Raw genomic sequence first — 56,296 nt, 5'->3', positions numbered from 1 at the left:
GAGCTGCCTGCTGTAGACATGGGAGCAATAGGTCGACGGGATGTGCTTTGCGGCGATCAGCGTGATCAGCCGCCATTCCCGCAGCCCGAGCGAGAAGCCGGCGCGGATCCGGTCGGAGAAATCCGTGTAGATCGGCAGGAGGTCCGGCCGGGCGGTGAAGCATTTCGCGGCCTCCATGACGAAACCGAGCTGCGCTTTCTGCCTCTCGTAGATTTCCGCGACCTGGCCGGTGGCTTGCTCTTCCTCGATCGTGCGCAGGTACATCCAACCCTCCGGGCAGACCGCCGATGCAAGCAATCTAGAGCATCGGGCGTGAAAAGGGGACCCGGGCCGGCCCGCCTGCGTCCGCACGATGCGCTCGGCGCCTCTCGGATCGGGATCACCGGGACGAGCCCGGTGATGACAGAGGGAGCATGAGACACCCGGCTCGCACGACCCTCCGCACGTCATGGCCGGCCTTGTGCCGGCCATCCCGATCGGAAGGGCGCGGCGCCCTACAGAAGCGGGATCACCGGGACGAGCCCGGTGATGACGTGGAGACGTGGGACGGGCGAGTGACAACACCCTCCACACGTCATGGCCGGCCGGTCCGGCACTCGTGCTCATCTCGTCCCGGAACGACCCGCGCGAACGTCTTCGCGGATCACGCGAGGACGTCCCCGGAGAATGTCCTGGTATCCAGGATGGACTCGACCAGGGCCAGGGCGACGGGCGCGGGAACGTCGCGCATCTCCCGGATCAGGCCCCGGATTGCGGAGAGCGGGTAGCACAGGGCCGGGTGCAGGGTGAGGAAGATCCTGACCGCGTCCTTCTGCGCCACTCCGAGGGCCTTCAGCGCAAGCGCAAGAAGCCGATGGCGTCCGATTTCGAGCAGGCGCCACTCCGTCGAAGCGGGGAAGCCGAAGAGCGTGGTGAGGAGATGCTCGAGCCGGCGGTCGTCGCCCTTGAGGCTCGCAGCCAGGAGATCGGCCCGATCCTCCCCGGTCAGCGTGAACGCCACCGTGGCGCGCCGGTGGGCCAGAGCATGGGCGACCCGGTCCCGAATGACCTCGCGACGCTCTGCATCGGCCGCGAGATAGAGGGCCGCCAGCGCCGAGGTCGGGAGGTCGGCGCGCGTGAGAAGAAGGGACGCGAGGGCGGGGCGGCGGCCGGCACGCCGCAGCAGATCCGCGAAAGCCGCGGTGTCCGGAGGCAAAGCCGGATTGGCCGCGAGCGCGTCCTCGACCGCGGTCTCGCGCAAGGCGAGCAAAGGCGGAATGGCCGCCGCGTCGAGGCCCGGCCCTGATGCCAGGGCGAGACGCCCCTCGGGCGTCGCCAGCGGCTTCGTGCCGAGGCCCGGCGGCCGCCCTGCCGCGTGCCGGACCACGACCGCGCGCAGGTCGGGCGAATGCCGCGCCAGGTAATCGAGCACGGCGACCGGCGTGTCCGGGCATGGCGCGAGGATGCGGGCCAAGGCGAGAAGGGTCGCCGGATCGGCTTTCGGAAGGAGGCCCAGAACGAGGGTCTCGAAGGTTTCGATGCTCTCGCGGTCGCGGGTCGGCGCGGCGACGAACATGTCGGCGTTCACTTTGAGGAGAGCGGAGCACGCATCGGACCGGCCCGCGGGGGATCCGAAACCGGACAGGTCCGACCACAGATCGGGATTGGCGGAGGGCACCATGCTCGAACTCGCTTCAACGCAACCGAGGGAAGGCTAGCGCATCGTGCGAAAAAGTGGACTCGGTTTTTCGCGTCGAGCGGTGCGCCAGCCAGGAGAGGAGCATCCTTGTGATGGTACCCTCCCCACGTCATGGCCGGCCTTGTGCCGGCCATCCCGATCCGGTGAGGCGCGGCGCCTCAAACAAGCGGGATCACCGGGACAAGCCCGGTGATGACGTGGCGGGTGACCATTGCAGTGGCGCGACCCTCCGCACGTCATGGCCGGCCTTGTGTCGGCCATCCCGATCCGATGCTCTCGGAGCCCTTCCTCAGCGCATGTTCAACGGGAGCCGGCCAGGGGGTTTTTAGGCATCCTCCCCCGGGAACAGAAGCGCGGCCGTGATTGTTGTTTTCATGTCAGGGCGAGGGATTTTCTGCAGTGCCGAGCCCCGCGGAAACGAACTGTTAACCATAGGTCACTTTTTGTGAGTCAGTCATAGAGGCAGCCAGTGGCACGATAGAGGAGGGCACAATGCGAGACGTCTGGACCAGATCACCGGGAATGGTGATCGCCTTTCCGGGTCATGCCGAGCGTCCACAGCGCCCCGTCCTGTCCCCCGACGAGCCTCGAGGCGAGATCCTTCTCTTCACCGGCGTGCGCTACGAGCGGCCTTCTCCCAATCCCGGCCCGTCCCATCCGGTGGCCTCCGACAGCCCTGGACGTCGCCGCTCGTAATCCATCCTGATGTCCATGACGAAAAGGCGCCGTCAGGCGCCACGCGACGGGCTTGCCAGAGGGTGCGTCATGAGCACCGCTTCCGGCCCGTAGCTTGCAAGTTTCGCCGTCAGGCTCCCTGCGGCCAGCACGCGAAAACCAGCTTTCTCCCAGAACGTCCGAGACCCGTTGACGGCGACGAGCGACAGGTTGTCGAGGCCCGCCTCGCGCGCCTGCGCGATCAGCCTGTCCGTCACCTGCGCGGCGTAGCCCCTGCCGCGGGCGGTCGGCAGCAGCGCCACGTCGTGGATGTAATAGGTCGTCGGGCTCGACGGGAGTTCCCCGAGCAGCCTGTTCAGCCGCGGCGGCTCCCCCAGGTGCCAGGGATGGGTGAGCGCGTAGCCGATGACATGCGCATCCTCGGTCAGCACGAAGCACCCGGACGGGTAAAGGCGCTGGCGTTCGGCCAGCACGGCCCGGTCTTCCGGGTGGTCCACGTGGATCGCGTCCGCGAGAACCTGCACCTGGGCGAGATCCCCGGGCGTCATGAGGCGCCAGGGCACGGGATCAGGGGTCCTGCTCGGCCGTGCAGGACACCGCCTTGGCCGCGTCCTCGGCCTGGGGCCGCAGGCTCGGGCTGGGCGCCGCCACGCGGACGATCACGAAACCCTGCTGTTCCGGAGCGACGATCCTCACGTCGCGCGATGGATCGTTCTCGTCTTCGGCCGCGCGGGCCTCGTCGAGCTGGCGGGCCGTCATGGCGACGATCTCCAGCTCGCCCCGCACGGCGGCGCGGTCCGTGACGGCGAAGAACACGCCGCCGGATTCCTTGTGGAACGAGAAGGACAGCGGGAGCGATCCGGTCCGGGCCGCGATGCGCATGGGGCCGTTGCGCAGGTCGAACGCGCAGGTCGCGACGGCGACCGCCGGATCGGGGCGCGGCAGCCAGGTGTTCTCGCCGCCCGGCGCGCTGACGATCTGCGCCTTGTCGGCCGTCAACGTGCCCTGCACCTTGGCGAAGGCATCCTGTTCGGCCAGGTACGGGCTCGCGAGAATGGCCGCGATATGGACGCCCGCGGCGATCACGATGCCGCACAGGGTGGCGATGAGGAAGCGACCGAAGCCTCTCATGATCCGCACCCCAGGCGCTGGATGACGGGAAAATCCACCTCTTCCAGGTTGGCGCCGGCGGCCCCCGGGGGATCGTAGAGCCGCAGGGCGACCGCGAAGGATCCCGATGCGGGAAGCTGGAGCCAGTTGCCGGGCTGGAGCGTGCGGGACAGGACGATGCTGAACCGGTCCTGACTGTCCCGCAGCACCTCGGCCGAGGTGAAGCTCCGGCGTCCGAGCTCGGTCACCGGGAGCCGCCCGTCTCCGTCGTAGAGGGTGAGCGTCCAGAGGCGCGCGACCGGGGCCAGGGACCCGACCGCGTAGGTGCAGGCCGAGTCGAACGGCATGCCGTCGCTGTCGGTGCGGGCGGTGAAGCCCAGGCCCTCGCCGGTGGCCAGGGGAATGTCGCCGCGCCGGGCGAGGATCGCGCGCATGTAGGGATCCGCCTCGGGCGATCCGAGCTTCGGCCAGGCCTGCCAGGGGCCGAGCCGCAGGCTTCCGAACGGCGGGTCGCCGTTGATGGCCCAATAGGCCGAGCCCAGCCCGAGCCCCAGCCCCAGAACGAGCGCGTAGACGACGAGGAAGGCGGTCGGGACCCGTCTGACGGTCACGGACGATCCGGAGGGCGATGGCGCGCGCAGGGACGCGGCCGGAGGGGCGTTCGTCAAGGGAGCCTCGGTCTGCATCGTTACGGCATGGCCACTTGGCGGCGGCCATCGACCGCGGAGCTGCTCGGCGTCTCGGGCGCCTTGCCCATGGTGGCGGAGCGGTCGATCGACTTGAACAGGGTGCCGATGCCGCCCAGGACCTCATAGGACTTGCGGGAGAGCGTGCCGGCCAGGAAGGCCTGCGTCGGAGCCTGCGCCTGATCGGCCGCCGGCCCCTTGGCGGAGGCCACCCGCGAGGCATTGGCCGGGCTCGCGCCCGGGATGGGGCGGATCTCCAGGTTCTGGTGAGCGACGCCCATCACTTCGTGCCATGTCATGGCCGGAAGGGTACCGCCGGTCATCTCGTTCATCGGGCTCGAATCGTCGTTGCCGTACCAGACGCTGGCGACCAGGTTTCCGGTGAAGCCCACGAACCAGGCGTCCTTGTAGCCGTTCGTGGTGCCGGTCTTGCCCGCGACCGGAATGCCTTCGAGCGCCGCGCGCTTGCCGGTGCCTTCCTCGACCACCTTGTTGAGCATGAAGTTCATGTCGTTGACCACGCGGGTGTCGAGAACCTGCTTGGGCGGCGTATCCCGGTCATGACGGTAGATGACCTCGCCCGACGAGTTGCGGACCTCCCAGGCGGCATAGGGATCGGCGCGCTTTCCGCCATTGGCGAAGACCGCGTACGACGCCGCCATGTCGATCGGGGTGACCTCGGCCGCCCCGATGGGCAGCGAGCTCGAATCCGTCAGCGGGTGGGTCAGGCCCATGCGCTTGGCCGTGTCGATGATCACCGCCCGGCCGGCCTTGGCATTGCCCTTGCCGATCTCGAGCGACATCCGGACCGGGATCGAGTTGATCGATCGGGCCAGGGCCGAGACCAGGGGCATGGAGCCCGAGAAGGAGCGGCCGTAGTTCTGCGGGCACCAGTTGCCCAGACAGATCGGCTGGTCGACGACGATCGAGTTGGGGCGCAGTTTCGGATTGGTGGTCAGAGCGGCCGCATAGACGAAAGGCTTGAAGGACGAACCGGGCTGGCGCAGGCCGGCCGTGGCGCGGTTGAACTGGCTCTGGCCGTAATCCCGCCCGCCGACGATCGTGCGCACGGCCCCGTCCACGTCCATGACCACGATCGCGCCCTGGCCGGCCTTGTACTGGCGGCCGTGCTGGCGAAGCATGTTCTCCAGGGTCTCTTCCGTATGCCGCTGAAGGGCCGTGTCGAGGGGCGTCTTCACGATCAGCACGCGCTCGTGGCCGAACTTCTTCTGAGCGGCCAGGGCCTTGACCTGATCATAGGCCCAGTCGAGGTAGAAGTCCGGAGTCGTCTCGCGCTCCCGGTTCACCGGCGTCGCAGGGTTCCGCCGCGCCGTCTGGATCTGGCCTTCGGTCAGGAACCCGGCCTCGACCATGTTGCGCAGGACCTCGTTCGCCCGGGCGCGGGCGGCGGGCAGGTTCACGTGCGGGGCGTATTTGGTCGGGGCCTTGAACAGGCCGGCCAGCATGGCGGATTCCGCCAGGGTCAGCTCCTTGGCGGGTTTGCCGAAGTAATAGTCGGCCGCCGCCACGACGCCATGGGCGCCGCCGCCCATATAGGCCCGGTCGAGATAGAGCTTGAGGATCTCGTCCTTGGTCAGGTGGAACTCCAGCCACACCGCCAGGAAGGCTTCCTTGATCTTGCGTTCCAGGGAGCGCTCGTTGGTGAGGAAGAGGTTCTTGGCCAATTGCTGGGTGATCGAGGAGCCGCCCTGCACCACGCCGCCGCCCTGGGCATTCACCACGACGGCCCGGAAGGTGCCGATCGGATCGATGCCCCAGTGGTCGTAGAAGCGCCGGTCTTCCGTCGCCAGCGCGGCCTTGATCATGTAGTCCGGGAAATCCTCGAGCTTGTAGGAATCGTCCAGGTGCAGGCCGCGCCGCCCGACCTCCTGGCCGTAGCGGTCGAGGAAGGTGACGGCGAGATCCTGGGTCTTGAGCCAGTCATCCTCGGTTTCGCGGAACGCCGGCAGGGCGAGCGCCAGCATGACGACGGCGCCCAGGGAGCCCAGGGTCGTGGCCTCGCTGGTCAGGTCCAGGACGACCCGGAGGGGCCCACGGAACCGCAGGCCCTTCATCTTCTCCGAGTACCAGCCCCAGGCGCCCGCCAGTCCGCGCCCGCTCTGAAACAGCGCGGAATTGAGCCACGCGTCGAACCAGAGCGCCGCGCGCTTGATCCGCGTCGTCAAGGGGATGGGAGGCTGCTGGCTCACGGCGGTCCTTTGGGCAGTCAGGAACTGACATGCCTCGATTATGATCTTCGAATTCCCTAGAGCATCGGCCCCGAAAGTGGAATGCACTTTCGGGCTGCGGCCGAGGCTCGACCCTCTCGGCAGCGCCTCGCGCGGTGCGGCAGGCCCGGTCCCCTTGGTGCTGACGCGGACGTCCCGTTCGGCTCGATACGCTGGCGGCAACGCCGAAGCGTGGCGCTGCCGATATATATAACTCAGAACCTTGTTTGTAGGTTCACGGAGATTTACCTCTTCGGAAGTAAGGGCGGGCTGCCTTGCGGTTTAGCCCCTTCCTTCAAACCGCCTCAAAGGGACGTCAGACCGCCCCCATGCCAAATGCCGCACCCGTCATTCGCCCTCTGCCGGAGGAGCAGCCCTTCTGGCGCGTGAAGCCGCTCGAAGCCATGAGCCTCGACGAATGGGAGAGCCTGTGCGACGGCTGCGGGCGCTGCTGCCTCGTGAAGCTCGAGGACGAGGACACGGCCGAGGTGATGTACACGGACGTGGGCTGCACCCTTCTCGACGACCAGACCTGCCGCTGCCGGGACTATCCGAACCGTCAGGCCAAGGTGGCCGATTGCGTCCGGCTGACGCCTCAGGCGGTGCGCAGCCTCTCCTGGCTGCCGGAGACCTGCGCCTATCGTCGTCTCGCCGAGGGGCACGACCTCTCCTGGTGGCATCCGCTCGTCTCGGGCGACCCGGAGACGGTGCACGCGGCCGGGATCTCGGTCCGCGACCGGGTCGCCGGACCGGAGGAGGAGTTCACGATCTCCGAACTGCTCGAGCGCATCACCGACTGGCCGATGGAAGATCCGAGCGTCAGGAACGGCTGAGCGCCCGGCGACCGCGCGGAGAACCCTGCCGTCCTGCCTTGGGCGGGCGGTTCATCCGGCCGGACAAACCGTCGCAGATCCGGCCTTTGGAAGCCCGTGGCCCGCTGCGGTGCGCAGGAAGCGCTCGGCGTTCCAGACCATCGAGATCACCGGGACGAGCCCGGTGATGACACCCTCCCACGACCCTCCCCACGTCATGGCCCGCCTTGTGCCGGCCATCCCGATAAGGTGAAGCGCCGCGCCTCTCAGAAGCGGGATCACCGGCACAAGGCCGGTGATGACGGGGTGCGTGTGTGCCCCGGTGAGGACGGGGAGGATGGGACAGCCGGGCCCGGGCGCCCGCGTTCGTCGGCACGGGACCCGGTTCTACCCCTTTAGAGTCGCCGCCATCTCTTTCGGGTAATTGCCACGGTCGCGCCCAACGGCAAACCTGATCGACCCCGCAACAGGTCCGATCCCGTTATTCTTCAGAATAATTTCCGAACAGGGTGGTTATATGCCTGCTATTGCTTCTTACGGCATGACTGGAAATGCGTATATCGATGGTGTTCTCGGCGGATTTAAATGGGCTTCCAGCAGTTTAACCTATAGCTTTCCCGCAAATGGCTCCTACTACGGCAATTCTTACGGAACAGCGGAGAATATTACGAATTTCGGCAGCCTCAGTGCAGTTCAGCAGACGACGGCGCGCAATGCCCTGAAGGCCTATGCCGCCGTCGCGAACCTGACCTTCACCGAGAGCGGCGAAACGGCGACGCAGCATGCCGACATCCGCTTTGCCATGTCGGACAAGACCGAATCCGCCTGGGCCTACCTGCCCAATACGGCGGCGGAAGGCGGAGATGTCTGGTTGAACGGCTCGAACGGCTATTTCACCACCCCCGTGAAGGGCAACTACGCCTTCATGGTGTTCCTGCACGAGCTCGGGCACGCGCTCGGGCTCGAGCACACGCATGAAGGCAACGTCATGCCGCAGGACCGGGACTCGCTGGAATATACCGTCATGAGCTACCGCTCCTATGTGGGGGCCTCGACCACGGCAGGCTACACGAACGAGACCTGGAGCTATGCGCAGTCGCCGATGATGTACGACATCGCGGCCATGCAGCAGATGTACGGGGCGAACTACGCCACCAATGGCGGCAACTCGACCTATGCGTGGAGTCCGACGACGGGAGAGATGTCCATCAACGGCGTCGGTCAGGGGAGGCCGGGCGCCAACAAGGTGTTCCTCACGATCTGGGACGGCGGCGGAAACGACACCTACGACCTGTCCGCCTATACGACGAACCTCACGGTCGATCTCCATCCTGGCCAATGGACCAAGACGTCCACGGCTCAACTGGCGAAACTGAATTGGGACGGCACGAAGATCGCCGCTGGAAACATCGCCAATGCCTTGCTCTATCAGGGCGACGGCCGGTCGCTCATCGAGAACGCCATTGGCGGATCGGGCAACGATTCCCTGACCGGGAACGACGGCGCCAATGGGCTCAAGGGCGGTGCCGGATCGGACAAGCTGTACGGGCTCGAAGCCGGCGACTCGCTCGACGGCGGCGCCGGCGCCGACACCCTGTCCGGAGGTGCCGGCGCGGACATCTTCGATTTCAACGCCGTCAAGGATTCCCTTCCGGGCGCGCGGGATACGATCCAGGACTTCCTGCCGGGCTCGGATCGCATCGATCTGCGCACCATCGATGCCAACACGGCGGCCGGCGGGGATCAGGCGTTCGTGTTCATCGGCGCCAAGGCGTTCACGGGCGAGAGCGGACAGCTGGCCTTCTCCGGCGGCGTGCTCTCGGGGGACGTCAACGGCGACAGGATCGCGGATTTCCGCATCAACGTCGCGGGAATCACGGCGCTCGCCGCCACCGACTTCATTCTCTGACGACCGTTCGCGGAGGCCCGCCGATGAGCGAGTGGATCGACTTCGACCGATGGCCCGGCTGCCGGCAGCTGGAGCGGCCCGGCTTCGTGTTCGAGGTCAGGAACGGGGAGGGGCGCAGCCTGCTGACCACCTGCTCCGTTCCTCTCCAACTGCCATTCGACTGGACGTCGCCCCCCGTGCGGTTCCGCCTCGTGGAGGCGCCGAAGCCGCGCCACTCCGATCCGGTTCCGAAACCGCAGATCTGACAGGGCCGGGAGGCCGGCCATGCCGATCCGGTGAGGCGCGGCGTTTCAGACAAGCGGGATCACCGGCACAAGGCCGGTGATGACGTGAGAATGGGATATCGGGATGCACGAGCTTTCCACGTCATGGCCGGCCTTGTGCCGGCCATCCCGATTGGAAGGGCGCGGCGCCCTACAGAAGCGGGATCACCGGGACAAGCCCGGTGATGACGTGAGAGGGTGCCCACCCGGCCGAGCGGTCATGACAGGGTCCCGGACGATGCTCTACTGGGCGGCTTTCCGGCGACGTGACGTCAGGGTCGGGCTCGTTCCCTGGGCGACCTGCAGGCAGGTGAGCATGTCCACATAGCTGGGCGTCCCGCCGATCTGCGCCTCCTGCCCGCAGGTCGCACGCGTGCCCTCCGGGGCGGTGCTCCAGATGTCCCGGAGCTGGCGTTCCGCCGCCGTTTCGTCCCGCATGCAGCTCTCGTAGGGGTTCGTATCCTGAGGGGTGAGGGGCTGAGCCTCCTTGCAGGTCGCCTCCACGTTGAAGCGGGGGAGCTGCTGCGCGGCGGCAGGCAGGCCCGACACGAGTCCGAACAGCACCAATATCCCGACCGAAGACGCCCTCATGCCAGCCTCCTTCCCATGTGGTCCTCCCCCATGCGGTCCCCGCCGGACCCCGATCGCGATCGCTCACCCCTGGACGCGAGGCCAGGGTTCGACCTGCATGGCGGGCCAGGCGCGGAGCGCGCAGGATTTCGTTCCGCCGCGCAGAAGCTCGCCATAGTCTAAGGCATTGGCTCAGGCTCTCAAGGGCTCAGGCTCTGGGGATTCCGGGCCCGTGCGCGGACCGTCACCCGTGCGAGCCGACCTCCCGCCGGGCGTCGCCGCCGGGCTCGCCCGGAACGTCCGTGGGCTCCCCGAGCGTCTCGCGCACATAAAGCTTCTTCACCAGCACATAGGTGACCACGGCCAGGGGGAAGCCGAAGATCAGCCCCAGGGTGCCGAACAGGACGCTTCCGATCAGGATGGCGAACAGCGCCAGGGCCGGAGGGATGCTGATCACCCGTCGCGCCACCAGCGGGAAGATCACGTTGCCCTCGATCTGCTGAATGGCGATCACCGCGACCACGGTCCAGAGCGCCGCCTCGCCGCTGACGCTGAAGGCGATCAGGACGGCCGGCAGCGCTCCCAGGATGGGCCCGAGAAACGGGATGAAGTCGGCCATGCCCGCGATGAGGCCGAGCGCAAGCGCGGAGGGCAGGCCGATCAGCCAGAACGCGATGGTTGACAGCACCGCCACGCAGCTCATGGCGATCAGCTGCGAGGTCAACCACAGCTTCAGGGCTTGGCCGGAGGCCTGCAGGGAGCTTTCGACCCGCCCATGGTGCTTCACGGGAAACAGCTTGACCAGACCTTGACGGTAGACGCGCGGCGCGGCCGCGATGTAGAGGCCCGCAATCACCACCAGGATGAAGTCCGCCAGCCCGTCCAGGATGGCGCCGCCGATCCCGGCGAGCCGCGCGGCCATTCCGCCGGTCGGCGCCTGGCTCACGATCTCCGAAAGATCGTCGCTGACGGGCCCGACGCCGAGCTGCTTGCTGAAATTGTCGATCGCCGAAGGCAGCTGCTCGACCACGTTGGAGAACTGAGCCCGGACCTGGGTGCCGAACAGCGCGATGATGCCCAGGAACAGGATGAAGATGAGCAGACCGGCGACGGTCAGGCTCCAGCGGCCGGGGACCCTGAGAAAGCGCTCGAGAGCGTCCGAGGCCGCATGCAGCAGAATGGCCACCAGAACGGCCCCAAAGGCGAGAAGAAGCACGTCCGACAGCTTCCACAGGAGCAGGGCGAGCGCCCCGATCCCCGCGACGATCAAGGTCTTACGGACGAATTGCGCATCGTCCATGCGGCCCCATCCGGAACGGTCCTGATCCTTCATCGTTTACGCCTCACGCTGTCCGTTGTGACAATCGAGGGGGCGAGGCTCGGTTCCCTCCCGCGATAGGGGCGTAGATCAAAGTTATTTCAGACTACATCCTTGTGGTTCCGCGGAAGCTGTTTGCGCAGTTTCGTAGTACGGCGGAACGTATTTCAATGTTACCAGTTATCGTGCCATGGAGGGATTCATATGACTTCGCAAGTCATCTGTTTTATTCTTGGCACTGTTTTTCCGCTCGCGATGGTGGGGTGGTTATTCATCCACTGACGGGTGTTTTGAAGAGGTTGTTCATCGCCAAGGAATGCTGTGAGGAATGCTTTGGGATTGTTTTAGTCCCGCGTAGCGAGAAGCCCGTCTGGGAAACCAGACGGGCTTCTCGGCATCTCGGACCGACGTCGCCGCTATCGGACGACGTCCGTGCAGGCTTGGTTGCCGGAGGCGTCCACCGTGCATGTCCGCTGCCGGACCGACCCGGTCGTTGCGGCATCGGGGACCACGACGACGGCCGGGGCGTTCTGCATCTTGGCGTTCTGCTCGGCGAGACCGCCCGCGATGCCGCCGACCCCCGCGCCGACGACCGCGCCCACCGGACCGCCGACGATGGCGCCCGTCACGGCGCCGGTTGCGACGCCCGCAGCCGTGCCTTCCTGAGCAAAGGCAAGTTGAGGCATGATCAACAGGGAGGCTGCGGCGATTCCGAAAGCAATCTTACGCATCACTTTGTCCTTCATCAGATCATCGTCTGACTGGGAACGCTCATGTTATGCTCAAGGTTCCAGCATTAGCCTTAGAGCTTGGGCCTAGACTTCGTCGCGGCGCTCGCACGCCTGATCAATTCTTCCCGAAGCGGCTCGGGAAGTTCGATTCCCGTCAGGCGCCAAGTGGCGCCGCTCAGGCGCAGGGTGATCCTGAACTGACGCTCCTTCGGCTCATCGGGCGGGAGCGGGATGGTGACCGATCGGAAGCCTTGGGATTCCGAAAAGAGGAAGGTCCGCCACCCTTTTTCGAGCGAAGAGGCATCGAAGCCGACGGGGAAAAACAGGGCGCCGGTGCCCTGTGGCCCGGCGACCTGCTGCAATTGTCCGTCGTCGAGAAGGTCGATGACCGCCTGCGGGGTGATGAGTTGCTCGAGGACCGGGTTGAGGACGGCGGTGCCGGCCTGCGCGGCCGCCTGCTGGCCGAGCCCGTCGAGGTCCTGGCTCTTCAGATACTCGCCCAGGATCTGCCGGGCCAGGGAGGCGCGCAGCGCATTGAAGTTCACCCGCTCGGTGATCCGGGCGACGTCCCGTGCTTCGACGGCCTTCGAGAGGTCGTAGAGCGCGACGAAGGGGGAGACCATGAAGATCGCCCAGGCGAGGAAAAGAAGGAAACTGATCCGGAACGTCCAGCGCATCGTCTGTAGCCGACCCCTTGATACTCACGCGACGGCCCAACGTCCGGCGAGGCGCGAGCGCTCGAGATCCGTTGCCGCGAGGGTGTTATCTGGGCACGACGCGGGCGAGAAAAAAGGGCGGCCTCTCGGCCGCCCCTCGTCACGGTCATGGCTCCGGACGGATCAGCCGCGGGCGCGGGCGCGGATCATGAAGGTGTCGTAGGCGTATTCGGCCACCTGGAACCAGAGATACTCTTCGTTCCGGAACGCCTTGACCGCATCGACGACCTTCTTGAAGTCCGCGTTCTTGGCCGAGACCTCGTCGAAGACCTCGTTGGTCGCCTTGTAGGCGGCTTCGAGGATTTCCTGCGAGAACGGACGCAGCTGCGTGCCGGCCCCGAGGAGGCGGCGCAGGGCGGCCGGGTTGCGGGCGTCGTACTTGGCCAGCATGTCGTTGTTGGCGTAGGCGGCCGCCGTCGTCAGGATGGCCTGATACGATTTCGGGAGTTCCTTCCACTTGCCCTGATTCACGAACAGGTGGATCGCCGGTCCGCCTTCCCAGAAGCCCGGATAATAGTAGTACGGGGCGACTTTCGAGAAGCCGAGCTTCTCGTCGTCGTAGGGGCCGACCCACTCGGCGGCGTCGATGGTGCCGCGCTCGAGAGCCGGGTAGATGTCGCCGCCCGGGATCTGCTGCGGCACCGCGCCGAGCTTCTGCAACACCAGGCCGGCGATGCCCGCGATGCGCATCTTGAGGCCCTGCAGGTCCTGGACGGTCTTGATCTCCTTGCGGAACCAGCCGCCCATCTGCACGCCGGTGTTGCCCGCCGGCATGCCGTAGAGGTTGAACTTGGCGTAGAACTCGTTGAGCAGATCGTTGCCGCCGCCCTGGTAGAGCCAGGCGTTCATCTGACGGGCGTTCAGGCCGAACGGCGCCGCCGTCCCGAGGGCGAAGGTCGGATCCTTGCCGAAATAGTAGTAGGAGCAGGTGTGCCCCAGCTCGACCGTGCCGTTGCCGACCGCGTCGGCGATCTGCGGCTGCGGGACGATTTCGCCCGCCGCGAAGGGCTGGATCTGGAACTTGCCGTCCGTCGCCTCCGAGACGTATTTCGCGATCACTTCGGCGGCGCCGAAGATGGTGTCGAGGGATTTGGGGAAGCCCGATTGCAGGCGCCACTTGATCTCCGGCATCGACTGGGCGATCGCCGGGGCGGCCACCGCGGTCGCGGCGGCGCCGACCGTTGCGGCCTGCAGGAACTGACGACGTTTCATTGCTTTTTTTCCTCTCTGGCTCGTGACTTCTGTCACTTGCGGCCACTTGACACTAAATCCCGCTCCCTCCGCAAGAAGCCTGGCGGTACTATCGACTAATGATCTATGCGCCGGTCCCTCAGGGCCTTGATCTTGCTCGGGAAAGGTGCGGGGCGCGCCCGTCAGCGCCGGCGCCGGGCGGCGCTCGCCGCGCCGCGCTTCGTCCAGGGCATGACGCGGCGCGGGCCCAGGGCGGTTTCGAGGGTCGCCCAGGCGACGAAGTCGCGAGGGGCGGCCGGGCCGCCGATCGCGTCGGGCGGCTCGGCTTCGTGCCGGCAACGCCCCGCCGCGTCGCTCGCCGTGTCGCTCGCCGTGTCGCTCATGGCGACGCCATGGTCGCCGCGCGGGTCGGGTTCGCAGGAGGCCGGAGGGTGAGGGTCGGGCATGGTCATGCCGGAAGGATTAGCACGACCCGACGCGGATGCAACGATTTATCGTATCGACGACTGAAGAAACGCTGTTGCCCGCATAGTCGGGCCGCCCCTCGCGGCGCGGACGGGCGGCCGGTCAGGCTTCAGGGGTCGGAGATCCCTTGTCGAGGGGCGAGCCCTTCGGGATGCTGAAGACCTCCGCGGCGCAGACCAGGGTGAACAGGGCCACGACGCCGCCGATCTCCGCCAGGCTCACAAGAGCCGAGGACAGGGCCGAAGAGAGGTCGCCGACATAGACGAATGCGCCCACGACGAGCGCAACAACAGCAGCCCAAAAGATCATGGGCTTCCTCCCCGGCAAGGCTTGATGCGCACACATAACGGACTTCGCCTAAAAAAGTTCCTAAGGGACGCCATGAAAAATTCCTGAATAAAAATTCCTGAGTCAGGACCGTCCGGCCGGCGGCGGCGCGCCCTATCTGGCCAAAGACCGAGATCATCGTTGTCAGAGGCCCGCGCATCATGGGGTCCGTCGTCGACAGGGTCGTGCCGCATCTCCCGGCTCCCGAAGAGACCGTCCTGGAGGAGGCCCGCGCCGCATCCCGGCGCGGGCCGGATGCGCATGGGCGCCTGCTGCGGCGGATCCCGGCCTTCGCGGCGATCGAGCAGCGCCCGCCCGACCGCGTCCGGGCTTGTCCGGCGATTCTGCGGATCGCGGCCTTCAACAGCGAGCGCCTCGGAAGCCGACCGGCGACCCGCTTCCTCCTGGAGCGGGCCGGCGCCGATCTCGCGCTCCTGAGCGAGGTCGATTGCGGCATGGCGCGCTCGGGCAACACGCACAATCTGCGCGACCTCACCGCGACCGGCCGCGAGGGCTATCTCTTCGGCGCCGAGTTCGTGGAGCTCGATCTCGGCGACCGGGGCGAGATGCGCGCGCATGCGGGCGAGCGCAACGCCGCAGGCCTCCACGGCAACGCCATCGTGACCGGCCTTGCCCTCGAGGCGCCCCACCTCATCCCCCTGGAGGCGGGAGGCCTGTGGTTCTCCGGCTTCGAGGGCGCGCAGAGGCGGATCGGCCGGCGTATGGCGCTCGCCGCCCGCGTGGGCGATGCGCCGCTCCCCCTCTGGGTCGTGAGCACCCACCTCGAAAGCAAGACCGATCCGGCCGACCGGCAGCGGCAGATCCAGGCCCTGCTGAAGGCGCTCGACGCCATCGCGCCCGATGCGCCCTGCGTGATCGGCGGCGACTTCAACACCAAGGCCCTGCCGCGGTCCGAGGACGAGCGTCATCTGCTCCTCGATGCGCCGGAGCGATACGAGCCCCTCTTCGGCGATCTCGCGCAAGCGGGCTTTGCCTGGACGGGCGCCAATCTCGCGCGCCCGACCCAGACGCCGGGGCCGAAGAACAAGCACGCGCCGCCCTTTGGCAAGCTCGACTGGATCGTAGCCCGCGGACTCCCGGTCGCGAATCCGCGGATCGTCCCGGCCGTCGACCGGGAGGGCAGGGCGGTGTCGGATCACGAGATGATCGCCGTGGATGTGAGGCTCCCCTGACGGAGCGCTCTCCTGTCATCCGACGATGGCCAGGGCCGCCCTTCAGACGATCGGAATGGCCGGGACAAGCCCGGCCATGACGTGTGGAGGGTGTTCGCACCGCCTCACACCACCCTCCACGTCATCACCGGGCTCGTCCCGGTGATCCCGATTGTTTGAAGCGCCGCGGCCTCGGAATGATGGCCGGTCGGCGCCGGGCAGGAATTCCCATGCCGAATGCCGCCATTCCGGCGCCGCATGGAACGGAATCGGGGTTTCCCGTTCATTGGCCACTTGTTCCGATTTCGGTCCCCGAATCCTGTGACATTATCCTTTAATTCCTGGCCTTTCCGGAACATCCGCGAACGCTTCCTGGCTCCGACTCGTCGCCGCGCCCGTCCCACCCTTCCCCGCCATCACCGCTCACACCACCCTCACACGTCATCACCGGGCTTGTCCCGGTGATCCCGATTGTTGGGAGCGCCGCGCTCTTCCGATCGGGATGGCCGGCACAAGGCCGGCCACGACGTGCAGGGTGTCGGTCGGACCATGGGATGGACGGGACAGACCCGACCATGGCGGAACCCCAGTCGGGAGAGCCCGCCATGGCGGGAAGGGCGACGCTCTTGGGACCCGCATGTTCTCCGGACCGGGTTCCGGACAGGAATGTTCCCCTTGACAGCGGCACGCTGCTAGAGTACAAAACGTGAACACTGATGAAGTGTGAATCAGGCCCCCGCATTCACCGCTCGGTGCAACCTCCGCCGCTCAAGCGCCCCCGCTTGGGCGGTTTTTTATGGGCGTCCTCCATCCTCCGCACGTCATCACCGGCCTTGTGCCGGTGATGACGTGCGGAGGGCGCGGTGGCCGGCACGAAGCCTTCGAGAAAAAACGCCCCAGCCGAAGGAGGGTGTTCACGCACGCATCGGCCGGGGCGCCGTGACTCCCGTAGGGGCAAGAGATGGAGCCACAACCGTTAAGGTAAGCGGTGCGCCGCGATGCTCAACGTCTCCTGATGAGGTGAGCCTTTCGGGCGAGCCTGTCTCCAAAGGAGCATGGCGGCTGCAGGGCCGGGGCGGATGGCAGTCCATCCGTGCCGAATCCGCCCCGCCGTCTGCCTCGCGCCGTCCCGGATAGGAGACAGGACGGCCGAGCTCGAGAAATCTGATGGTCGCGCCAGCCGAGGAGGGGGGACCCGCTCGGCTGGCGCGTGAATGTCGCCGGATGCCCCTGCAACGATCACAGCGTACCGCAGGGTCTGTGACCGTCCAATGACATCCGGGCGGAAACTGCCGCCTTCTTCGGCACGCGCTGCGGAAGTTGTCGCCAGCGTGGAGAACCGGCAGGCAGATCGTCCCGGTGATCCCGATCCGGTGGGGCGCGGTGCTTGTCATGATCGGGATGGCCGGGACGAGCCCGGCCATGACGTGGGGTGGGTGTCACCACCCGCTCACACCACCCTCCCACGTCATCACCGGGCTCGTCCCGGTGATCTCGATTGTTCGAGGCGCCGCGCCTTTCTGATCGGGATGGCCGGCACAAGGCCGGCCATGACGTGGGGTGGGTGTCAGGAAGGGCGGAGGGTGCCATGGCGTGTGGAGGGTGTTCGCACCGCCTCACACATACACCACGTCATCACCGGGCTTGTCCCGGTGATCCCGCTTCTGAGAAGCGCCGCGCCTTTCCGGTCGGGATGGCCGGGACGAGCCCGGCCATGACGTGCGGAGGGTGGCAGGAAGGGCGGAGGCCGGCCATGACGTAGGGAGAGTGTCATCACCGGGCCACATACACACCACGTTATCACCGGGCTTGCCCCGGTGATCCCGGTCATTCGAGGCGCCGCGCCTTTCCGCATCGGGGCGGCCGGCACGAGGCCAGCCCCCGACCCCCTCCAACGGAGCCCCATTGCGAGAACAAACCATGAGCACATTCGATCAGATCGCCGAAGCCGTCATCCGGCGCGGGGACCTCGCCCATCTGGCCCTGTTCGTCTGGGCGAGCGGGGCCTCTGCCCTGCTGGCCATGACCCTGCGCGACCTCTTCGCGGCGAACCGCCGGTTCGACGAATTCGTGCGCGAATTGTCCCTCCTGAACCGCCGTCACTCGGGAGATTCCTCGTGATCCGGACCAAGATCCGGACCATCCTGGCCCGCGTGCCGCGCAAGCCGAAGGCCGCCCGCCCGACGCGCGCCTCCGCCGGGCCGCACTGCGATTATTGTCCTGAACCTTGTCCATGGGCGCGCGTTAGTTGAACGCCCCCGCGGATGCGGAAGCGGCGGGCCCTTTCTTCGACGGGAAGGCGTCGGATCTCCGCGTATCTTGGCGCGTCTCTTGGCGCGTCTCTTGGGAGGTTGTCATGAAGAAGCTCGCTTTCGTTGCGCTCGTCGGCCTGGCGGCCGCGGCCTGCACCACCACGGAGGAGCGCGTCGGCGGCGCGGCCGTCGGGGCGGGCGTCGGCGCCGTGGCCGGTCCCGTGGGCGCGGTGGCGGGCGGCGCCATCGGGGCGGCCACCGGACCGACCGTGACCCGCACGGTGCAGAAGAACACCCGTCGCGCCCGACACTGAGCCTCGCCCGGCGTCGGGCCTTTCTCGTCGACGCGCTCCGACACCACCCGGCGCGTGGGCGGCGTGCGGGACGACGCGGCGATCGCGCTCTTCCCCGTCATCACCGGGCTCGTCCCGGTGATCCCGTGACGAAGAGCGCGGCGCTTCAAACAAGCGGGATGGCCGGGACAGGGTGGTGTGAACGGCGGGCGCTCAGTTGCCCGACCAGGCGCTGCTGAGCCCGCCGAGGCCGCGCATGGTCGAGGCGATCCAGCCCATATGCTCGACGATCGGCGTGACGGCCGTGAGGCCCCCGCAGGCGCTCGGCTGGCGGCTGCGCAAGGGGCCGCTCGACCAGCTCGTGATGCCGTAGAGCAGATAGCCCGACCGGGTGGCGGCCAGGATCGGCCCGCCGGAATCGCCCCGGCAGGCGCCGGCGCCCGCCGTCTCGGCGAGCCGGTCACGGTCGACGACGATCAGCACCCGGTTGGCCACCTCGATGGGGCCGAGCGACACCAGGTTGGTCTGGCGCAGGGTCCGGGCGGTGCCTCGCGCGCGTTCGGTGAGCACGCCGAAGCCGGCGATCGTGACCCCGTCGCCCACGTCGATCCGCCCGGCCTGGGTCGGATCGAGGGCGAGGAAGTCCGGCCCGACCGGGCGATCGAGCTTGAGCAGCGCGAGATCGATGCCGGGCTGCGTGCGCGGCGTCGTGCCGGGCACGAAGCTCGGATGGACGGCGAGCGCCGCCACGTTGAATCGCTGCTGCCGGAACGCGCGGCTGAGCCCCGTGACCCGGTAGGCGGCGCGGTCCGTCATGCAATGCGCCGCGGTGAGCACCACATCCGGCGCGACGATCACCCCGGAGCAGAGCTCGCCCGTGGAACTCTCGATGGAGACCACGGACCGCCGCAGCCCGTTGGGATCGCGCGAGGCGGCGCCCTGCAGGATGGCCCATGCGGGAGTGGCGACGAGGGTGAACACCGCAAGGGCGAGACTGGGCAGAGCGCGCATGGGAGGATGATGCCGTGAGGGGAATGAATTTTTCAAGGCAAGATCTGGGCAGTCGCGATGGTTCCGGGTTTTTCCGAATTTCCAGGAAGTCCGCTCTCCCCGTCGTTCTCTCCCTGTCATCACCGGCCCAAGGCCGGCCATCACGGGGCGGATGGGCGCCGTGACCGGGAGGGTGCGGGATCCTACTCGCCGGCCCACAGGGCGGCGCGGCTCCAGCCTTTCAGGATGCGGTCGATCCAGGCGCGCTGCGGGGCCACGAGAATGCCCTGCGTGACGCCCCCGCACGGCCGTCCCCTGGCCGGCGACGACCAGCTCGTGATCGCCGCGACGGTCTCGCCGGACGCCATCGGGCCGCCGGAATCGCCCTGGCAGGCGCCGGCCGGGCCGGAGCCCTCGGCCCAGAGCAGGATCCGGCTCGGACCGAAGGGCTCGACGGCCGTCAGCGGCGCGGTGCGGAAGGTGCCCGTGGTCCTGGCGTCGCCGTCCCGCGACAGCCCGTAGCCGCCGACGGTGACGGGATCGTTCTCCGCGACCGTCGCGGTCGCGAGGGTCGCGCGCTCGAAGCGCCCCGGCAGCGCCTCGGGAATGCGCAGCAGGGCGAGGTCGACGGAGCGCTGGCGGGTCTCGATGGCCTTGGCGTTGTAGCCCGGATGCACCGCCTTCGCGGCGGGGGCGATCAGCACCGGCTCGCCGGCCTCGTCGCGGAAATGAACCCGGTGCTCGGCTGCGCCCGTCACGCAATGGGCCGCGGTGAGCACCACGTCGCGCGCCAGCACCACGGCGCTGCAGACGCCGCCGTTCGAGCTCAGCACCATCACGCTGCGGCGGGCGAGGGGGCCGGAATCCTCGCTGCCTCCCACCACGGCATTCGCCCCCGTCGCGGCGAGCGACAGGGCGAGAGAGAGCAGCACCACACGTTGCATCACGTCAGAGGATCCCCGTTCGAAACGATGTCCATCGTCATCAGCGGCCCACATCACGACCTGATTGCGGGTCTCGTCAAGGCGGCCCGCTTCACCGTATCGGGATCACCGGGACGAGCCCGGTGATGACGTGGTGTGTGTGGTCCGGTGATGACACCCTCTGCACGTCATGGCCGGCCTTGTGCCGGCCATCCCGACCGGTGGGGCGCGGCGTTTCCATCCATCGGGATCACCGGGACAAGCCCGGTGATGACGTGGAGAACGTGGTAAGGGCCGGTGCCGACAGGAGGGTGAACACCCGGGACGTCACCCGCCCGCGCGGTCGAGCATCGCCATGATCTCGTCCTTGATCTTCAGGCGGCGGCGCTTGAGCTCCTCCTCGACCTCCTCGGGCTTGGGCTCCACCCGGGTCTCGATCCGGTGGATGGTGCGGTTCAGCTCGTCGTACTCGTCGTAGAGCCGCGCGAAGTGGTTGTCGCTCGTCTTGAGCTGGTGGATCCGCTCGCGCTTGTCGGGGAAATCCTCCGCGAGGTCGTTGGGAGCGTTGCTCATCGCCAGTGGCCTCCGTGCCGTTCGAGGTTCGCACCGTCAACGCCACCCCGGTTCTTTCGTTTCCCGTCCCGGCCATCCCGATCCCAAGAGCGCGGCGTATGAGACCCCGATGGCTCCGGGCCGGCGCCCCGTTCGGCGCATCGGCCGGCGCCGTCGGTCCCCTGTTTTCGGGTAACCTGGCCTTCATCGCCCTGCGGGCGGAATCACGGGGGCATGATCATGGGGACACGCGGATGACGGGTTCTTCGTCACGCTTCGAGACGGCGGTCGAACAGGTGCTCCGGCACGAGGGCGGCTTCGTGCAGCATCCCCGCGACCCGGGCGGGGCGACCCGGTTCGGCATCACCCGCGAGACCCTCGCCCGGGCGAGGGGCCGGCCGGCCTCCGCGGCCGACGTGCGGCGCCTGAGCCGCCGGGAGGCGGTCGCGATCTACCGGCGGCTGTTCTGGAACGCCGTGCGGGCCGACGAGCTGCCCCCCGGGCTCGATCTCGCGGTGTTCGACCTCGCGGTCAATTCGGGGCCCGCGCGGGCCGTCCGGATGCTGCAGGAAATCCTCGGCGTCCCGGCCGACGGTATCGTCGGGCCGGTCACCCTCGAGGCCGCCCGCGCGGCCGATGTCCCGGAGACGATCCGCCGCCTCACGAAGGCGCGCCTCGGCTTTCTCGGGCGCCTCGCCGCCTGGCCGGTCTTCGGCATCGGCTGGCGCCGGCGCGTCCTGTCCGTCGAGCGGGAGGCCCTCCGGCTCGCATCCCGTCCACCCTCGTCCGCGACGGCCGTCTGACGGGCGTCCCTGCCTCGCCGGCGTCGCGCATCCCGGCCATGAAACGGAAGCCCGGAAACGGATCCCGAACGACAAGCATTTCCAGCAGGATGGGGCCGGTCGCCGGCACAGGGAGCGGCCCGATCGCATTCAGAATTCGTTCAGTGCGGCAAAGGCATGGTCGTCTCATGCGTCTGGTCTGGGTGGTCATAGCATCGTGGGGCATGGTGGGGGCGGCGTCGGCGCAGAGCGCGGCCGCGGCCCTGAAGAACTGCCTGCCTCCCCGCGAGATGCAGGAGGCGGTGGCCGCCAAGGGCGTCGTCGCTCCGGCATCCGCCGTGATGACGGCGCGGCGCCAGATCCCGGGCGCGGACGTGGTCCGGGCCAGCCTCTGCCGCAACAGCGACGACCTTGTCTATGTGATCTCGGTCCTGCAAAAGGACGGTCGCATCGTCCAGGTGACGATCGACGGCCCGTCCGGCCGCGTGAAGTCGGTCCAATAAGGGAAGCTCCAACCGTGCGCCTACTCGTTGTCGAGGACGACAGAACCCTCAATCAGCAGATCGTGACCGCCCTCGAGCAGGCGGGCTACGCGGTGGATGCCGCCATGGACGGCGAGGAGGGACAGTTCCTCGGCGAGACCGAGCCCTACGACGCCATCATCCTCGACCTCGGCCTGCCGAAGGTGGACGGGGTGTCGGTCCTGACCGCCTGGCGGCGGGAGGGGCGCAAGACCCCGGTGATCATCCTGACCGCGCGCGACCGCTGGAGCGACAAGGTCCAGGGCTTCGACGCCGGCGCCGACGACTACGTGACCAAGCCGTTCCACATGGAGGAGCTTCTCGCCCGCGTCCGCGCGCTGCTGCGCCGCTCGGCCGGCCACGCCACGAGCGAGATCGCCTGCGGGCCCGTGAAGCTCGACACCCGCTCGGGCCGCGTCGCCGTGGACGGCAACCCGGTGAAGCTCACCTCGCACGAGTACCGGCTCCTGTCCTACCTCATGCACCACACGGGCCGCATCGTCTCGCGCGGCGAGCTGACCGAGCATCTCTACGACCAGGATTTCGACCGGGATTCGAACACCATCGAGGTCTTCATCGGCCGCCTGCGCAAGAAGCTCGGGGTCGACATCATCCAGACGGTGCGCGGTCTCGGCTATCTCCTCGACGCGAGCCAGACCAAGACGTGACCGGCCTGTCGCCGCTCGTCAAACGCTTCGCCGGCCGGCCCATCGCGGTCCGGCTCGCGGTCTCGTCCGTGTTCTGGAGCTTCGTGATCCTGCTGATCGCCGGGCTCATCCTGTCGACGCTCTACCGCGACAACACCGAGCGCGCCTTCGACCAGCGGCTCCTGGTCTACGCCAACACCCTCGCGTCCAACCTCGTCGGGCCGGGCGATCCGGACCGGGATCTCGGCCCCATCGGCGATCCCCGCTTCGAGCTGCCCCTGTCGGGCTGGTACTGGCAGGTGGCGCGGCCCAACGCGGCCGCGGGCGAGATCCGCGCGTCGAAATCCCTGTTCGGCGGGCCGTTGCCGAGCCTCGCCACCGGGGACAACCGCTTCGGCCAGATCCGCCGCGGCTACGGCCGGGCGCCGGACGAGCGCAACCTGCGCATCATCGAGCGCGACATCGATCTCGGCGAGGACGGACGCTACATCATCCGGGTCGCCGGCCCGGCCGACGAGATCGACGGGGCCGTGCGGGACTTCATCTTCGCGCTCACCGTCACCTTCGCGCTCCTGGGCATCGGGCTCGGCTTCACCACGCTCCTGCAGATCCGCTTCGGCCTGCGGCCGCTCGCTAACCTGCGCAGCGCCCTCGGGGCGATCCGGCGCGGGGAGGCGGAGCGGATCGCCGGCGAGTACCCGCGCGACATCTCTCCCCTGGCGAGCGAGCTGAACCTTCTCCTCGACACCAACCGGGAGATCCTGGAGCGCGCCCGCACGCAGGTGGGCAATCTCGCCCACGCGCTCAAGACGCCGCTCAGCATCATCATGAACGAGGCCGAGAACGCCCCCGAGGACGTGGCCGCCAGGGTCCGCGAGCAGGCGACCACCATGCGCGACCAGGTGAACTACTATCTCGACCGCGCCCGCGCCGCGGCGCTCGCGGGGACCCTCGGGACCCTCACCGAGGCCGAGCCCGTCGTCGCGGGCCTCGCGCGCACCTTCGCCAAGATCTACCGCGACAAGGACCTGGAGGTCGCGCTGGCGATCCCCCCGGACCTGCGCTTCCGCGGCGAGAAGCAGGACCTGGAGGAGATGGCCGGCAACCTCATCGACAACGCGGCCAAATGGGCCGTCGGCAAGGTGGAGGTCTCGGTCGAGTTCGTGCGCGAGGACGACCGCCCCCGCTTCCGCCTGCTCATCGACGACGACGGGCCGGGCCTGCCGGAGGCGGCCCGCGAGGAGGTTCTCAAGCGCGGCCGCCGCCTCGACGAAACCAAGCCCGGATCGGGCCTCGGGCTCTCCATCGTGAGCGATCTCGCGGCCCTGTATCGCGGCTCGCTCCGCCTCGACGCCTCGCCCCTGGGGGGCCTGCGCGCCATCCTGGAACTGCCAGGGGACAGGAGCGCGGCCTAACGCCAGCGCCCGCTTCCCCGTCATCACCCGCTCACACCACCCTCACGTCATCACCGGCCTCGTGCCGGTGATCCCGATGGTCCGAGGCGCGGCGCTGTTCCGTATCGGGATGGCCGGCACAAGGCCGGCCATGACGTGGGGAGGGTGGCAGGATGGCCGGCACAGGGCCGGCCATGACGTGGGAGGGTGTTGTCACCGGCCCTTACCACCCTCACCCGGGATGAGCGTCGCTCCGAGGCCGAGCTGCCCTGCTGATAAGTCCGGGACTCAGGACATTTACGCGTGACACCGTGCCACCGTCGTGCTTCAGGGGGACACGCAGTAAATAGGACTTTATGGTGATCTGGATCATTCTCCTGGCGATGACGGCGGCGGCCGTGATGGCGGTGCTGTGGCCGTTGTCGCGCCATTACGCGGTCGCCCGGCAGGCGGATCCGGACACGCAGTTCTACCGCGAGCAGATCGCCGAGATCGAACGGGACCAGGCCCGCGGCGTGCTGATGCCGAGCGAGGCCGAAGCCGCCAAGGCGGAGGCCGGGCGGCGCCTCCTGCGGGCGACCGGCCTGCGCGGCGAGGCCTTCGCGGCGGTCGGCGAGCCGGCCCTGCGCCGCCGTCGGGCGGCCTCGACCCTGGCCCTGTCGATCATCCCGATCCTGGCCCTCGCGACCTATGAGATCTACGGGTCTCCCCAGGCTCCCGTGCAGGCGCCCGTCCAGGCGGCAGCGGCCGCGCCGGCGGCCGCCCAGGCGGCCGGCACCGTCGATCTCATGCAGGCGGTGGCCCAGATCGAGGCCCACCTGGCGAAGAACCCGCAGGACGGCCGCGGCTGGGAGGTCATCGCTCCGGTCTATCTGCGCATGGGCCGGGTGGACGACGCCGTGAAGGCCTACGAGGCGGCGGTCCGCTCCCTGCCTCCGGATTCCGACCGGTTCGCCAGTTACGGCGAGGTCCTGGTGATGGCCCGGGACGGGCTCGTGTCGGCCGACGCCCAGGCGGCCTTCGAACAGGCCCTCACGCTCGATCCGGGCTCGCCCAAGGCGCGGTTCTATCTCGCCCGCGCGGCCGTGCAGGACGGGCAGATCGCGAAGGCCAGGGCGGCCTATGCGCAGCTGCTCGCGTCGTCGCCCGCGGACGCGCCCTGGGTCGAGGCCGTGAGGCAGGAAATGGCCGCCCTCGACGGCCCGGCCGGGCAGGCCCCGGCCGGCGAATCGCCGGACGGCCGGATCGGCCCCGAGGCGATCGCCGGCATGGTGGCGGGCCTCGCCGGCCGTCTCGAGGCGCAGGGCGGCACGGCCGAGGAATGGGCGCGGCTGATGCGCTCCTATGCGGTTCTGGGCCAGCGTGATAAGGCGGTGGCGGCCGCGCGACGGGCCCGCGAGGCGCTGGCGCAGGACAACGCGGCCTTGAAGACCATCGACACGATGGCCCGGGAACTGAAACTGACCGACGCGCAGCCATGACGAGAAAACAACGCCGCCTCACGCTCATCGGTGTCGCAGGATGCGTCCTGGCGGTCGCGCTCGGCCTCGTGCTCTACGCCATGAACGACACCATCGTGTTCTTCAATTCGCCGGCCGACATCCAGGCGAAGAACGTGCAGCCCGGCACGCGCATCCGCCTCGGCGGCCTCGTCAAGGAAGGCTCCGTGCAGCGCGGCTCCGACCAGCAGATCTCCTTCGAGGTCATGGACGCGCAGGCGGCCGTCCAGGTGACCTACAAGGGGCTGCTGCCCGACCTGTTCCGCGAAGGGCAGGGGGTGGTGGCCGAGGGCGTTCTCGTCGGCCCCGGCACGTTCCGGGCCGATTCGGTGCTCGCCAAGCACGACGAGAACTACATGCCCCGCGAGGTGGCCGACACCCTGAAGAAGCAGGGCCACTGGATGGGCGAGGCCAATGCCGCGCCCAAGACCCAGTGACCCGACCCGGTAACGTGACGCAGTAGCAAGGGAGAGCCTTCGTGTTGGTCGAGGCCGGACATTTCGCACTCGCGCTGGCGCTTGGGCTGTCCCTGATCCAGTTCGTCGTGCCGCTCTGGGGCGCGCGCGCCAACGACCCGGTGCTGATGGCCGTGGCGCCGGCCGGCGCGCTCGCGGTGCTCGCCTGCATCGCGTTCTCGTTCCTGGCCCTGACCCTGGCCTATGTGAGCTCCGACTTCTCGGTGCTCAACGTGGTCCAGAACTCCCATTCGGCCAAGCCCCTGATCTACAAGATCTCCGGCGTGTGGGGGAACCACGAGGGCTCCATGCTGCTCTGGGTGCTGATCCTGGCCCTGTTCGGCGCCGTGGTGGCGGTGGCCCGAAACACCATCCCTATGCGGCTGCAGGCGAACACCCTCGCCGTTCAGGCCCTGATCACCATCGCGTTCCTGCTGTTCATCCTCACCACGTCCAATCCCTTCACCCGCGTCATCCCGGCGGCGCCCGAGGGGCAGGACCTCAATCCGCTGCTGCAGGACCCGGGCCTCGCGATCCATCCGCCGCTTCTGTACATCGGCTATGTGGGCTTCTCGATCTCCTTTGCGTTCGCCTGCGCGGCCCTGATCGACGGGCGCATCGATGCGGTCTGGGCCCGGATCGTGCGGCCCTGGACGCTCGGCGCCTGGGCGTTCCTGACCCTGGGCATCGCCATGGGGTCGTACTGGGCCTATTACGAGCTCGGCTGGGGCGGATGGTGGTTCTGGGACCCGGTGGAGAACGCCTCGCTCATGCCGTGGCTCGCCGGCACGGCGCTCCTGCATTCCACCGTCGTCATGGAGAAGCGCGACGCGCTCAAGGTCTGGACGATCCTGCTCGCCATCCTGACCTTCTCCCTGTCGCTGCTCGGCACCTTCCTGGTCCGCTCGGGCGTGCTCACCTCGGTGCATTCCTTCGCGGTCGATCCGGAGCGCGGCACCTTCATCCTCGGCATCCTGATCCTGTTCATCGGCGGATCGCTGGCGCTCTTCGCCTGGCGCGCCCCGATGCTCCGGCAGGGCGGCCTGTTCGCGCCCGTGTCGCGCGAGGGCGCGCTCGTCCTCAACAACCTCTTCCTCGCCACCGCCTGCGCGACCGTGTTCATCGGCACGCTCTATCCGCTCGCCCTCGAGGTCCTGGCCGCCGAGAAGATTTCCGTCGGGGCGCCGTTCTTCAACTTCACCTTCCTGCCGCTGATCGTGCCGCTGCTGCTGCTGCTGCCGCTCGGCCAGACCCTGGCCTGGAAGCGCGGCAACTTCCTCGGCACGGCCCAGCGCCTCTATGCGGTGTTCGGGGTCTCGCTGCTGGCGACCGTCGCCCTGCTGGCGCTCCGGCACGGCGGCCCGGTGGCGGCGCCGCTCGGCATCGGGCTCGGGGTCTATCTGGTTCTCGGCTCCCTCAACGAGATCCTCACCCGGTCCTGGTCCCGGGGCACGCCGCTGTCCGTCGCCTGGCGCAAGGCGCGCGGCCTGCCGCGCTCCGCCTGGGGCACGGCGATCGCCCATGCGGGCGTGGGCCTCACGGTCATCGGCATCGCGGCGACCGCCTGGGGCGTCGAGACCATCGGCAGCCTGCGGGTCGGCGAGCGGCTCGGGGCGGGCGAATACGAGGTGCGTCTCGAGCGCGTCATCCCGCGGGTCGAGGCGAACTACCGGGAGGACGCGGCCATCCTGACGGTTTTCGGCGCGGGCCGGGAGCTCGGCACGATCGAGACCATGAAGCGGCTCTACGTGACCCGCGGCATGCCGACCACGGAGGCCGGCATCCTGACCACGGGCCTCGGACAGATCTATGCCAGCATCGGCGAGGTCCAGGCGGACGGCTCCATCGGCATGCGGCTCTACCACAAGCCTCTGGTCCTGCTGATCTGGATCGGGGCCCTCGTGATGGCGGCCGGCGGCGCCCTGTCCCTGACCGACCGGCGCCTGCGCATCGGCGCGCCGGCCCGCGCCAGGACGGCGCCGCCCGCCGCGGTTCCGGCGGAGTAGGCCATGCGCTTCGTGCTCGCTCTCCTCGCGGCCCTCTTGCTGGCCGGTCCCGTCCTCGCCGTGCAGCCGGACGAGGTGCTGAAGGATCAGGCCCTGGAGAAGCGCGCGCGGGACATCTCGGCGGGCCTGCGCTGCCTCGTGTGCCAGAACCAGTCCATCGACGATTCCGACGCGCAGCTCGCCAAGGATCTGCGGCTCCTCGTGCGCGAGCGCCTGGTGGCGGGCGACACGGACGCGCAGGTGCGCGACTTCCTGGTGCAGCGCTACGGCGAGTTCGTGCTGCTCAAGCCGGCCTTCCGGGGGCACACCCTGCTGCTCTGGCTGACGCCGGCTCTCGTCCTGGTCCTCGGCGGCATCGGCGCCTACGCGGCCCTGCGGCGCCGCCCGCGGCCCGCCGCCGCTCTCGACGCGCAGGAGCAGCAGGCGCTCGAGGACCTGCTCAAACGCGATCAGGGCGCCTGAGGGCACGGGCCGGCCCCTCGAACGGCGCTGCGGCGCGCGTTAAGCACGTTCGATCCTTTCTGTTGAGCACGCCATTTTGTCGCGGCGCCAAGGGTCGAATCGGCTGATATCCGACACCGAGATTTCCCGATATTCCCCTGCGAAAGGTCCGGTCGTGAAGCTTGCGGCCCATGGATTGTGTCTGTTCCTTCTCGCCCTGCCTTTCGCCGCCCGCGCGAGCGAGGATCTTGTGGCCAAACGCGAGGCCTGCCGCATCGAGGCGCGGAGCCGGATCGTGCCCAAGCGCAAGATCCAGGTGGACGATTACCGGCGCATCGTGGAGCGGCGCGCGGCCTACGTGACCCAGTGCCTCAGCAGCACGGTGGTGGCCCGCAGCAGCGCGCCGCTCCCGCCGCAGCGGGTGCTCGACGATGCGGCGGACGGGCATCCGGACGTGGTCCCGTCCGGGCGCGACGAGCCGGGCAGGACCGCGCGCGCGAGCCGGCGTGACTCGAAGGCGGCGGCGAAGCCGGCCAAGGCGGCGAAGCCCAAGGCCAGGAAGGCCAGGGTCTCGTCGCGACGGGGGCGGTGAGGGCTCACCCGTCATCGCCGGGTCACACACACCACGTCATCACCGGCCTTGTGCCGGTGATCCCGCTTCCGTAGGGCGCGGTGCCTCACAGGATCGGGATGGCCGGGACAAGCCCGGCCATGACGTGCGGAGGGTGGCGGGAAGGGCGGAGGGTGTTGTCACCGGCCTGTCCCGCCTCTCCCCCGTCATCACCGGCCCCGTGCCCGACCCCGAACCTTACCAACAATTCATCTGCGCGTGAGGGTGCCGTAAGGCGTGAGCCCCCATCTTGCTCCCATGACGAACCCGACAGGGTTCCGCCGAAGATTCTTCGAGGAGAGACAAGACATGTTGGACAAGATTTCCACTCCCGCCCGCACGCGCACCGCAAAGTGGCTCGGCGCAGCGGCCGTGGCCGCGATCATCGCGGGCGGCGCCGTCGAGAGCGGTCTGGTTGCTCCCACGCCCGCCCATGCCGAACTGCGCTCGATGGCGCAGCCGGTTCAGAACGTCCCGTCCTTCGCCGACGTCATCGACCGGGTGAAGCCCGCCGTGGTGGCCGTGAAGGTCAAGGTGCAGAACGTCGCCGACCGCAACGGCGACGACGACGAGGACGGCCAGCAGTTCTCGATGCCCGACCTGCCCCCGGGCCATCCGATGGAGCGCTTCTTCCGCCAGTTCCGCGACCAGATGCCTGGCCGCGGCGACCGCGGCCCGCGCCAGGAGCGTCCGCGCCAGTTCGGCCAGGCTCTCGGCTCCGGCTTCTTCATCTCGGGCGACGGCTACGTGGTGACCAACAACCACGTGGTCGAGAACGGCTCCGCGGTCGAGATCACCATGGACGACGGCAAGACCCTCGACGCCAAGGTGATCGGCACCGATCCGAAGACCGACCTCGCCCTCCTGAAGGTCGAAGGCAACGACTTCCCCTATGTCCGCCTCGCGCCCCAGAAGGCCCGCATCGGCGACTGGGTGATGGCGATCGGCAACCCGTTCGGCCTCGGCGGCACCGTGACGGCCGGCATCGTGTCGGCCCAGCACCGCGACATCGGCTCGGGCCCCTACGACGACTACATCCAGATCGACGCCTCGGTGAACAAGGGCAATTCCGGCGGCCCGACCTTCAACCTGGCCGGCGAGGTGGTCGGCGTGAACACGGCGATCTTCTCGCCGTCGGGCGGCAATGTGGGCATCGCCTTCGCGATCCCGGCGAGCACCGTCGAGAGCGTGGTGGCGTCCCTGAAGGACAAGGGCTCCGTGACCCGCGGCTTCATCGGCGTGCAGATGCAGCCGGTGACCAAGGAGATCGCCGAGGCGATCGGCCTGAAGGAGCCCAAGGGCGCCCTCGTGGCCGAGGCCCTGAAGGACAGCCCCGCCGCCAAGGCCGGCATCCGGACCGGCGACACGATCGTGGCCGTCGACGGCGAGCCGATCAAGGAGGCCAAGGACCTGTCCCGCAAGGTGGCCAGCGTCGCTCCCGGCAAGTCCCTGTCGCTCACCCTCTGGCGCGAGGGCAAGGAGCGGACCGTGACTCTGGAGGTCGGAGCCCAGCCGAAGGGCGCCTGATCCATACAAGGTAGTAGGGCACCGGGGTTTTGAGTTGATTGCCCCTGACACCTGGTGTCTTCTGCCCACGGCAGGCCGGCCTCTCCCCCTCCAAGGCCGGCCTGCCGTCGGGTTTTTCCATCGCGTGACAAGCGGGCAGATGCGCATTCTCATCATCGAGGACGACAAGGAGGCTGCCTCCTATCTCGTCAAGGCGTTCCGGGAAGCGGGCCACGTGGCGGACCACGCCGCCGACGGGCTCGACGGCTACGCCATGGCCGAGGAGGGCGATTACGACGTGCTCGTGGTCGACCGCATGCTGCCCAAGCTCGACGGCCTCTCCCTGATCCGGTCCCTGCGCGAGCAGCGGGTCGAGACGCCGGTCCTGATCCTGTCCGCCCTGGGCCAGGTCGACGACCGGGTGAAGGGCCTGCGCGCCGGCGGCGACGATTACCTGCCCAAGCCCTACGCCTTCTCCGAACTGCTGGCCCGCGTCGAGGTGCTCTCCCGCCGCCGCAGCTCGGCTCCCAGCGCCGAGCCGACGATCTATCGCGTCGCCGACCTGGAGCTCGACCGCCTGTCCCACCGGGTGACGCGCTCCGGCCAGGAGATCGTGCTGCAGCCGCGCGAGTTCAGGCTGCTCGAATACCTCATGAAGAACGCCAACCAGGTGGTGACCCGCACCATGCTGCTGGAGCACGTGTGGGACTATCACTTCGATCCGCAGACGAACGTGATCGACGTGCACGTGTCGCGCCTGCGCGCCAAGATCGACAAGGGCTTCGACAAGCCCCTGATACACACCATCCGCGGCGCCGGCTACATGGTGCGCGTCGGCCAGGAGGGCGACGAGGAATGAACGGTCCGGGATCATTCCTTCCTCGCTCGCGCCCCCGCCGTGTCGTCACGGGTCTTGTCCCGGTGATCCCGGTTCCGGAAAAAGCCGCGTTCTTCCTGGTCGGGATGGCCGGCACGAGGCCGGCCATGACGTCGCGGGTGAGACGACCGGAAAGAATGGTTCTCCCCGAGATCCGGAGAAGAGGCGAGGGCGGAGGCGCATCATGAGCGCCCTCGGCAAGCTCGTCCGGACGACGGCGTTCAAGCTGTCCCTGGCGTATCTCCTCATCTTCACCATCTTCGCCTTCGTGGGCCTGGGCTACGTGGCCTGGAACGCCCAGCGGCTGCTCACCGACCAGTTCGTGTCGACCATCGAGAGCGAGATCAACAGCCTGTCGGACCAGTACCGGTTCGGCGGCCTGCGCCGTCTCGTGAACATCGTCGAGCGGCGCTCGCGCGCGCCGGGCGCCATGCTCTATCTCGTCACGACGGAAGCGGGCGAGCGCGTCGCCGGCAACGTGGGGGCCCTGCCGCCCGGCGTGATCGGCCGCACGGGCCAGTTCGAGACGCTCTACAACCGCACGGACGAGACCGAGGCGCGGCCCGACATGGCGATCGTGCGCGTCTATCTCCTGCCGGGCGGGTTCAGGCTCCTGGTCGGGCGGGACATCGAGGAGCGCCGGCGCCTGCAGGAGGTGATCTACCGGGCCTTCTTCTATTCGCTGCTCTTCATCGTGGTGCTCGGCTGCGTCGGCGGCTGGTTCATCACGCGGCGCGTGCTCAAGCGCGTCGACGACATGACCGAGATCACGCGCCACATCATGACCGGCGACCTGGGCGGGCGGCTCAGGATCGCCGGAACCGGCGACGAGCTCGACCGCCTGGCGCAGAACCTCAACGACATGCTCGACCGCATCGGCGAGCTGATGCGCGGCATGCGGGAGGTCTCGGACAACATCGCCCACGACCTGAAGACGCCGCTCACGCGCCTGCGCAACAAGGCCGACGAGGCCCTGCGCACCGCGAGCACCCCCGACGAGCTGAAATCCGCCCTCGAGGCCACCATCGAGGAGAGCGACAACCTGATCCGCATCTTCAACGCGCTGCTCATGATCGCGCGGCTCGAGGCCGGCAACGCCCGCGAGGGGCTGGCGGATTTCGACGCCGCCGAGGCCGTGCGCGACGTGGCGGAGCTCTACGACGCCCTGGCCGAGGAGGCGGGCGTGTCGCTCACGGTCTCCGTCGAGGACGACCTGCCGGTCCACGGCAGCCGCGAGCTGCTGGGGCAGGCCATGGCGAACCTCCTCGACAACGCGCTGAAATACGGCTCCGCGGCCGGCGGCAAGCCGCAGACGATCGGCGTCTCGGCCCATCGCCGCGACGGCGAGGTGCGGATCGCGGTGGCCGACCGCGGCCCCGGCATCCCGGCCTCCGAGCGCGGCCGCGTGCTCGAGCGGTTCGTGCGCCTGGAGACCGCGCGCTCGCGCCCCGGGTTCGGCCTCGGCCTCAGCCTGGCGGCCGCCGTCGCAAGGCTTCACGGCGGCGCCCTGCTGCTGGAGGACAACGAGCCCGGCCTGCGGGTGATCCTGGCCATGCCCCTCAAGGCCGCCGAGCTGCCGCCCGCGCCCCTGCAATCGGCCGCGTGAGGACACCCTCCCGCGTCACGGCACCCTCCGCCCTTCCTGCCCCTCCCCATGTCATGGCCGGCCTTGTGCCGGCCATCCCGATCGGTAGGGCGCGGCGCCTCAAACAATCGGGATCACCGGGACAAGCCCGGTGATGACGGGGGAGTGGATCCTCGGGCCGAACGACGCGAAGGCGCGGCCGAACTTTTCGATTGCCTCCTCGGCTGCGGCGTGAACACTCAGGGGCCCCGCAGACACCCGATGGATTGGCCGTGCCGGACCCGACGAACTCCCTGCTCGAACGCCTGACGAAGGCCCCGCTGGTTTCGGATGCGAGGCGCGCCAAGGCGCAGCTGGCGGATTTCGTCAGGCGGATCCGGGACGAGCCCGAGGCCGAGGCGCTGGCGGGCGCTCTCGACGGCGGCCTGTTCCGCGACCTCCTGCTGGCGCTCGCCGATCACTCGCCCTTCCTCTGGCAGCTCGTGGTCAACGATCCGGCCCGGATCGCCGGGCTCGCCCTCGCGCCGCCGGAAGAGGCCCACCGGGCCATCGTCGAGAAACAATCCGGTCTGTTCCGCGAGGTGCGGTCCGGCGCCATGACGCGCAACGACGCCGTGCGGGCGTTCCGGCGGAACCGCAACGCCCATGCCCTGCTCGTGGCCCTGGCCGACATGGGCGGGCTCTGGAGCACGGAGCAGGTCACCCAGGCCCTGTCCGATTTCGCCGACGCGTCCGTGACCGGCGGCGTGAACCTGGTGCTGACCGAGGCGGCCGATCTCGGGCGCATCCGTCTCTCGGACCCCGATTCTCCCGGCGAGGGCTCCGGCTTCACGGTCCTGGCGCTCGGCAAGCACGGCGCCGGCGAGCTCAACTACTCGAGCGACATCGACCTGGTCATCTTCTTCGATCCCGACGCGACGGCCCTGAAGGACCCGTCGGAGGCCGCCACGGTCTACACGCGCATCGCCCAGCAGCTCGCCAAGCTCCTGCAGGAGCGCACGGCGGACGGCTACGTGCATCGGGTCGATTACCGCCTGCGCCCCGATCCGGGCTCCACGCCGACCGCCATGTCGTTGTCCTCCGCCTATGTCTACTACGAGACCGTCGGGCAGAACTGGGAGCGCGCCGCCTTCATCAAGGCGCGGCCCGTGGCGGGCGACCTCGCCCTCGGCGAGACCTTCCTGAAGGAGCTTCGCCCGTTCATCTGGCGCAAGTATTTCGACTTCGCGTCCATCGCCGACGTGCACGCCATGAAGCGCCAGATCCATGCGGTGCGCGGCCATGACGAGATCGCCGTCGCGGGTCACGACATCAAGCTCGGACGCGGGGGCATCCGCGAGATCGAGTTCTTCGTGCAGACCCAGCAGCTCGTCTTCGGCGGGCGCCGGCCGGCCCTGCGCGGGCGGCGGACCCTCGACATGCTCAAGGCCCTGCACGACGAGGGCTGGATCACCGACAGGGCGCGCGACGAGCTCTCCGACGCCTATCGCTTCCTGCGCACCATCGAGCACCGGCTGCAGATGGTGGCCGACGAGCAGACGCAGCGTCTGCCCGCGGACGAGGACGCGCTCAAGCGCTTCGCCCGGTTCTGCGGCTATCCCACCATCAAGGCCTTCGCCACGGCCCTGACCGATCAGGCCAAGATCGTGCAGGGTCATTACGCGCTCCTGTTCGAGGAGGGGCCGGAGCTCGCCTCCGATGCGGGAAGCCTCGTCTTCACCGGCACCGGCGACGATCCGGAAACCCTCGCCACGCTCCAGCGCCTCGGGTTCCGCGAGCCGGAGCGCGTGGCGGAAACGGTGCGCGGCTGGCATTTCGGCCGCCGTCCCGCGATCCAGAGCGCGCGGGCCCGCGAGGTCCTCACGGAGCTGACGCCGGCGCTGCTCTCGGCGCTCGGCGGCACCGCCGAACCCGACGGCGCCCTGGCCGCCCTCGACCGCGCCTTCGGCCGCATGCCGGCCGCCGTCGAGCTCCTCACCATCCTGCAATCCCACGACCGCCTGCGGCTCCTGTTCGCGGACCTGCTCGGCACCGCGCCCCGGCTCGCCGATACGGTCGCGCAGTCGCCGCACGTGCTCGACGCGCTCATCGACCCCGCCTTCGGCACGCCGGCCGTCGACGAGGCGACCGTCGAAAGCCAGGTCCGGCAGCTGATCGGCCCGCCGCGCGACTTCGAGGATTTTCTGGACCGGGTGCGCGACGCGGCGCGCCAGATGCGCTTCGTCACCGGGGCCCGGCTGCTCTCCGGGGTCGTCTCGCCGGCCCAGGCGGGCGAAGCCTATGCGGCCATCGCCCGCGCCGTGATCCGGGCCTCGTTCGACGCGGTGCGCCGGGCGTTCGAGGCCGAGCACGGCACGGTGCCGGGCGCCAGGATCGCGATCCTCGGCCTCGGGCGCCTGGGCAGCCGCGAGCTGACGGCGGGGTCCGACCTCGACCTGGTGGTGATCTACGATTTCGACGAGAACGCCCGCGAGAGCACGGGCGCCCGCAGCCTCGATGCGGTCGTCTACTTCACGCGCCTCACGCAGCGCCTGGTCTCGGCCCTCACGGTGCCGACCCGGCGCGGCCTGCTCTACGACGTGGACCTGCGCCTGCGGCCGCAGGGCGGCAAAGGCCCCGTGGCGTCGCAGTTCAAGGGCTTCGTGGCCTATCAGACGGGCGAGGCCGATCTCTGGGAGCACATGGCGCTCACCCGCGCCCGGGTGATCGCCGGCGACGACGCGTTCGGCGCCGAGGTGTCGGAATCCATCAGGGGGATCCTGGCGGCGCGGCGCGATCCGAAAAAGGTCTTCGCGGACGTGCGGTCCATGCGCGAGCTGATCGCCCAGGAGAAGGGCGACGCCGATCCGTGGGATCTCAAGCTCGCCCGGGGCGGCCTCACGGACCTCGACTTCATCGCGCAGGCGCTCGTGCTGGCCCATGCGCACGCGCATCCGTCGCTGATCGGATGTCCGACGGAAGCGGCCTTCGCGCAGGCTCAGGCCGAGGGCCTGCTGGACCGGGAGGCCGGGCGGAGCCTGATCGAGGCGCACAAGCTCCTCAACGACATCTTCCAGTGGCAGCGGCTGACCATCGAGGGCCGCTTCGACGCGGAATCCGTGCCGCAGCCGATCCTGAAACGGCTCGCCACGGTGGCGGGGCTGCCGAACGCCACCGTGCTGCTGTCGCATCTCGCCGAGCAGTATCGCCGCGTGGGGGACGTCTACCGCGAGGTGATGGGCTAGCGCATCGGACCCAAAAGTGGACCCACTTTTGGGATCGGATCCGATGCTCCCATCCTCAAGCAAAGCATCGTGCCGACGACCACCCGCCACGTCATCACCGGGCTCGTCCCACCCGCCACGTCATCACCGGCCCTTGCCACCTTTTCCACGTCATCACCGGGCTTGTCCCGGTGATCCCGATTGCTTGATGCGCCGCGCTCTTCCGATCGGGATGGCCGGCACAGGGCCGGCCATGACGTGGTGAGGGTGACGGGACGGGCGGAGGGTGGCGGGAAGGGCGGAGGGTGGCCATGACGTGGAGGGTGTTCGCACCGGGTCACACACACACCACGTCATCACCGGGCCTGTCCCGGTGATCCCGATCGTCTGAAGCGCCGCACCTCACCGCATCGGGATGGCCGGCACAGGGCCGGCCATGACGGGGGGAGGGTGGCGGGAAGGGCGGAGGGTGCCATGACGGACGCGGCCCTCCGGGTCCGTCCGATGCGCTAGGCGGCCGCGTCCGCGAGCGCGATGTCGGCGTTGGTGGCCTCGGTGAGCGGCAGGTGGACGAGCACGATGGTGCCGACGCCTTCCTGGCTCCTGATGCGCAGGCTGCCGCCATGGAGTTCCGCGAGGGAGCGGGCGATGGCGAGGCCGAGGCCCGAGCCCTTGTAGCTCTTCGAGAACTCGGTCTCGACCTGCTCGAAGGGCTGGCCGAGCTTGTGCAGGGCATGATCGGGAATGCCGATGCCGTTGTCCTCGACATAGATGTTGACGGCGTTGCCGGCCTGGCGCGTGCGCACCGTGATGCAGCCGCCCTCGCTGGTGAACTTCGTGGCGTTCTGGAGCAGGTTGACGAGGATCTGGTGCAGGGCGCGCTCGTCCGCCGGCACGATGATGTCCTCGGGGTTCACGTCTACCGTGACGGAGAGGTTCTTGGCCTTGGTCTGCTCGCCCACGAGCTTGAGGGCGCGCTGGATCGAGGAATGGACCTCGATCGGCTGCTTGGTGAGGGACGTGCGGCCGGCCTCGATGCGCGACATGTCGAGGATGTCGTTGATCACCGACAGGAGATATTCGCCGCTGGAGCGGATGTCGGAGCAGTATTCCTCGTATTTCTCGGAGCCGAGCGAGCCGAAGATGCCGCTCTGCATCACTTCCGCGAATCCGATGATGGCGTTGAGCGGCGTGCGCAGCTCGTGGCTCATGTTGGCGAGGAATTCGGACTTCGCCCGGTTGGCGCTCTCGGCCTGCGCCTTCTGGTCGAGATAGCGTTCGGCGAGATCGGCGAGCTGATGGGTCTGCGCCTCGAGCTTCTGGCGCGACTGCTTGAGGTCGAGAACGGTGGCGATGAGCTCCTTCTCGGACTCGACGAGGCGGTGCTCGTGGCGCTTGAGCGCCGTGATGTCGGTGCCGACCGACACGTAGCCGCCGTCCTTGGTGCGGCGCTCGTTGATCTGAAGCCAGCGCCCGTCCTGCAGGCGGGCCTCGAAGGTGCGCGCGCCCACATCCTGCTGCTCGCGGCGCAGGAACTGATGCTGCACCTCCGGCGGACGGCCGAGAGCCATGACCTCCGCGTAGGACTTGCCCTGGAGATTGGCGTCGGCCGGCAGCTCGTGGAGCTTCTGGAACTTCGAATTGCAGAGCACGAGGTTGTTGTTGGCGTCCCAGAGCACGAAGGCCTCGGAGATCGCCTCGATGGCGTCGTGCAGGCGGGCGTCGGCCTTGGCGGTCTTCTCCTCGAGGCCGCGCTGCTCGGTCACGTCCACGGCGATGCCGACCAGATGGCTCGCCGCGTCGTCCGGATCGTTCATCAGCTCGGCGCGGGCGCGCAGCCACACCCAGTCGCCCGAGATGCTGCGGATGCGGAACTCGTAGTCGACCAGGGAGGTGCTGGCGGAGGCGAGCTGCTCGGCCAGGGTGAAGAGATCCTGATCCTCGGGATGGATCATGGCGTTCACTTCGCCGAAGGACAGGAACTCGTCCTGGCGCTCGTAGCCGAGGAGCTCGTACATGGAATCGGACCAGTAGATGCGGCCGCGGCCGATGTCCCAGTCCCACAGGCCGCACCGGCCGCGGTTGAGCGCGGAATCGATCCGGTCGCGCACCTTCTCGCAGACCTCGTCGGCCGCGCGGGCGCGGTTCGCCTGCATCACGTAGGCGACCCCGATGCCGAGCAGGACCATGATCGTGGCGCCGAGCAGCGACACGTGCCCGATGGTGCGCGTCCACCAGCCGGACAGGATGTGCGGCATCGGCTGAACCAGCGCGATCTGGCCGGACGAGGCGTGCAGCGCGCGCACCGTGGCCATGCCTTCGGAGCCGCCGGGAAGCCTGATCGTCATGACGCCGGCGCGGTCGGCGAACAGCATCAGGGGCTGCGCTTCGCCGAGGATGTCCGTCAGCTTGGCCGGGGCCTCCTCCATGGGCGGGTGGACGGCCAGGACGGTGCCGGCCTGATCCACCAGCATGAGGGAGCGGTTCTGCGTCAGGGCGCTCGGCGGCATGTCCTTGGCGAGGCGCTCGAGCTGGGCGGCCGCCTGCGCGCGGTCGGCCGGGGCGCGGATGGCGCCGAGCTTCGCGGCCGAGAGCGACGCGATGATGTCGATGTCGTTGATGGCGTCGAACAGGGTGTCCTTGCGGCCGTCGCGGATCTGGATCCAGGCGCTGCCGGCCAGGGTGACGAGGAACAGGATCAGGAGCGCGGGAACGGCGAGCCTGAGCAGGGGCTCATATTGCTCGAGCCGTCGATAGGCCGGGTTCGCGTCTGATCGCGTCACCCCTAGAATCGTACCCGCGCGTGCGGGTACGCATGCGGTCACCGCCCCCGCCATGCGATGTTTCCTCCGGAACCATTTTCGTCCTGTTTCGGAGGACGTGCCGCATCTCTCCGAATCACTAACAATAGAATCTTGAGCGGGTGATTTGTCCAGTTAGTAGAACCCGAAGGTTAATAAAAAATTTCCCATCCCGCATTCCCTTGGGGAAATCTGGGACAACCCGGTAACCTCTTGAAACAAGGAGGTTATTTCGCCCCGCCTTCTTCCAGGGAACGGCTCACGATATCCCCTACATCGCGGGAAAGATTGGGCTTTTGCGCGATGGATCGGAGGGCCTGTTCGGCCTGCGCCCGGCGGGCGCCTTCCATCATCCGCCAGGTGCTGAAAGCGGTCAGGAGACGGGCCGCGAGCTGCGGGTTCAGCTCGTCCACGCGCAGCACGATGGAGGCCAGGAAGCGATAGCCCGCGCCGTCGGCCCGGTTGAACTGGACCTGGTTGAGCATGGCGAAGCTGCCGATGAGCGCGCGCACGCGATTGGGGTTGGAGATGGAGAAGGCCGGGTGCTGCATCAGCCCGGTGACCCGTTCCAGGGTGCCGTCCTCCGGGATCGCGGCCTGCAGGGTGAACCACTTGTCGAGCACGAGCGGCTCGTTGCGGTAGCGGTCGCCGAACCGGGCGATGGCCTCCTCGCGCACGGCGCCGGGCAGGGTGGTCAGAACGCTCAGGGAGGCGAGCCGGTCGGTCATGTTGCTCGCCGATTCGAGCTGCCGCACGGCGAGCGCCTCGCCGGTGCCCGCATCGGCCGCGGCGAGAAGGTCGAGGCACGCGTTGCGCAGGGAGCGCCGTCCGGCGCTGGCCGCGTCGGGACTGTAGGGACCGGAATCGCTCAGGGCGTCGTAGAAGCGCTGCAGGGGCTGCGCGCAGCTCCGGCCAATCCGCTGGCGCATCTGCGAGCGCGCCCGGTGGATCGCGTCGGGGTTCACGTCCTGCCCGATCTCCTGCGCCACGTCGGCCTCGCTGGGAAGCGTGACCACGAGCGCCGCGAAGGCCGGATCGGCGAGGGCGTCCCTGCCCATGAAGGAGCACAGCGCCCCCGACAGGGCGCCGATATCCTGGTCGGCCGCGTCGACGCCCTTCGCCAGGCCGACCAGCAGGCGCATGGCCACGGTCTGGGCGGCCTGCCAGCGGTTGAACGCATCCGTATCGTGCCGGAGGAGGACCAGCAGCTCCTCGTTCGGAAGGTCGAGCGACAGCTTCACCGGGGCCGAGAAGCCCCGGAGCAGGGACGGAACGGGCCGGGACGTCACGCCCGTGAAGGTGATGCTGTCCTGGGGCTTGTCGAACAGGAAGACGCCGCGGGAATCCAGGCGCGCGCAGGCGGCGTTCGCCCACGAGCCGTCCTGAGCCGAGTCGTCCTGAGCCGAGCCGTCCTGAGCCACAAGCCCGAGCGCCACCGGGATCGCCATGGCGCCCTTCTCCGGCTGGCCGGGGGTCGGGGGCGTGCTCTGGGTGAAATCGAGGCGGAACGTCTTCGCGTCCGGGTCGTGGTGTCCCTTCACCGTGACCCTGGGCGTGCCGGACTGCTCGTACCAGCGGGCGAAGTGGGACAGATCCCGGCCGGTCACCTCCGCGAAGGCGGAGAGGAAATCCTCGACCGTGGCGGCCGTGCCGTCGCAGCGCTCGAAATAGACATCCATGCCGCGCCGGAAATCGGCCTCGCCGATGATCGTCCTGAGCATGCGGACGATCTCGGCGCCCTTCTCGTAGACCGTGGCCGTGTAGAAATTGTTGATCTCGCGATACTGGGTCGGGCGCACCGGATGGGCGAGCGGGCTCGCATCCTCCAGGAACTGGCGCGCCCTCAAGGTCTTCACCTCGGCGATGCGGTGCACCGGGCGGGAGCGCTCGTCCGAGGAGAATTCCTGGTCGCGGAAGACCGTCAGGCCCTCCTTCAGGCACAGCTGGAACCAGTCGCGGCAGGTCACCCGGTTTCCGGTCCAGTTGTGGAAGTACTCGTGCGCGATGATCGCCTCGATATGGGCGTAGTCCATGTCGGTCGCGGTCTCGGGGCTCGCCAGGACGTATTTGTCGTTGAAGATGTTGAGACCCTTGTTCTCCATCGCGCCCATGTTGAAGTCGGACACGGCCACGATGTTGAACACGTCGAGATCGTATTCGCGGCCGAACACCCGCTCGTCCCAGCGCATGGAGCGCTCGAGCGCGTCGAGGGCGTAATCGGCGCGGCTCTCCTTGCCGGGCTCCACGTAGATCGCGAGGTCCACCGCGCGCCCGCTCATGGTCGTGAAGGTCTTGGAGACCCGCCCGAGGCGCCCGCCCACGAGGGCGAACAGGTAGGACGGCTTCGGGTGCGGATCGTGCCAGACGGCATAATGCCGGTCGGACCCGTCGACGACCCCGCCCGCGACCGGGTTGCCGTTGCCGAGAAGCACCGGAGCGTCCTCGCGGTCCGCTTCGATCCGGGTGGTGTAGACGGCCATGACGTCGGGCCGGTCGAGGAAATAGGTGATGCGCCTGAAGCCCTCGGCTTCGCACTGCGTGCAGTAATTGCCGCCCGACCGGTAGAGGCCCATGAGCTTGGTGTTGGCCGTCGGGTTGATCTCGGTCTCGATGGTGAGCGTGAACGGCTGGCGCGGCGCCTGGGCGATGGTGAGGGATTGGGGAGAGGCCTCGAATTCCTCCGCCGACAGGGAGCGTCCGTTCAGGGCCAGCGCCTTCAGGTTCAGCTCGTCGCCGTCGAGCACCAGGGGGGCGTCCGGACGTCCCTCGGGGTTGGGCCTCATGGTCAGGGTCGCCACGACCCTGGTGGCGGTGGGATGGAGTCCCACGTCGAGCTCGACGCGGTCGATCAGGAAGTCGCTGGGCCGGTAATCCTCGAGGCGGACGATCTGCTGAGTGTCGGTGCGCATCAAATACCCGCGTGAAACAAGGTTTCGTCGAAAGCAAGGGCCTTGGGAAGCGCCTCGGGAGAACGACCTTCGGTCTGCTCGAAGCAGCCTTCATAAGAGGCCATGCGATCTTGAGCAAATCCAAGGCTTTTTCCGCGCGAGAAAAAGGTACCTCTTGAACTCTCCGGCAATTACGCCATGACCTATCCCCGGCCCATAAGGAATGTGACCATGGAATACCTGCACACGATGGTTCGCGTGTCGAACCTCGACGAATCCCTCGATTTCTTCGTCAACAAGTTCGGGCTCGTCGAGGTCCGTCGGACGGACAACGAGAAGGGGCGCTACACCCTCGTGTTCCTGGCGGCTCCCAACGACGTCGAGAAGTCGAAGGACTCGAAGGCCCCGCTGCTGGAGCTCACCTACAACTGGGACGAGAACGAATACGCGGGCGGCCGCAACTTCGGTCATCTCGCCTATCGGGTCGACGACATCTACGCGTTCTGCCAGAAGCTGATGGACGCGGGCGTCACCATCAACCGTCCGCCCCGCGACGGCTATATGGCCTTCGTCAAGACCCCGGACAACATCTCGATCGAGCTTTTGCAGCGCGGCGAACCCAAACCGGTGCAGGAGCCCTGGGCGTCCATGCCCAACACGGGCACCTGGTAGGCCGCGCCCGCGCGGCTTTTTTCCGGAGCTTCGGGACCGCCGGCCTTCGGGCCGGCGGTCCCCTTGGCGACGCTCCCCTTGGCGAAAAGCCCTTGCTCCGCCATTCTACCCGGCCCACCATAACAAGGCCGGGTCAACCGGCGGAGGATCATTGTGGTACGAGACACAATCCGCTTCTGGCGGAACGGACAGGCGGTCGAGGTTTCAGGCTTTCACCCGCGCACCATGCTTCTGGACTACTTAAGGCTTCAGGAGCGTCGCGTCGGCACCAAGGAGGGTTGCGCGGAGGGCGATTGCGGCGCCTGCACCGTGGCCCTGGGCCGGGTCAGGGGCGGGCGCGTCCGTTACGAACCCGTCAATGCCTGCATCCTGCTCCTCGGCCAGGTCGACGGGGCGGAGCTCGTGACCGTCGAGGATCTCGCGGCGAGCGGCGAGCTGCACCCCGTGCAGTCCGCCCTGGTGGCGCATCACGGATCCCAGTGCGGCTTCTGCACCCCCGGGATCGTGATGAGCCTCTTCACCCTCTATCACGAGGGCGAGCGGCCCTTGAGCCGGGAGAGCGCCAACGATGCGCTGGCCGGCAATCTCTGCCGCTGCACCGGCTACCGGCCGATCGTCGATGCGACCCTGCAAGCCTGCGGCGGACCGGCCGACGATTCGTTCGCGGCGAGGAGCGGGCCGACTGCGCAAGGTCTCGCGAGCCTTGCCGATGGGCGCGACGTCTTCGTCGGCGACGAGACCCGCTTCTTCGCCGCGCCCGCGAGCGAGGCCTCCCTGGCGGAGCTGTATGGGCGGCATCCCGATGCGACCCTGGTGGCCGGCTGCACCGATGTGGGGCTGTGGATCACCAAGGCCATGATGGAGATCGAGAAGATCATCTGGCTCGGGCGCGTGGCCGGTCTCGATCTCGTCGAGGATTCCCCGGAGGCGCTCGGCATCGGCGCCACCGTGTCGCACGCAGCCATCCATCCCGCCCTCGCGCGGATCGACCCGGATCTCGGCGAGGTGATGCGCCGCTTCGGCTCGGCGCAGGTGCGCGCCTCGGGAACCGTCGGCGGCAGCATCGCCAACGGGTCGCCCATCGGCGACCTCGCGCCGGTCTTCATCGCGCTCGGCGCGGCGCTGGCGCTGCGCCGCGGCGAGGCGACGCGCACCCTGGCGCTCGAGGATTTCTTCATCGCCTATCGCCGGCAGGACCGGCTGCCGGGCGAGTTCGTGCGCCGGGTGAGCGTGCCGAAGCTCAAGGCCGACGAAGCCTTCCGCGCGTACAAGATCTCGAAGCGTTTCGACGAGGACATCTCGTCGGTGCTCGGCGCCTTCAAGTTCACCCTCGACGGGCGGCGCATCGTGGCCGCCCGCATCGCGTTCGGCGGCATGGCCGGCACCCCGAAGCGCGCCGCCGAGACGGAGCGGGCGCTGGCGGGCGTGTCCCTGGACGAGCCCGGGTCCTGGGGAGACGCCATGGCGGCCATCGCGCGCGACTACCAGCCCCTCGACGACCACCGGGCCTCGTCGGCGTACCGCGCGACGGTCGCGCGCAACCTGGTCTTCAAGGCCTTGAGCGAAACGGCGTCGGGCGACACGCGGGCGACGCGGATCGTCGGCCGGCGCGAAGCCCTTCAGGCGGCGGAGTAGGCCCATGAACGCACCCGCCAAGCCGATGATCGAAGCGGAGGTCCTTCGCCACGTCCGCCAGCCGCTCCCGCACGATTCCGGCCTCAAGCACGTGCAGGGCTCGGCGCAGTACATCGACGACATCCGCGAGCCGGACGGCACCCTGCATGTGGCCGTCGGGCAGTCGCCGAAGGCGCGCGGGCGCCTCGTGTCCCTGGACGTGTCCGCCGTGCGCGCCGTGCCCGGGGTCGTGGCGGTGCTCACCGCGGCCGACATCCCCGGCAAGAACGACGTGTCGCCGGCCTTCGGCGACGATCCGCTCTTCGCCGACACCGCCATCGGCTTTCTCGGCCAGGCTCTCTTCGCCGTGGTGGCGACGAGCCGCGACGTGGCGCGCCGCGCCGTCAAGCAGGCCGTGATGGCGATCGACGCGGAGGCTCCCAGCATCACGGTCGAGGACGCCCTCGAGCGCGGCGAGACCGTGCTGCCCGATTACGCCTATGGCCGCGGCGATCCGGAGGCCGCCATCGGGCAGGCGCCTTTCCGGCTGGACGGCCGGTTCCGGGTGGGCGGGCAGGAACACTTCTATCTCGAAGGGCAGATCGCCCTGGCGGTCCCGGGCGAGGACGGGGACATCCATGTCTATTCCTCGACCCAGCACCCGACGGAAGTGCAGCACGTGGTGGCCCGCGTGCTCGACATTCCGGACGCCTATGTCACCTGCGAGACGCGCCGCATGGGCGGCGGCTTCGGCGGCAAGGAAAGCCAGGCGACGCAATGGGCCGTGACGGCCGCCCTCGCGGCCCGCGCGACGGGCCGGCCGTGCAAGCTGCGCCTCGACCGGGACGACGATTTCATCCTCACCGGCAAGCGCCACGATTTCCGCTGCGACTGGTCGGTCGGCTTCGACCGCGACGGGCGCATCCGGGGTTACGCGGTCGATCTGCTCGCCCGCTGCGGCTATTCGGCGGATCTCTCCAGCGGCGTGGTCGACCGGGCCATGTTCCATGCGGACAACGCCTATTGGATGCCGGCCGTGCGCATCGCGTCGAAGCGGCTCAAGACCAACACGGTGTCGAACACCGCGTTCCGCGGCTTCGGCGGCCCGCAGGGCATGCTCGCCATCGAGCACGTGATGGACCGGATCGCCTGGGCGACGGGGCGCGACCCGCTCGACGTGCGTTATGCGAACTTCTACCGCGAGGCCGAAAACGTCACCCCCTACGGCATGGAGGTCGAGGAGACCGATACGCTCCTCAACCTCGTGCGCACCCTCGAGCAGACCTCGAACTACCGCGCGCGCCGCGAGGAGATCGCCGCCTTCAACGCGTCCTCGCCGATCATGAAGCGCGGCCTCGCGCTCACGCCGGTGAAGTTCGGCATCAGCTTCACGCTCACCCACATGAACCAGGCCGGCGCCCTGGTGCACGTGTATCAGGACGGGTCCGTGCATCTGAACCACGGCGGCACCGAGATGGGGCAGGGGCTCTACGTCAAGGTGGCGCAGGTCGTGGCCGAGGAATTCGGCATCGCCCTGGAGCGCGTGCGCATCACGGCGACCACCACCGCGAAGGTGCCGAACACCTCGCCGACCGCCGCGTCCTCCGGGTCCGATCTTAACGGCATGGCGGCGCGCGTCGCCGCCGGGGCGATCAAGCGGCGCATGACCGCCCACGCGGCCGAGGCCTATGGGGTTCCGGAGGATCAGATCGCGTTCCGCGACGACCGGGTCTTCGTCGGCAACCAGAGCCTGGCCTTCGACGAACTGGCGAAGAAATGCATCGCGGCCCGCGTGCCGCTCTCGGAGGCCGGGCACTACAAGACGCCGAAGATCACCTGGGACCGCGCCAAGGGGACGGGGCGGCCGTTCTTCTACTTCGCCTACGGGGCGGCCTGCTCGGAGGTAATCGTCGATACGCTCACGGGCGAGAACCGCCTGCTGCGCGCCGACATCCTCCACGATGTGGGCCGCTCGCTCAATCCGGCCATCGACATCGGCCAGATCGAGGGCGGCTTCGTGCAGGGCATGGGCTGGCTCACCACCGAGGAGCTGGTCTTCAGCCGGGACGGGCGCCTGCTCACCCACGCCCCCTCGACCTACAAGATCCCGGTGGCCTCCGACGTGCCGGCGGATTTCACCGTGGCGCTCTATCCCAACGAGAACCGGGAGGAGACGATCTATCGCTCCAAGGCCGTGGGCGAGCCGCCGATCATGCTGGCGAACAGCGTGTTCTGCGCCCTCGCCGACGCGGTCCATGCGCTCGACCCCGCGCGGCCCGTGCCGCTCGACGCCCCCGCGACGCCCGAGGCGATCCTGCGGGCCTGCGAGGCGCTGCGCGGGAGGCCGATGGGGTGAGGGTCTGGCGCCAGCTCACCGATCTCGTGACGCGGCACGGCTCCGCCGCCCTCATCACCGTGCATGACGTGAAAGGCTCCGCGCCCCGGGAGGCGGGCGCCCGCATGGCGGTGCGGCCCGACGGGGCCTTCCACGGCACCATCGGGGGCGGGCAGCTCGAATTCCGCATGCTCGACATCGCCCGCGAGATGCTGACGGCCGGGCGCGGGCCGGCCAGGATCGTCGACCAGGCGCTGGGGCCCGATCTCGGCCAGTGCTGCGGCGGCCGGGTCAAGATCCTGATCGAGACCTTCGACGGGCGCGATCTCGAGGATCTGGCCCCCCTGGTCGAAGCGGAGGCCGGCGGCGGGGCGTTCGTGGTCGAGTGCCGGCTGGAGGAGGGGCGCGTCAGGCGCGAATTCGCCTCCGCGGTGGGCGACGACCGCTGGACGGGCTGGCGCGAGACCCACGGCGAGGCGCGCACGCCCGTTCTCGTGTTCGGCGCCGGCCATGTGGGGCGCGCGCTCGTCCTCTCCCTGGCGCCGCTCCCGTTCGCCGTGCGCTGGCTCGACGACCGGGAGGACGCGTTTCCGGCCCATCTCCCGGCGAACGCCCGGGCGGTGCGCCTGCGCGACCCGCAGGCCGAGATCGCCGGGGCCGATCCCGCCGCCCTGGTCCTCGTCATGACCCACGACCATCCCCTCGACCTGGCGATCACGGCCGCGGCCCTGAGGCGGGACTTCCCCTATGTGGGCCTCATCGGCAGCGCCACGAAGCGGGCGCGCTTCGAGAAGCAGTTCCGGGAGCTGCATCTGCCGGACGAGAGGATCCGCGCGCTGGTCTGCCCCATCGGGCTCGCCGGCATCGTGGACAAGGACCCGGCCGTCATCGCGGCGTCCGTGACGGCGCAGCTTTTGCAGGTTCGGGAGAGGATCGCGTCGCGCCCCCCTCCCGCCCCCACACACACCACGTCATCACCGGGCTCGTCCCGGTGATCCCGCTACGGTGAGGCTCGGCGCTTCAAACAATCGGGATGGCCGGCACAAGGCCGGCCATGACGTGGGGAGGGGATCATCACCCGCTCGCCCCACCCTCCACGTCATCACCGGGCTTGTCCCGGTGATCCCGATACGGTGAAGCGCGGCGCTTCAAACAATCGGGATGGCCGGCACACGGCCGGCCATGACGTGCGGAGGGTCGTGGGGAGGGTCGTGCGTAGGGTGGCGTCATGGCCGGCACAAGCCCGGCCATGACGTGGGGAGGGTGTCGAAATTCTCTCGCCTCCCGGGCCCCCAAACGGTACACAGGCGGTCATGAGCACCATGAAGACCGACGATCAGCGCTACCTGGCGCGCGCCATCGAGTTGTCCCGCGAGCATATGGACCGGGGGGCCGGCGGGCCGTTCGGCGCCGTGGTCGTGCGCGACGGGGCGATCCTGGCCGAGGGCTGGAACCAGGTCACGTCCGCCAACGACCCGACGGCCCATGCCGAGGTCACGGCGATCCGCCGCGCCTGTCAGGAAATCGGCGACTTCTCCCTCGAAGGCGCCACGCTCTACACGAGCTGCGAGCCGTGCCCCATGTGCCTCGCCTCCGCCTATTGGGCCCGGGTGAGCCGCATCGTCTTCGCCAATACCCGGCAGGACGCCGCCGATATCGGCTTCGACGACAGCCTGATCTACGACGAGATCCCCAAGCCCATCCCGGAGCGCATCCTGCCCATGGACCACCTGCCGAGCCTGGAGGCGCGGGCGGTGTTTGACGCCTGGGCGGACAAGGACGACAAGGTCGCCTATTAATATCCTGCTGCGCTGCCTATCTGATCCTCACCGACATTCACCGAGACCCGCCCATGCCCCGCGTCACCACCATCGTCCGCAAGCCCGCCGTGAAGGCCGACCGCGTCGTCGACACCATCGCCCTCGACCACGAGGCCCGCAACCGTCGCCAGGGGAGCCTGCGGGCCGAGGGCGGGACCGAGATCCTGCTCGACCTCGACATGGACACCACGGTCAACGACGGCGACGCCCTGCGGCTCGAGGACGGACGGCTCGTCCAGGTGACGGCGGCGGCCGAGCCGCTCCTGGAGGTGAGGGCCGAGAACCCGTTGCGTCTCACGCGCCTCGCCTGGCATCTCGGCAGCAGCCATGGCCTGGTCGAGGTCACGGCGGACGCCCTCTATGTGGAGAACGATCCGGCGGTGGCCGAGCTCGTGCGCGGCCAGGGCTGCACGGCCACGCCGGTGGAGCGCCCCTTCCGGCCCGAGCGCAGCGCCCATGTGTGCGATCACGACCACGGCCATCACCATCATGGCCACGGCCATGCCGAGAGCCACGCCCATGCGCATGCGCACGGCCACGACCACCACGATCATGGCCACAAGCACGACCACGACCACCATGACCACGACCATCACCACGACCATGGGCATCACCACGATCACGGGCATCACGATCACGGGCCGGGCTGCGGATGCGGCGGCCATCACCCTCATCACGGGCACAAGCACGATCACTGATCGCGCCTGACGCTTCCCACGCCACGATCATGTCGAAGACCACCCGCGCGACCCAGGCGCTGCAGCAGGCCGGAATCGCCTTCACGGTCCACGCCTACGATTACGACCCGAACGCGGAGCGCATCGGCCTGCAGGCGGCCGAGGCCATGGAGGCCGATCCCGCGAGCGTGCTCAAGACCCTGATGGTGCTGGTGGACAACCGCCCGGCCTGCGTGATCCTGCCCTCCGACCGGGAGGTGAACCTGAAAAAGCTCGCGGCCGCCCTCGGCGGCAAGGCGGCCCAGATGATGAAGCCCGCGGATGCGGAGCGCATCACCGGGTACCATGTGGGCGGCATCAGCCCGTTCGGCCAGAAGAAGCGCGTGCCGACCGTGCTCGAGCAATCGGCGCTCGACCGCGGCGAGGTGTTCATGAACGGCGGCCAGCGGGGCCTTCAGGTGAGGCTCGATCCCCGCGCGGCGGCGGCCGTGCTGGACGCGACGATCGCCAGGGTGGTGTGAGCTCTCCGGCGCCGTCGCGGCCATCCCTGTCCCGGCCCCGGCCGGGCTCGCGGTGATTTGCCTTGCGCCCGTCGTCCCCCTATGAAAGGGCCGTTTCCCGAACCCGACCGATGGCTTTGCCGACGATGACCCGACACTTTCTCTCCGTGGCCCCCATGATGGACTGGACCGACCGGCATTGCCGGGCGTTCCATCGCGTCCTGTCGCGTCGCGCGCGGCTCTATACGGAGATGGTCACCACGGGGGCGGTGATCCACGGGCCGCGGGAGCGGCTTCTGGGCTTCGATCCCTCGGAGCATCCGGTGGCGGTGCAGCTGGGCGGTTCCAGCCCGGACGAGCTGGCGCAGGCCGCCAGGATCTGCGCCGATTTCGGCTATGACGAGATCAACCTCAATGTGGGCTGCCCGTCCGACCGGGTGCAGAACGGCCGCTTCGGCGCCTGCCTGATGCAGGAGCCCGCCCTGGTGGGCGCGTGCGTGGCCGCCATGAAGGCCGTCGTGTCCCTGCCGGTGACGGTGAAGTGCCGGATCGGCGTCGACGACCAGGACCCGGAAGAGGCCCTGGACCGGCTCACCGAGAGCGTGGTGGCGGCGGGCTGCGACGCGCTGACGGTCCATGCCCGCAAGGCCTGGCTCCAGGGGCTCTCGCCGAAGGAGAACCGGGACATCCCGCCCCTCGACTACCCGCGCGTCTATCGCCTCAAGGCGGCCCGGCCCGACCTGCCGGTCGCGGTCAACGGCGGCATCGGGACCTGGGACGAGATCCGCCGGCACCTGACCCATGTGGACGGGGTCATGCTGGGCCGGGTCGCCTATCATGAGCCCGAGATCCTGCTCGGCGTCGACCGGGCGCTTCACGGCGAGGAGCCGCCGGTGGCGGACGGCTTCGAGGCCGTGGAAGCCTACGAGCCCTATATCGCGTCGCATCTCGACAGGGGCGAGCGCCTGAGCAGCATCACCCGCCATATGCTGGGGCTCTTCGCCGGACGTCCGGGAGCGCGGGCCTACCGGCGCCATCTCGCTACGGAAGCCGTCAAGCCGGGCGCCGGTCTCGCGACCCTGCGCGAAGCGGTGGCGCATGTCTCCCGCGACGTCTCCCGGACGGCTCAGCCCCAGGTCCCGGCCGACGCGGCCTGAGGGCCCGTGCCGGGACGAGGGCCTGCGGGTCCGGCGGCCATCGGGTGATTCCCTAGAGGCAGAGCTTCCAACTGGCTGAAATACAAACAGATTTCGACAGAATCATCAGTAAACGCAACTCTGTTACTCTGGGGCGGGACGGAGCGTTAGGTCCAATCATCGGTTGAAAAATGGCAGTCGATCAACACGAAGTTTGATCGGCGGACAATCGACGATTGATCGAGACGTGTTCGCGTGAACTCGGAATTGCAAAATGATATTTCAATTCATTTCGTGCTTTACACGAACGTTATGATATTTATTCTTGTTCATGAGAGTTCAACAACTCTGGAGATGGTCTCTAGGGAAACTCTCGTAAAGCAATGCAAAAGGGGAATATAATGCTCGTTCACATCTATCCTTCCTCTGAGTATCCGGCTGCTCGCTACCCGGAACAGCTTCCCCGTTAAGGCGATGGGGCGCGGTCATGATCCCGGATGACCGAACACTCATCATCGAAACTTGATTGCATGAAGACAGGAGCTCCTTCAGGTCACGAAGGAGCTCCTTTTTGTACGATGCGCTCTTCAAAAAGTGGAGCCTCGGACCATCGGGACGGCCGGCGCAGGCCCATCGCACCCACCACGTCATCACCGGGCTCGTCCCGGTGATCCCGATACGAGAGGCGCGGCGCTCTTCTGATCGGGATGGCCGGGACAAGCCCGGCCATGACGTTGGGAGGGTGTTGTCGCCGGCCCTTGCCACCTTCTCCACGTCATCACCGGGCTCGTCCCGGTGATCTTGATACGAGAGGCGCCGCGTCCTTCCAATCGGGATGGCCGGCACAAGGCCGGCCATGACGGGGGAGGGTGGCGGGAAGGGCGGAGGCGGCCATGACGTGGGAAGGTCACGCCACAGCGATGGTCACCCACCCCGTCATCACCGGGCTCGTCCCGGTGATCCCGGTCGGAGGAGCGCGGCGCTTCAAACGATCGGGATGGCCGAGAGCGAGGCGGGTCCCGCACCGGGACAGGTTTTCGGCGCATGGTCTCCGAGGCGAGCCGGCACCGAAAACCGCCGCGCGCCCGTGCGCCGCCGCACGGCGCGGAGCGCATTCAACCGGCAATTGCTTTACTATAACATGGCACGTCTTAAACTCTCCCCGTGCCTCATCAGGGGCATTGTCGCACATCTCTTCAGGAGAGAAGCAATGACGGTTCGCACGAGCATCCTGGCCCTCACCCTCGCCGTGTCGGCACTCCATGCCACGCAGGCCAGCGCCTTCTTCAGCCGCGCCGACCGGCCGCCGCCGAACGGCATGAACGGCGCCAGCCTCACGGGTCGCGCCGACCGGGCGCCGTCCGTGGACCGCGCGCCATCCGGGGAGACCGCTCCCAGGGCGGTCGTTCTGCCCGATGGCGTGCGCGTCGTGGTGAAGTAACCGGAACCTGCCCGTAAGGGCTCCCCTCGCCCGGTGCGGGGGAGCATCGTCCCATGCGTCTCACGTTCCTGTGCGTCTTGTTCCTCGTGCTCTCCGCGCTGCCGGTCCAGCCCGCGGCCGCGCTGGAGGGGCATTTCCAGGCCGATGGGCTCGACCTGGTTCTCAGCCTCGACGACGGGCGCGTCTTCAGGGGCCAGTCGCTTTCGGGCGCCACGCTGGTGCTCGGCACGGCGGACCGCGACACCGAGATCCGCATCGACGGCGTCGTTCACGAGGGGCAGGTGAGGGGCGTCCGGGCGACGTTCTTCCGGATGTCCGTCAGGGATCGCGAGACGGGCGCGGACAAGGACCTGTGCGAGCCCGACCCGGACGGCGAGCGCGTCGCCTTCGCGTATCCGGACGGCGCCGGCGGCTTTGCCCTCACCTGCACCAGCGGCGCCGAGGGCAAGTGCATCCTGTTCGGGTACTTTCCCTGGCAGGCCGACCCGGCCATCCCCATGCGCGATCTGCACCGCGCCTGCACGCATATGCTGCGCGCCGATTACGGCGGCGACGACCGGCCGAGCACCCGGAACGGAACGGCCGTCAACGTCTATGACCGCTTCGGGATCCAGCATCCCGATCACGCCCCGGGGATGGCGTTCGAGGCCGCCTGGGGGCCGGACGGCGCGGTCTGCGTCGCGCATCCCCGCATCGCGGACAACGTGAGCCTGGAGGAACTGACCCGGCGCTACCCGGGCCTCCAGGGGCGGGTCGGCCCTCAGGCCTGCTCCGAGCCCCGCATGCGGGCGGACCCGCGGGCGCTGCTCTTCAACGAGTCGATGCTGACATGGCGCGGGGCGCGATAGCCCCGGGGCGGGGCTCGCGCATCGGGCGGCCCCGGTTTTTCGCACGTTGCGCCCGCCAGGAGGGGAGCATCGGACCATCGGGATGGCCGTCTCTCCCCGGCCCGTCACCACCGGGCTCGTCCCACCCGCCACGTCATCACCGGCCTTGTGCCGGTGATCCCGATTGTTTGAGGCGCGGCGCCCTTCCGATCGGGATGGCCGGGACAGGCCCGGCCATGACGTTGGGAGGGTGGCAAGAAGGGCGGAGAGTGGCCGTGACGTGGGGAGGGTTTCAGTGCCGGGCCACACACACCACGTCATCACCGGGCTTGTCCCGGTGATCTCGATACGGCGAAGCGCGGCGCTTCAAAGGATCGGGATGGCCGGGACAAGCCCGGCCATGACGTGGGGAGGGATCGTGGGAGGCGTGGCGCCACTGCCATGGTCGCCCGCCGCATCACCACCCGCTCTCACCATCCTCCCACGTCATCACCGAGCTCGTCCCGGTGATCTCGATGACGAGGAGCGCCGCGCCTCACCTTATCGGGATGGCCGGCACAGGGCCGGCCATGACGTGGTGAGGGTGGCGGGAAGGGCGGAGGTTGCCGTGACGTGGAAGGTCACGCCACGGCGATGGTCTCCCACCCCGTCATCACCGGGCTCGTCCCGGTGATCCCGACCGGAAGACCGCCGAGGGCATTGTGCGGATGAAAGCGGACCGAACGCGACGATGCGCTCCCCACAAGGGAGCATCGGATCGATCCCGGACCCGGGTCCCCTCGTCCCGTCCGATGCGCTCGCGCCGGGGTCAGTCCGGCCGGTCCGCCTGCGCCCGCAGGATCAGCCTGTTGCCGCGCACCTCGTAGGAGCCGAGGCGTTCCAGGAAGGTCATCCCGAGCAGGTTGGCGTGCAGCACGCCCGCGCGGGCGATCAGCGCGCGGACGTTGCGCTCCGTGATCGAGCCCACCGTCAGCCGGTCGATGACCACCGGGGCCGCGAGGGCGCCCCCGTTGGCCGTCGAGACCGGGATGGAATAATCGAGGCGGTCCAGGCGGAAGCCGGTGGCGGCCGCGTCCTCCGCGCGCAGGACCACCGTGCTGGCGCCGGTGTCGAAGACGAAGCGGGTCTCGTGGCCGTTGACCTCGCCCCGCACCACGAAGCTGCCGTCGGTGCGCCGCGCCGCGACCACCTCGCCCTCGGGCGTGACGACGGTGCGGCCGACCGCGATGTCCCCGATGGCGCGGTCGATCACGGTCTGCAACTCGCCGCGGGACGCATAGGTGACGAGCAGGGCGATCAGGATGCCGCCGCTGACCGCCACGGATTGCACGCCGTAGGTCCAGTGGCGGGAGAAGCCCTCGACGATGGAATCCGCCAGGAGGAGGGACAGGCCGCCGAGGCCGAGCAGGCCGGCGGCTTCGAGGGCCGACAACTCGCCGACCGGATCGTCGGCGAAGGATCCGACCAGGAGGGCGGCCAGGAGAAGAAGAATGCCTGCCCCGCGAATGCCCGGCATCAGGAAGCCTTGTCGGACCGGGGCGCGAAGGGCGATTCGACCGCGAAGGCCTCGCGCATCCGGTCCGGCAGCGCCGCCATGATCGTCCGGCGCTCCTCCTCGGGGATGCGGTACCAGCTCGCGATCTCGTCCCGCGTGCGGCCGCAGCCCTCGCACAGGCCCGTTTCGGGATCGATCAGGCAGACGCGGATGCAGGGGCTCGAAACGCGGGTCATCACATCTTCATGTCGTCATGGCCGCAGGGCGGTCAAGAGGCCGATCAGCGCAGCGATCTCCGCGGCCTGCTGGGCGGCGCCCGCCACATCGCCCGTCTGTCCGCCCAGATGCCGCGAGGCGAAGCGGGTGAGCGCGAGGCCCGACGCCCCCGAGAGCACCAGCATGAGGGCGATGCCGACGGGCGGCAGGCCGGCGAGCGCCCCCAGGCCCACGGCGATCGCGCCGGCGATCCCGGCCGCGCGCCAGAACGTCTCCCGGGCCGGCTGCCCGACCGCCCGGGACAGGCCGTCCCGGCGGGCCGGGGCCAGAAACACGATCGGCATCAGACCGGCGGTGCGCGACAGGGAGGCGCCGATGAGCACCGCCGCCATGGCGGCGGCGCCGTCGGTCCGGGAGGCGAGGGCCGCGAGGGCGCCGATTCGCAGGGCCAGGGCGAGGAACAGCGCCGAGGCCCCGAAGGAGCCGATCCGGCTGTCCCGCATGATCTCCAGGCGCTTCTCGCGGGTCGCGGCCCCGCAGCTGTCGGCGAGGTCCGCCAGCCCGTCCTCGTGCAGCGCTCCCGTGGCCGTCACCATGGCGGCCACCGACAGCATCGCGGCGAGCCAGGGACCGAGACCGGCCATCAGGGAAAGGCCCAGCAGGGCCGCCGGAAGGAGGCCGATCAGGAGGCCCGCCAGCGGGATCGCCCGCACGAGACGCGGGAAGCTCGGGAGCCCATGGGCGTCCCGCTCCCAGGGCAGGGCCGGGACCGGAAGGCGGGAATAGAAGCGCACGCAATGGGCAAGGTCGACGCTCAGCGCCCGCCAGCCGCCGCCATCCGGCGCTTCGCCCTGTTCAAATCGCTCCGACATGCTTCACCCCGCGGGCCTGGATCGTTATAGGTCACGCCTCGTCGCGTTCTGCAATGCCCCCCGGGCCGGAGCCCTCCATGTCTGATGCCGTGTCCTCACCTTTCGACGATATCCGCCGCCTGATCACGACCATGCCCGGTCCGGACGAAGCGGCCGTCGAGGCCGTGCGCCGGCGGGACGGGCAGCTCACCAAGCCGGTCGGCAGCCTGGGCCGCCTGGAGCGCATCGCCGAGTGGCTCGCCGCCTGGCAGGCCAAGCCCACCCCGAGCGTCGACCGGCCGCTCGTCTGCGTGTTCGCGGGAAGCCACGGGGTCACGGCCAAGGGCGTGTCGGCGTTTCCGTCCGAGGTGAACCGCCAGATGCTGGAGAACTTCGCGGCGGGCGGCGCGGCGATCAACCAGATCTGCGCGGCCTACGGCCTCGGCTTCAAGGTCTTCGACCTCGCCATCGACATGCCGACGGGCGACATCACCGAGGCCGACGCCATGGACGAGAAGGCCTGCGTGGCCACCATGGCGTTCGGCATGGAGGCCATCGCGGGCGGCACCGACCTGCTCGCCATCGGCGAGATGGGCATCGGCAACACCACCGTGGCGGCCGCCCTCTACACGGCCC

At 68.7% G+C, this 56,296-nt stretch carries 52 protein-coding genes (2 of these 52 running past the window's edge); 31 read left to right on the top strand and 21 right to left on the bottom strand.

Annotated elements, in window-relative coordinates; genetic code table 11:
- Nucleotides 1–264 carry the beginning of a carboxymuconolactone decarboxylase family protein gene (locus tag OCW50_RS17735; protein WP_262298482.1) on the bottom strand. It extends 321 nt beyond the left edge of the window, so 264 of the gene's 585 nt are visible here — the first part of the coding sequence; its start codon is at nt 262–264; the stop codon falls past the left edge of the window.
- Between the two features lie 379 nt (nt 265–643).
- Nucleotides 644–1,660 (bottom strand): hypothetical protein, encoded by a 1,017-nt coding sequence (locus OCW50_RS17730; RefSeq protein ID WP_262298481.1) that lies wholly within the window; start codon nt 1,658–1,660, stop codon nt 644–646.
- 510 nt (nt 1,661–2,170) lie between these two features.
- On the opposite strand from OCW50_RS17730, the gene OCW50_RS17725 reads away from it, so the two are divergent.
- Nucleotides 2,171–2,374 (top strand): hypothetical protein, encoded by a 204-nt coding sequence (locus OCW50_RS17725; protein WP_262298480.1) that lies wholly within the window; start codon nt 2,171–2,173, stop codon nt 2,372–2,374.
- 32 nt (nt 2,375–2,406) lie between these two features.
- Here OCW50_RS17725 and OCW50_RS17720 read toward each other — a convergent pair whose 3' ends face one another.
- The 4 genes from OCW50_RS17720 to OCW50_RS17705 are packed head-to-tail and all read right to left on the bottom strand — an operon-like array spanning nt 2,407 to nt 6,359.
- A complete protein-coding gene (locus OCW50_RS17720; RefSeq protein WP_262298479.1) occupies nt 2,407–2,916 on the bottom strand; it encodes a GNAT family N-acetyltransferase in 510 nt (169 codons plus the stop codon).
- 4 nt (nt 2,917–2,920) lie between these two features.
- Complete coding sequence (locus tag OCW50_RS17715) at nt 2,921–3,484, bottom strand: DUF1254 domain-containing protein (RefSeq protein ID WP_262298478.1); 564 nt, start codon at nt 3,482–3,484, stop codon at nt 2,921–2,923.
- A complete protein-coding gene (locus tag OCW50_RS17710) occupies nt 3,481–4,131 on the bottom strand; it encodes a DUF1214 domain-containing protein (protein WP_262271041.1) in 651 nt (216 codons plus the stop codon). Before OCW50_RS17710 ends, OCW50_RS17715 begins: the two co-directional genes overlap by 4 nt.
- Nucleotides 4,132–4,151: 20 nt before the next feature.
- Nucleotides 4,152–6,359, bottom strand: a complete 2,208-nt coding sequence (locus tag OCW50_RS17705) for a transglycosylase domain-containing protein (RefSeq protein ID WP_262298477.1) — start codon at nt 6,357–6,359, stop codon at nt 4,152–4,154.
- Between the two features lie 347 nt (nt 6,360–6,706).
- On the opposite strand from OCW50_RS17705, the gene OCW50_RS17700 reads away from it, so the two are divergent.
- The 3 genes from OCW50_RS17700 (at nt 6,707) to OCW50_RS17690 (ending at nt 9,343) form a co-directional block, all read left to right on the top strand.
- Nucleotides 6,707–7,210, top strand: a complete 504-nt coding sequence (locus tag OCW50_RS17700) for a YcgN family cysteine cluster protein (protein ID WP_262271039.1) — start codon at nt 6,707–6,709, stop codon at nt 7,208–7,210.
- A 496-nt stretch (nt 7,211–7,706) separates the two neighbouring features.
- Nucleotides 7,707–9,098 (top strand): M10 family metallopeptidase, encoded by a 1,392-nt coding sequence (locus OCW50_RS17695; RefSeq protein WP_262298476.1) that lies wholly within the window; start codon nt 7,707–7,709, stop codon nt 9,096–9,098.
- A 23-nt stretch (nt 9,099–9,121) separates the two neighbouring features.
- Nucleotides 9,122–9,343: a hypothetical protein gene (locus OCW50_RS17690; RefSeq protein ID WP_262271037.1), complete on the top strand. Its 222-nt coding sequence runs from the start codon at nt 9,122–9,124 to the stop codon at nt 9,341–9,343.
- A 261-nt stretch (nt 9,344–9,604) separates the two neighbouring features.
- On the opposite strand, the gene OCW50_RS17685 is transcribed toward OCW50_RS17690, so the two are convergent.
- The 7 genes from OCW50_RS17685 to OCW50_RS17655 form a co-directional block, all read right to left on the bottom strand.
- Nucleotides 9,605–9,952 (bottom strand): hypothetical protein, encoded by a 348-nt coding sequence (locus OCW50_RS17685; protein ID WP_262271036.1) that lies wholly within the window; start codon nt 9,950–9,952, stop codon nt 9,605–9,607.
- Between the two features lie 223 nt (nt 9,953–10,175).
- Entirely contained in the window at nt 10,176–11,231 is a 1,056-nt protein-coding gene (locus tag OCW50_RS17680) for an AI-2E family transporter (protein ID WP_262298475.1), read from the bottom strand.
- A 434-nt stretch (nt 11,232–11,665) separates the two neighbouring features.
- Nucleotides 11,666–11,980 carry a glycine zipper domain-containing protein gene (locus OCW50_RS17675; protein WP_262298474.1) on the bottom strand — a complete coding sequence of 105 codons (315 nt, stop codon included), beginning with the start codon at nt 11,978–11,980 and terminating at the stop codon, nt 11,666–11,668.
- 71 nt (nt 11,981–12,051) lie between these two features.
- Nucleotides 12,052–12,657, bottom strand: coding sequence for a DUF2939 domain-containing protein (locus tag OCW50_RS17670; protein ID WP_262298473.1), 606 nt, complete (start codon nt 12,655–12,657; stop codon nt 12,052–12,054).
- 162 nt (nt 12,658–12,819) lie between these two features.
- Nucleotides 12,820–13,908, bottom strand: coding sequence for a TRAP transporter substrate-binding protein (locus OCW50_RS17665; RefSeq protein WP_262271032.1), 1,089 nt, complete (start codon nt 13,906–13,908; stop codon nt 12,820–12,822).
- A gap of 161 nt (nt 13,909–14,069) precedes the next feature.
- The gene (locus OCW50_RS17660; protein ID WP_262298472.1) at nt 14,070–14,333 is read right to left on the bottom strand and encodes a hypothetical protein; all 264 of its coding nucleotides are present in this window, start codon (nt 14,331–14,333) and stop codon (nt 14,070–14,072) included.
- 121 nt (nt 14,334–14,454) lie between these two features.
- Entirely contained in the window at nt 14,455–14,661 is a 207-nt protein-coding gene (locus OCW50_RS17655; protein ID WP_262298471.1) for a hypothetical protein, read from the bottom strand.
- Nucleotides 14,662–14,840: 179 nt separating this feature from the next.
- On the opposite strand from OCW50_RS17655, the gene OCW50_RS17650 reads away from it, so the two are divergent.
- The 3 genes from OCW50_RS17650 (at nt 14,841) to OCW50_RS17640 (ending at nt 18,417) form a co-directional block, all read left to right on the top strand.
- Nucleotides 14,841–15,872: an endonuclease/exonuclease/phosphatase family protein gene (locus OCW50_RS17650; protein WP_262298470.1), complete on the top strand. Its 1,032-nt coding sequence runs from the start codon at nt 14,841–14,843 to the stop codon at nt 15,870–15,872.
- A 1,899-nt stretch (nt 15,873–17,771) separates the two neighbouring features.
- Nucleotides 17,772–17,972 carry a hypothetical protein gene (locus tag OCW50_RS17645; RefSeq protein WP_262298469.1) on the top strand — a complete coding sequence of 67 codons (201 nt, stop codon included), beginning with the start codon at nt 17,772–17,774 and terminating at the stop codon, nt 17,970–17,972.
- A gap of 235 nt (nt 17,973–18,207) precedes the next feature.
- Nucleotides 18,208–18,417, top strand: a complete 210-nt coding sequence (locus OCW50_RS17640; protein ID WP_262298468.1) for a hypothetical protein — start codon at nt 18,208–18,210, stop codon at nt 18,415–18,417.
- 192 nt (nt 18,418–18,609) lie between these two features.
- Here the strand turns inward: OCW50_RS17640 and OCW50_RS17635 are convergent, their stop codons facing one another.
- The 3 genes from OCW50_RS17635 to OCW50_RS17625 form a co-directional block, all read right to left on the bottom strand.
- Nucleotides 18,610–19,407, bottom strand: a complete 798-nt coding sequence (locus OCW50_RS17635) for a S1 family peptidase (protein WP_262271026.1) — start codon at nt 19,405–19,407, stop codon at nt 18,610–18,612.
- A 182-nt stretch (nt 19,408–19,589) separates the two neighbouring features.
- Nucleotides 19,590–20,330: a S1 family peptidase gene (locus tag OCW50_RS17630; RefSeq protein WP_262298488.1), complete on the bottom strand. Its 741-nt coding sequence runs from the start codon at nt 20,328–20,330 to the stop codon at nt 19,590–19,592.
- A gap of 306 nt (nt 20,331–20,636) precedes the next feature.
- Nucleotides 20,637–20,882 carry an HP1242/YdcH family protein gene (locus OCW50_RS17625; protein WP_262271024.1) on the bottom strand — a complete coding sequence of 82 codons (246 nt, stop codon included), beginning with the start codon at nt 20,880–20,882 and terminating at the stop codon, nt 20,637–20,639.
- A gap of 98 nt (nt 20,883–20,980) precedes the next feature.
- Here OCW50_RS17625 and OCW50_RS17620 point away from each other — a divergent pair, with 98 nt between their 5' ends.
- The 13 genes from OCW50_RS17620 (at nt 20,981) to OCW50_RS17560 (ending at nt 36,408) form a co-directional block, all read left to right on the top strand.
- The gene (locus OCW50_RS17620) at nt 20,981–21,664 is read left to right on the top strand and encodes a glycoside hydrolase family 108 protein (RefSeq protein ID WP_262298467.1); all 684 of its coding nucleotides are present in this window, start codon (nt 20,981–20,983) and stop codon (nt 21,662–21,664) included.
- Between the two features lie 167 nt (nt 21,665–21,831).
- A complete protein-coding gene (locus tag OCW50_RS17615; protein ID WP_262271022.1) occupies nt 21,832–22,146 on the top strand; it encodes a PepSY domain-containing protein in 315 nt (104 codons plus the stop codon).
- Between the two features lie 14 nt (nt 22,147–22,160).
- A complete protein-coding gene (locus OCW50_RS17610) occupies nt 22,161–22,832 on the top strand; it encodes a response regulator transcription factor (RefSeq protein WP_262271021.1) in 672 nt (223 codons plus the stop codon).
- Nucleotides 22,829–24,226 carry an ATP-binding protein gene (locus OCW50_RS17605; protein WP_373371466.1) on the top strand — a complete coding sequence of 466 codons (1,398 nt, stop codon included), beginning with the start codon at nt 22,829–22,831 and terminating at the stop codon, nt 24,224–24,226. The genes OCW50_RS17610 and OCW50_RS17605 overlap by 4 nt, the downstream gene beginning before the upstream one ends.
- A gap of 335 nt (nt 24,227–24,561) precedes the next feature.
- Entirely contained in the window at nt 24,562–25,686 is a 1,125-nt protein-coding gene (ccmI, locus tag OCW50_RS17600) for a c-type cytochrome biogenesis protein CcmI (protein WP_373371465.1), read from the top strand.
- The gene (gene ccmE / locus OCW50_RS17595) at nt 25,683–26,141 is read left to right on the top strand and encodes a cytochrome c maturation protein CcmE (protein WP_262271019.1); all 459 of its coding nucleotides are present in this window, start codon (nt 25,683–25,685) and stop codon (nt 26,139–26,141) included. Before ccmI ends, ccmE begins: the two co-directional genes overlap by 4 nt.
- A 41-nt stretch (nt 26,142–26,182) precedes the next feature.
- A complete protein-coding gene (locus OCW50_RS17590; RefSeq protein ID WP_262298465.1) occupies nt 26,183–28,165 on the top strand; it encodes a heme lyase CcmF/NrfE family subunit in 1,983 nt (660 codons plus the stop codon).
- 3 nt (nt 28,166–28,168) lie between these two features.
- Entirely contained in the window at nt 28,169–28,627 is a 459-nt protein-coding gene (locus OCW50_RS17585) for a cytochrome c-type biogenesis protein (RefSeq protein WP_262298464.1), read from the top strand.
- A 154-nt stretch (nt 28,628–28,781) separates the two neighbouring features.
- Complete coding sequence (locus OCW50_RS17580; protein ID WP_262298463.1) at nt 28,782–29,198, top strand: hypothetical protein; 417 nt, start codon at nt 28,782–28,784, stop codon at nt 29,196–29,198.
- A 327-nt stretch (nt 29,199–29,525) separates the two neighbouring features.
- Nucleotides 29,526–30,743 carry a S1C family serine protease gene (locus OCW50_RS17575; protein WP_373371464.1) on the top strand — a complete coding sequence of 406 codons (1,218 nt, stop codon included), beginning with the start codon at nt 29,526–29,528 and terminating at the stop codon, nt 30,741–30,743.
- A 139-nt stretch (nt 30,744–30,882) separates the two neighbouring features.
- A complete protein-coding gene (locus OCW50_RS17570; protein WP_262271015.1) occupies nt 30,883–31,581 on the top strand; it encodes a winged helix-turn-helix domain-containing protein in 699 nt (232 codons plus the stop codon).
- A 202-nt stretch (nt 31,582–31,783) separates the two neighbouring features.
- The gene (locus OCW50_RS17565) at nt 31,784–33,205 is read left to right on the top strand and encodes a HAMP domain-containing sensor histidine kinase (protein ID WP_262298462.1); all 1,422 of its coding nucleotides are present in this window, start codon (nt 31,784–31,786) and stop codon (nt 33,203–33,205) included.
- 251 nt (nt 33,206–33,456) lie between these two features.
- The gene (locus OCW50_RS17560) at nt 33,457–36,408 is read left to right on the top strand and encodes a bifunctional [glutamine synthetase] adenylyltransferase/[glutamine synthetase]-adenylyl-L-tyrosine phosphorylase (RefSeq protein WP_262298461.1); all 2,952 of its coding nucleotides are present in this window, start codon (nt 33,457–33,459) and stop codon (nt 36,406–36,408) included.
- Nucleotides 36,409–36,896: 488 nt separating this feature from the next.
- On the opposite strand, the gene OCW50_RS17555 is transcribed toward OCW50_RS17560, so the two are convergent.
- Nucleotides 36,897–39,170 carry a PAS domain-containing sensor histidine kinase gene (locus OCW50_RS17555; RefSeq protein ID WP_262271012.1) on the bottom strand — a complete coding sequence of 758 codons (2,274 nt, stop codon included), beginning with the start codon at nt 39,168–39,170 and terminating at the stop codon, nt 36,897–36,899.
- A 245-nt stretch (nt 39,171–39,415) separates the two neighbouring features.
- A complete protein-coding gene (gene pepN, locus OCW50_RS17550) occupies nt 39,416–42,097 on the bottom strand; it encodes an aminopeptidase N (protein ID WP_262298460.1) in 2,682 nt (893 codons plus the stop codon).
- A 210-nt stretch (nt 42,098–42,307) separates the two neighbouring features.
- On the opposite strand from pepN, the gene OCW50_RS17545 reads away from it, so the two are divergent.
- The 10 genes from OCW50_RS17545 (at nt 42,308) to OCW50_RS17500 (ending at nt 53,119) form a co-directional block, all read left to right on the top strand.
- Nucleotides 42,308–42,748 carry a VOC family protein gene (locus tag OCW50_RS17545; protein WP_262298459.1) on the top strand — a complete coding sequence of 147 codons (441 nt, stop codon included), beginning with the start codon at nt 42,308–42,310 and terminating at the stop codon, nt 42,746–42,748.
- A 147-nt stretch (nt 42,749–42,895) separates the two neighbouring features.
- A complete protein-coding gene (xdhA, locus tag OCW50_RS17540) occupies nt 42,896–44,383 on the top strand; it encodes a xanthine dehydrogenase small subunit (RefSeq protein ID WP_373371468.1) in 1,488 nt (495 codons plus the stop codon).
- 4 nt (nt 44,384–44,387) lie between these two features.
- Entirely contained in the window at nt 44,388–46,718 is a 2,331-nt protein-coding gene (gene xdhB / locus OCW50_RS17535) for a xanthine dehydrogenase molybdopterin binding subunit (protein WP_262298457.1), read from the top strand.
- Nucleotides 46,715–47,692, top strand: a complete 978-nt coding sequence (xdhC, locus tag OCW50_RS17530; protein WP_262298456.1) for a xanthine dehydrogenase accessory protein XdhC — start codon at nt 46,715–46,717, stop codon at nt 47,690–47,692. Before xdhB ends, xdhC begins: the two co-directional genes overlap by 4 nt.
- A 327-nt stretch (nt 47,693–48,019) precedes the next feature.
- Nucleotides 48,020–48,496: a nucleoside deaminase gene (locus OCW50_RS17525; protein WP_262298455.1), complete on the top strand. Its 477-nt coding sequence runs from the start codon at nt 48,020–48,022 to the stop codon at nt 48,494–48,496.
- Nucleotides 48,497–48,549: 53 nt separating this feature from the next.
- Nucleotides 48,550–49,215, top strand: a complete 666-nt coding sequence (locus OCW50_RS17520; protein WP_262298454.1) for an urease accessory protein UreE — start codon at nt 48,550–48,552, stop codon at nt 49,213–49,215.
- 29 nt (nt 49,216–49,244) lie between these two features.
- Nucleotides 49,245–49,715, top strand: coding sequence for a Cys-tRNA(Pro) deacylase (gene ybaK / locus OCW50_RS17515; RefSeq protein WP_262298453.1), 471 nt, complete (start codon nt 49,245–49,247; stop codon nt 49,713–49,715).
- A gap of 125 nt (nt 49,716–49,840) precedes the next feature.
- Entirely contained in the window at nt 49,841–50,851 is a 1,011-nt protein-coding gene (gene dusA / locus OCW50_RS17510; protein WP_262298452.1) for a tRNA dihydrouridine(20/20a) synthase DusA, read from the top strand.
- A gap of 1,189 nt (nt 50,852–52,040) precedes the next feature.
- Nucleotides 52,041–52,271: a hypothetical protein gene (locus tag OCW50_RS17505; RefSeq protein WP_262298451.1), complete on the top strand. Its 231-nt coding sequence runs from the start codon at nt 52,041–52,043 to the stop codon at nt 52,269–52,271.
- A gap of 53 nt (nt 52,272–52,324) precedes the next feature.
- Nucleotides 52,325–53,119: an ADYC domain-containing protein gene (locus OCW50_RS17500; RefSeq protein WP_262298450.1), complete on the top strand. Its 795-nt coding sequence runs from the start codon at nt 52,325–52,327 to the stop codon at nt 53,117–53,119.
- 787 nt (nt 53,120–53,906) lie between these two features.
- Here OCW50_RS17500 and OCW50_RS17495 read toward each other — a convergent pair.
- The 3 genes from OCW50_RS17495 to cobS are packed head-to-tail and all read right to left on the bottom strand — an operon-like array spanning nt 53,907 to nt 55,681.
- Entirely contained in the window at nt 53,907–54,614 is a 708-nt protein-coding gene (locus OCW50_RS17495; protein ID WP_262298449.1) for a retropepsin-like aspartic protease family protein, read from the bottom strand.
- Nucleotides 54,614–54,829, bottom strand: coding sequence for a DUF1289 domain-containing protein (locus OCW50_RS17490; protein ID WP_262298448.1), 216 nt, complete (start codon nt 54,827–54,829; stop codon nt 54,614–54,616). The genes OCW50_RS17495 and OCW50_RS17490 overlap by 1 nt, the downstream gene beginning before the upstream one ends.
- Nucleotides 54,830–54,844: 15 nt before the next feature.
- On the bottom strand, nt 54,845–55,681 hold the full coding sequence (cobS, locus tag OCW50_RS17485) for an adenosylcobinamide-GDP ribazoletransferase (RefSeq protein ID WP_262298447.1): 837 nt from the start codon (nt 55,679–55,681) through the stop codon (nt 54,845–54,847).
- Nucleotides 55,682–55,758: 77 nt separating this feature from the next.
- On the opposite strand from cobS, the gene cobT reads away from it, so the two are divergent.
- Nucleotides 55,759–56,296, top strand: the 5' portion of a protein-coding gene (cobT, locus tag OCW50_RS17480; RefSeq protein ID WP_262298446.1) for a nicotinate-nucleotide--dimethylbenzimidazole phosphoribosyltransferase. The gene runs 488 nt beyond the window's last position; 538 of the gene's 1,026 nt are visible here — the first part of the coding sequence; its start codon is at nt 55,759–55,761; its stop codon lies off the right edge, out of view.

The sequence above is a fragment of the Microvirga sesbaniae genome (assembly GCF_025460805.1).
In the GTDB taxonomy this organism is placed as follows: domain Bacteria; phylum Pseudomonadota; class Alphaproteobacteria; order Rhizobiales; family Beijerinckiaceae; genus Microvirga; species Microvirga sesbaniae.
The sequence above is the reverse complement of the archived record's forward strand: the minus strand, read 5'-3'. Positions and strand labels throughout refer to the sequence as shown.

What these genes read in the sequence shown, in the direction of transcription:
- OCW50_RS17700 (WP_262271039.1), top strand. Translation starts at nt 6,707, where the DNA reads ATGCCAAATGCCGCACCCGTCATTCGCCCTCTGCCGGAGGAGCAGCCC.
- OCW50_RS17665 (WP_262271032.1), bottom strand. Translation starts at nt 13,908, where the DNA reads ATGAAACGTCGTCAGTTCCTGCAGGCCGCAACGGTCGGCGCCGCCGCG.
- OCW50_RS17695 (WP_262298476.1), top strand. Translation starts at nt 7,707, where the DNA reads ATGCCTGCTATTGCTTCTTACGGCATGACTGGAAATGCGTATATCGAT.
- OCW50_RS17625 (WP_262271024.1), bottom strand. Translation starts at nt 20,882, where the DNA reads ATGAGCAACGCTCCCAACGACCTCGCGGAGGATTTCCCCGACAAGCGC.
- ccmI (WP_373371465.1), top strand. Translation starts at nt 24,562, where the DNA reads ATGGTGATCTGGATCATTCTCCTGGCGATGACGGCGGCGGCCGTGATG.
- OCW50_RS17500 (WP_262298450.1), top strand. Translation starts at nt 52,325, where the DNA reads ATGCGTCTCACGTTCCTGTGCGTCTTGTTCCTCGTGCTCTCCGCGCTG.
- OCW50_RS17505 (WP_262298451.1), top strand. Translation starts at nt 52,041, where the DNA reads ATGACGGTTCGCACGAGCATCCTGGCCCTCACCCTCGCCGTGTCGGCA.
- OCW50_RS17660 (WP_262298472.1), bottom strand. Translation starts at nt 14,333, where the DNA reads ATGCCCGACCCTCACCCTCCGGCCTCCTGCGAACCCGACCCGCGCGGC.
- OCW50_RS17495 (WP_262298449.1), bottom strand. Translation starts at nt 54,614, where the DNA reads ATGCCGGGCATTCGCGGGGCAGGCATTCTTCTTCTCCTGGCCGCCCTC.
- OCW50_RS17490 (WP_262298448.1), bottom strand. Translation starts at nt 54,829, where the DNA reads ATGACCCGCGTTTCGAGCCCCTGCATCCGCGTCTGCCTGATCGATCCC.
- OCW50_RS17585 (WP_262298464.1), top strand. Translation starts at nt 28,169, where the DNA reads ATGCGCTTCGTGCTCGCTCTCCTCGCGGCCCTCTTGCTGGCCGGTCCC.
- cobS (WP_262298447.1), bottom strand. Translation starts at nt 55,681, where the DNA reads ATGTCGGAGCGATTTGAACAGGGCGAAGCGCCGGATGGCGGCGGCTGG.
- OCW50_RS17565 (WP_262298462.1), top strand. Translation starts at nt 31,784, where the DNA reads ATGAGCGCCCTCGGCAAGCTCGTCCGGACGACGGCGTTCAAGCTGTCC.
- OCW50_RS17675 (WP_262298474.1), bottom strand. Translation starts at nt 11,980, where the DNA reads ATGCGTAAGATTGCTTTCGGAATCGCCGCAGCCTCCCTGTTGATCATG.
- OCW50_RS17525 (WP_262298455.1), top strand. Translation starts at nt 48,020, where the DNA reads ATGAAGACCGACGATCAGCGCTACCTGGCGCGCGCCATCGAGTTGTCC.
- OCW50_RS17640 (WP_262298468.1), top strand. Translation starts at nt 18,208, where the DNA reads ATGAAGAAGCTCGCTTTCGTTGCGCTCGTCGGCCTGGCGGCCGCGGCC.
- OCW50_RS17520 (WP_262298454.1), top strand. Translation starts at nt 48,550, where the DNA reads ATGCCCCGCGTCACCACCATCGTCCGCAAGCCCGCCGTGAAGGCCGAC.
- OCW50_RS17570 (WP_262271015.1), top strand. Translation starts at nt 30,883, where the DNA reads ATGCGCATTCTCATCATCGAGGACGACAAGGAGGCTGCCTCCTATCTC.
- ybaK (WP_262298453.1), top strand. Translation starts at nt 49,245, where the DNA reads ATGTCGAAGACCACCCGCGCGACCCAGGCGCTGCAGCAGGCCGGAATC.
- OCW50_RS17725 (WP_262298480.1), top strand. Translation starts at nt 2,171, where the DNA reads ATGCGAGACGTCTGGACCAGATCACCGGGAATGGTGATCGCCTTTCCG.
- OCW50_RS17690 (WP_262271037.1), top strand. Translation starts at nt 9,122, where the DNA reads ATGAGCGAGTGGATCGACTTCGACCGATGGCCCGGCTGCCGGCAGCTG.
- OCW50_RS17630 (WP_262298488.1), bottom strand. Translation starts at nt 20,330, where the DNA reads ATGCAACGTGTGGTGCTGCTCTCTCTCGCCCTGTCGCTCGCCGCGACG.
- OCW50_RS17715 (WP_262298478.1), bottom strand. Translation starts at nt 3,484, where the DNA reads ATGAGAGGCTTCGGTCGCTTCCTCATCGCCACCCTGTGCGGCATCGTG.
- OCW50_RS17650 (WP_262298470.1), top strand. Translation starts at nt 14,841, where the DNA reads ATGGGGTCCGTCGTCGACAGGGTCGTGCCGCATCTCCCGGCTCCCGAA.
- OCW50_RS17615 (WP_262271022.1), top strand. Translation starts at nt 21,832, where the DNA reads ATGCGTCTGGTCTGGGTGGTCATAGCATCGTGGGGCATGGTGGGGGCG.
- pepN (WP_262298460.1), bottom strand. Translation starts at nt 42,097, where the DNA reads ATGCGCACCGACACTCAGCAGATCGTCCGCCTCGAGGATTACCGGCCC.
- OCW50_RS17655 (WP_262298471.1), bottom strand. Translation starts at nt 14,661, where the DNA reads ATGATCTTTTGGGCTGCTGTTGTTGCGCTCGTCGTGGGCGCATTCGTC.
- OCW50_RS17730 (WP_262298481.1), bottom strand. Translation starts at nt 1,660, where the DNA reads ATGGTGCCCTCCGCCAATCCCGATCTGTGGTCGGACCTGTCCGGTTTC.
- OCW50_RS17645 (WP_262298469.1), top strand. Translation starts at nt 17,772, where the DNA reads ATGAGCACATTCGATCAGATCGCCGAAGCCGTCATCCGGCGCGGGGAC.
- OCW50_RS17545 (WP_262298459.1), top strand. Translation starts at nt 42,308, where the DNA reads ATGGAATACCTGCACACGATGGTTCGCGTGTCGAACCTCGACGAATCC.
- OCW50_RS17680 (WP_262298475.1), bottom strand. Translation starts at nt 11,231, where the DNA reads ATGGACGATGCGCAATTCGTCCGTAAGACCTTGATCGTCGCGGGGATC.
- dusA (WP_262298452.1), top strand. Translation starts at nt 49,841, where the DNA reads ATGACCCGACACTTTCTCTCCGTGGCCCCCATGATGGACTGGACCGAC.
- OCW50_RS17685 (WP_262271036.1), bottom strand. Translation starts at nt 9,952, where the DNA reads ATGAGGGCGTCTTCGGTCGGGATATTGGTGCTGTTCGGACTCGTGTCG.
- OCW50_RS17575 (WP_373371464.1), top strand. Translation starts at nt 29,526, where the DNA reads ATGTTGGACAAGATTTCCACTCCCGCCCGCACGCGCACCGCAAAGTGG.
- OCW50_RS17635 (WP_262271026.1), bottom strand. Translation starts at nt 19,407, where the DNA reads ATGCGCGCTCTGCCCAGTCTCGCCCTTGCGGTGTTCACCCTCGTCGCC.
- ccmE (WP_262271019.1), top strand. Translation starts at nt 25,683, where the DNA reads ATGACGAGAAAACAACGCCGCCTCACGCTCATCGGTGTCGCAGGATGC.
- OCW50_RS17670 (WP_262298473.1), bottom strand. Translation starts at nt 12,657, where the DNA reads ATGCGCTGGACGTTCCGGATCAGTTTCCTTCTTTTCCTCGCCTGGGCG.
- OCW50_RS17620 (WP_262298467.1), top strand. Translation starts at nt 20,981, where the DNA reads ATGAGACCCCGATGGCTCCGGGCCGGCGCCCCGTTCGGCGCATCGGCC.
- xdhB (WP_262298457.1), top strand. Translation starts at nt 44,388, where the DNA reads ATGAACGCACCCGCCAAGCCGATGATCGAAGCGGAGGTCCTTCGCCAC.